The sequence below is a fragment of the Streptomyces sp. NPDC060205 genome, assembly GCF_042728395.1.
Taxonomy (GTDB): Bacteria; Actinomycetota; Actinomycetes; order Streptomycetales; family Streptomycetaceae; genus Streptomyces.
The window spans coordinates 1-57115 of the sequence record NZ_JBHWZP010000004.1 but is presented as its reverse complement, the minus strand read 5'-3'; the positions used below and the strand labels follow the sequence as shown (position 1 = coordinate 57115).

The window sequence follows — 57115 nt, the reverse complement described above, 5'->3', positions numbered from 1 at the left end:
GGCGACAACGGCTGGTACTCCTTCCCCCTCGCTTGGGCGGCGCGCGGGATCCTCGACCGGCTGGTGGGCGGTGTCGGTCTGCGCCGGGGCCGCCGCGACGCGGCACGGCTGCGGGTCGGCGACTCGCTCGACTTCTGGCGCGTCGAGGAGATCGAACCGGGCCGGCTGCTGCGGCTGCGCGCCGAGATGCGGCTGCCGGGACTGGCGTGGCTGGAGATGTGCGCGGACACGGACGACGACGGCCGCGTCCGCTACCGCCAGCGCGCGCTCTTCCATCCGCACGGGCTCCTCGGCCACGCCTACTGGTGGAGCGTGTCGCCGTTCCACGCCGTCGTGTTCGGCGGCATGGCCCGCAACATCGCGCGGACCGCCGAGAAGACGGGCCCCGCGGCGGCGGCGCCGTCGCGCACGCCCGCCGCCTGACGCACACCCGGCACCTGCCGTCTGTCCGCCGCCCGACGTACGTCTGCCGCCTGACTCGGGTCCGACGGCTGACGCGGGTGCACCGTCCGCGGCCTTCCTGCGACTGCCGCATCCGTCGGGCGTCCCGCTCCGGAAGTACTTGATGGCCTCAGGCAACCACGGCCCGGCTCGCCCTCCCTTCGCCCGTCCCGTCCCGGAGTTCCGGAGTCCCGTCATGAACGTCTCGGTCGTCCTGTTCACCTCCGACCTGCGACTGCACGACCATCCGCCGCTGCGCGCGGCGCTCGACGGCTCGCGCGCGGTGGTGCCCCTCTTCGTGCGGGACCGGGCCGTCGACCGGGCAGGTTTCGCCGCCCCCAACCGGCTGGCGTTCCTCGCCGACTGTCTGCGGGACCTGGACGCGGGGCTGCGCGAGCGCGGCGGCCGGCTCGTGTACCGCTCGGGCGATCTCGTCGACGAGGTGTGCAAGGTGGTCACCGAGACGGACGCCGACGAGGTGCACATGGCGGCCGGGGTCTCCGCCCACGCCCACCGGCGCGAGGAGAGGCTGCGCGCCGCGCTGGAGAGCGACGGACGCCGGCTGCACGTCCACGACGAGGTGGTCACCGCGCTGGCACCGGGCGCGGTCACCCCGGCCTCCTCGGACCACTTCGCCGTGTTCACCCCGTACTTCAGGCACTGGGAGCGCTACCACCAGCGTCAGGTGCTCGGCGCGCCGCGCGCGGTGCGCGTACCGCAGGAGGTCGGTTCGGATCAGCTGCCGGCTCGCGGAGAGCTGTCCGGCCTGTCGCCGGGGCTCGCCACGGGCGGCGAGCGGGAGGGCAGGAAGCGGCTCACGGCCTGGCTCAGAAGCGGGATTCACTCGTACGTGGACGGCCACGACGATCTCGCCGGGGACGCCACCTCGCGGCTCTCCCCCCACCTCCACTTCGGCACGCTGTCCGCCGTGGAGGTCGCCCACCGGGCCCGTAGAGCAGGCGGTCCGGGCGCCGACGCGTTCGTACGGCAGCTCGCGTGGCGGGACTTCCACCACCAGGTGCTCGCCGCGCGACCCGCCTCCTCCACCAAGGACCTCCGCACCCGCAACGACCTGTGGCGGTCACCCGACTCGGCCGCGCAGGAGATCGAGGACTGGAAGGACGGGCGGACCGGCTACCCCGTCGTCGACGCGGCCATGCGGCAACTGCGGCACGAGGGCTGGATGCACAACCGCGGACGCCTGCTGACCGCGAGCTTCCTCGCCAAGACGCTGTACGTCGACTGGCGGGTGGGCGCCGACCACTTCCTCGGCCTTCTCGTCGACGGCGACATCGCCAACAACCAGCTCAACTGGCAGTGGGTGGCGGGAACGGGCACCGACAGCCGCCCCAACCGGGTCCTCAACCCGGTCGTCCAGGGCAAGCGCTACGACCCCGAGGGCGCGTACGTACGACGCTGGGTGCCCGAACTCGAAGGGCTCACCGGAGCGGCCGTGCACGAGCCGTGGAAGCTCAAGGGGCCCGAACGGGCCGCCTACGACTACCCGGAGCCGATCGTCGACCTCCCCGACGCGCTGGCGCGCTTCAAGCACGCGCGCGGGCGCGACTGAGCGGTCGTGACAGGGACGGCCGCCGGCCCACCGGCGTGTCGGCGCAGCGGCGTGTCAGCCCACCGGCGTGCCGCTCTCGAAGCGGGCCTTGAGGACGGTCAGGGCCTCGTTCAGGCCCGGCGGGCGCAGCATGCCCTGGGCGGACCTGCCCGCCCAGCCCGGGCCGCCGAGCACGACCATCGGATGGCTGCGGGCCCCGCGCACACCCCACTGCGTGGCGGCGAGGTGCCGGGCCAGGGGCAGGCTCGCCGTCGAACGGGCCTGGGCCCACAGGACGACGGCCGCGGGCCCGAGACGCCGTACCGCCGCGGTGAGTGCCTCCGCCGGCACCGCGGCGCCGAACATCCTGGTGGGCAGGCCGTGTTCGGTGAGCCCGGCGTTGAGCGCCTCCAGGGGCAGGGTGTGCTGTTCACCGGGTACGCAGGCGAGGACCACGGGCCCCGGCGCGCCGTCCGGTACGGCGGTGCGCGCCACCGGCGTGACCCGGCGGAGCACGGTGGAGATGTGCCAGGACAGCATGTGTTCGACCTCGACGTAGCGGTCGCCGGACGACGCCCATTTGCGGCCGACGGCGTGCAGGGTCGGCACCATCACCTCCTCCCAGGCGACGGCGAGACCGTACCGCTGGACGGCCGAGGTCAGCTGGCCGTCCACGGCCGGGGCGTCGAGACGGACGGCCGCCCTGGCCAGTCCGCGGCACTCCTGGCGCACATCGCCGAGGGGCAGGCCGGCCGCCGCCTGCGAGCGCCGGCCGCTGCCGGACCGCAGGTCGTCGGTGAGGAACGCCGCCGAGGAGGCGGTGAGGGACTCCGCCGAGGAGAGGGGCGGGGACGCGGCCGAGTGCGGCAGGCCCTGCGCCTCCGGGGCCGCCCGGCGCTCGTGGACCACCGCTCCGGCGGCTGCCTCCCGGGCGGCGCGTGCCGCCTCGGCGGGTGGCACTCCGGCCGAGGTGAGCCGGCACATCGCCTCAAGCACGGCCACGTCCTGGGGTGTCCAGCGGCGGTGCCGTCCGTCGGCGCGGACCGCGGGACCCAGTCCGTACCGGCGGTCCCACGAGCGCAGCGTGGTGGGCGACACCCCGAGCCGGCGGGCGAGGCCCCCGGTCGTCATCCCCGTACCGCCCGCCGCGGTCTCCGTCTCATCGGGCTCCGGGGGACCCGGCTCGCCGGTCGGTTCATCCATGGAGCGACTATACGACGCAGAATCGACGCGGTTTGAAGCCTTCGCCCGTTCGCTCCCAGGATGACCGCACCGGGCCGCCCCGCGGCCGGGACGCCGACGTCCGAGGCGAGGAGCCGTGAGCCATGACCGGACAACCGATGCCCGCGCAGCTGTCCGCGCCCCGGCGGGTGCTGCTGGAGGAACCGCTCACCGACGAAGAGGTGGCGCAGGGCCTGGTGCGCGGCGACGAGGCCTGTCTCGCCGCCGCCCATGACAGGTGGTCGCCCCTGGTGCACACGCTCGCGCGGCGGGCGCTGGGCGACGACAGGGAGGCCGAGGACGTCACCCAGCAGGTGTTCCTGGGCATGTGGCGCGGGCGCCACGGCTACCGGCCCGAGCGCGGCGCGATCGCCGGCTGGATCGTCGGCATCACCAAGCGCAAGATCGCCGACGCGCTCGCGGCCCGGACGCGCCGCGCCGAGCTGGTCGCCTCGGCGGGGGCCGTCCTGGCGCTCGCCGATCCGGTGGCGGCGCGGCCCGAGGCCGTGCTCGACCGGGTGCTGGTGGGACGGGAGATGGCGAAACTGCCCACCTCCCAGCAGCGGGTCCTGCGTCTCGCCTTCTACGAGGACCTGACCCAGACCCAGATCGCCCGGCGCACCGGTCTGCCGCTGGGGACCGTCAAGAGCCATGCCCGCCGTGGACTGCACCAGCTGAAGCACGGACTGCGCCGCGAGGCGAGCGGCTGACACGACGGGGATCGAACGGGTACACGCCTCTTGTGATCCAGTTCGACGCAAAAACGATGCATGTTTTTCTGTGCCACCACAAAACGGACCAACTGCGCTTCACTTCGTGTCGTTTCCCTTTCGATGCATGCCTCTTTCGCTTCGGAACGGACCGACGTCCCTCCGGCGCATCCGTCTGCCACGCACCGCCGGAAGAACTGAGGACAAGGGGCGGCACGACCCGGCACCTCGGGCCGCCGACACGGACAGCCGTGGCTCCGCTCCTTCGGACCCTCCTCCCGGGGCAGTCGGCTGTCCCGGGAGGAGAGGCCGCCTCGGCGTTCGGCCCGCCGGAGCGGCCCAGCAGTCCGGGGCCCCGTCCCAGACCGATGACGGCGCCCCGGACTCGGGCTTCGGCCGACGCGTCCCGGCGGACGGGCGGACAGAGAGATCCACCGCCGACCAATCCGCCGGTCCCCCGGCAACGGATTCCAGCCGTACGAAGCTCGCCCCCCGGAGGAACCCTCTCGTGAAAGAAGCCGTGCACATCGGCAAGAACCCCTCGGCCGAACCGGATCTGCAGGAGCTGATGGGCAGTGTCGCCCTCGGTGACCAGCAGGCCTTCGCCGGGCTCTACGACGTCGTGGCGGGTCCCGTCATCGGCGTCGTGCGCGGCGTGCTGCGCGATCAGGCGCAGTCGGAGGAAGTGGCCCAGGAAGTACTGGTGGAGGTGTGGCGGTCCGCCGCCCGCTACCGGAGCGAACGCGGTTCGGTGATCAACTGGGTGCTCACCCTCGCCCATCAGCGTGCCGTCGACCGGGTCCGCTCGGTCGAGGCCTCCGCCGCACGTGAGCACAGGGCGGCCCTGCTCGACCACGCTCCCGAGTACGACGAGGTGACGGAACAGGTGGAAGCCCGGCTGGAACGCGAACAGGTGCGCCGCTGTCTGCGCACACTGACGGAACTGCAGCGTCAGTCGGTGACGCTCGCGTACTACCGCGGCATGACGTACCGCGAGGTCGCCGAGTCGCTGGCACTGCCGCTCGGCACGGTCAAGACCCGGCTGCGCGACGGCCTGATCCGGATGCGCGACTGCCTGGGGGTGACCGCATGAGCACGGTCGACCTGCACACCCTGACGGGCGCGTACGCACTGCACGCGCTCTCGGACGAGGAGCGTGGCGAGTTCGAACGGCACGCCGCGGACTGCGAGGCCTGCACGCAGGAGGCCCTCGAACTGAGTGAGACCGCGGCCCGGCTCGGTCTGGCGGTCTCCGCCTCCTCGTCCGCCGCTCTCAAGAGCAAGGTCATGCGGCGGATCACGACGGTCCGCCAGGACAGCCCGCGCGTCGTGCCCCTGACCCGGCCCCCGGGCGGTGGCCGGGCCCGCCGGCTCTCCCGGTGGGCGCTCGCCGCCTGTGTGGCCGGGGTGGCCGCGTTCGGCGGCACGACCGTGTGGCAGTACGACCGGGCGCAGGACGCGAACGAGCAGGCACGGCAGTCGGAGCGGCGTACGGACGCGATCGCGTCCGTGCTGACCGCCTCCGACGCGAGGACGAGCAGCGCCGAACTCGCGGACGGGGCCCGCGGCACGGTCGTGGTCTCCAAGAGCCGTGACGAGGCGGTCTTCATCGCCTCGGGCATGGCGGCCCCGCCGAGCGGCAAGGTCTATCAGCTGTGGTTCAACGACGGGGGCACCATGCGCTCCGCCGGGCTGATGGACTCCCACCGGACGGCCGAGGCGGTCCTCCTGGAGGGGGCCGTGGACAAGGCGTCCGGGATGGGCATCACCGTCGAACCGGCCGGCGGCTCGGCCGCACCGACCTCGGACCCCATCGCCCTGATGACGTTCCCCGCCTGACCCCCCGAACCGACTGTGCCGTTCCTTCCCCGGCGGGGGAGGGAACGGCACAGTCAGTCGTGGGCTGATCCTCTGGAAGGCATCAGGAGGACATCAGCCGCGCTTCTTCGGCGGTCGCGGGAAGAATCCGCTGGTCCTCTCCTGGTACTCGGCGAATCCAGGACGCTCGGACATGTGCCGCTCCAGCATCGGCTTCCCGCTGCCGTTGATGAGCAGGAAACTCATCACGAGCGGGGACACCGCGGTCACCGCGGCGGCCACGCCCGAGTCGCAGGCCAGGAGGAACAAGCCCCACCACACACAGAAGTCACCGAAGTAGTTGGGGTGCCTGGTCCAGCTCCACAGACCGCGGTCCATGATCTTTCCCCGGTTCGCGGGATCGGCCTTGAAGCGGGCGAGCTGGAAGTCGCCGACCGTCTCGAAGAACATCCCGAGCGCCCACAGCGCGACACCGGCCCACACGAACGCGCTCAGGGAGCCGGACACGTACTGCGCGGCCTGCACCGGCAGCGACACCAGCCAGACCAGGGCGCCCTGCAGCAGGTAGACCATGCGCAGCGCGTAGACATTGCGGTTGCCGGGTGCCTTGGCGAGCATCGCGTCGTAGCGCGGGTCCTCGCCGTGGCCCCGGCCGCGCCACGCGATGTGCCCGGCGAGGCGCAGCCCCCACACGGCGGTCAGTACGGTGACCAGGAGGCGTCGCCCGTCGTTCCCCTCACCGCCGGACGCGAGGAACGACACGAGGGCGACGGCGGTGAAGCCGAGCCCCCAGGCCACGTCCACCACGCGGTGCATGCCCTTGCGGACGGCGACGGCGAAGGTGACGAGCATGACGGTCAGCGCGGCGCCGGCCGCGAAGGCGAGGTTCTGGGCGAAGGCCGCCCAGGGGAACCCGTTCATCGTGCCTCCAGGGCCGTGTACCAGGAGCGTTGCGAGGGCGGCATTCCGCTGTCCCCGCCCGGCGCGGGCCGGGTGCTGAGGATCTGGTCGACCCCCATGCGCCCCTCCTCGAACGCGAGGGCGGCGCCGACCATGTACAGCCGCCACACACGGGCGGTCTCCCGGCCGACGAGGCGGACGAACGCGTCCCAGTTGTCCTCAAGCGTGCGGTGCCAGCCCTCGATCGTGCGGACGTAGTGCTCGCGCATCGACTCCACGGACCGCACTTCGAGCCCGGCGTCCTCCAGCAGCCCGACCGTCTGTCCCATGGGTCTCATGTGCATGTCGGGCGCGATGTACGCCTCGATGAACTCGCCGCCGCCCGGGGCGTTGCTGCCGCGCGACATCTGCTGGACGAGGACACGGCCGCGCGGTCGCACCATGCGGTGCAGGGCGGCGGCGAACGCCGGGTACTCGGCGTCCCCCACGTGCTCGCCCATCTCGACCGTGGCGACCGCGTCGTAGGCGCCGCCCGTGATGTCGCGGTAGTCCTGGCACACCACGTCGACCTGGTGCTCCAGACCGCGCTCGCGGACCTGCTCGCGGATGTACGCGGCCTGTTCGCGGGCCAGGGTGACGGCGGTGACCTGCGCCTTGTGCTGCTCGGCCGCGTACAGGGTGAGGGAGCCCCAGCCGCAGCCGATGTCGAGCAGCCGGGCGCCCGGGACGAGATCGAGTTTGCGGCAGATCAGTTCCAGCTTGGCCCGCTGCGCGTCGGCGTCCGTGAACTCGGGATCATCGCTGGTCCAGTAGCCGCACGAGTACGCCATGGTCTCGTCGAGGAGCAGCCGGTAGAAGTCGTTCGACAGGTCGTAGTGGTGGCTGATGGCGGCCCGGTCGCGGGCCTTGCTGTGCAGTCCGCCCCGCAGGCGTGCCTGGGAGGCGGGGGTGGCGGGGCGCGGGCCGACGGCTCCCAGCCGCACGGCGGTCCCGGCCGCCCTGACCAGGTCGGCCGGGGTGAACCGGGGAGCGTCCGCGCCCCGTTCGCGTGCGGCTGCCCACATGAGCCGCAGCCCCTGGGCGAGGTCGCCCTCGACGTCGAGTTCGCCGGTGACGTAGGCCTGGGCGAGGCCCAGTTCGCCGGGCTGCCACAACAGTCTGCGCAGGGCGCGCCGGGAACGTACGACGATTACGGGGGCTCCGGCGGGGCCGGTCTCGCTGCCGTCCCAGGCGCGCAGCCGGACCGGGAGACGGCCGCCGAGCGCGTCCTCGGCCAGCGCGGCGAGCCGGTGGGCGGCCCCGGGTCGGGCGGGGCGGGCGGTACTCATCGGGACGGGTTCTCCTTCGTGAACAGGAAGTGCTGGACGTCGAGGTAGCCGGAGCGGAATCCCGCTTCCGAGTACGACAGGTAGAAGGTCCACATCCGGCGGAAGGTCTCGTCGAAGCCGAGGGCGTCGACCTCGTCGGCGCGTTCGGTGAAGCGTTCGCGCCACAGGCGGAGGGTCTCCGCGTAGTGCGCGCCGTGCGCGTCGCGCCGTGTGACGGCCAGCTGCGTGTGGTCGCGGACGGTCTCCTCCACGGCCTCGACGGAGGGCACCTGGCCGCCGGGGAAGATGTACTTCTGGATCCAGGTGAAGGTGTGCCGGGCGGCCAGCATCCGCTCGTGCGGCATGGTGATGGCCTGCAGTGCGGCGCGTCCGCCGGGGGCCAGCCGGGCGTCGATCGTACGGAAGTAGACGGGCCAGAACTCGACGCCGACCGCCTCGATCATCTCGACGCTCAGCACGGCGTCGTACGTCCCCGTGGCCTCGCGGTAGTCGCACAGCTCGACCGACACCCGGTCGGCGTGCCCGGCCTCGCGGATGCGCTCGCGGGCCAGGTCGCGCTGTTCGCTGGAGAGGGTGAGGGACGTGACGTGGGCGCCGCGGGCGGCGGCGCGCAGGGCCAGTTCGCCCCAGCCGGTGCCGATCTCAAGGAGCCGGGTGCCCTCGCCGACCTCGGCCAGGTCGAGCAGCCGGTCGATCTTGCGGTGCTGTGCCGTGGCCAGGAGCGGCCAGGTGGCGGGGAAGCCCCGGAAGAGGGCCGCCGAGTAGCTGAGGGTGTCGTCCAGGAAGAGCGCGAACAGCTCGTTGGACAGGTCGTAGTGGCGGCTGATGTTGTCGCGGGCGCCGCCGGGTGTGTTGCGCTGGGCGCCCGGCTGCTTGGGGGCCCACAGTCCGCGCAGTTTCTGGAGCGGCGCCGGAATCAGCTCCGCCAGGCTGCCGGCGAGCACGGTGAGGGCGGCGACCAGGTCCGGCGCGTCCCACTCCCCCGCCATGTAGGACTCGCCGAAGCCGATCAGTCCCTGGGTGCCGACACGGCGGTGGAACGCTTCCGGGTCGTGGATCTCGACGAGCGGTCCGCCCAGGCCCAGCTGGGTACCGTCGGGGAACCGTACGCGCAGCGGCAGGCGTTCGAGCGCCCGGCTCACCAGGGCCCGGGTGAGAGCGGTCCGGGCGCGCGAGGCGTCCGGCCGGTCGACCACGTCCGGCCAGAGCTCGGGGTTCACGTCCATACGCCGTCCGGCGATGGAGCCGGGCTCTGCTGTCCTCATTCGGCACTCTCCTGGGATCGATGACGGGGGCGGGGCTGGACGGGCAGTCCCCGCAGGAAAAGACGTATGCCGTGGATACGGATGGCGGCCGAGACGGCCGCGGTGGACCACGGGTGGCGCAGGGCCTCGCGCACCAGCGCGCCCCGGGTGACGGGGCGGCGGGCGCCGTGGACGGTCGCGGTGAACGGCCGGCCGCCCTCGCGCTCCAGCCGCACGTTCAGGTCGAGGCGGTCGCCCGGCGCGGGCAGGCGCATGCGGTAGGCGCCGTCGACGGGGAAGAACGGCGAGACGTAGAACTCCTTGTCGGTGCGCGCCACGCCGGCCTCGTCCGGGGTCAGCAGATAGCTGTGCCGCTCCCCGTAGGTGTTGTGGACCTCGGCGACGACACAGTGCAGTTCGCCCTGGGGGTCGTGGCACCAGTAGAGGCTGAGCGGGTTGAAGACGTACCCCAGTACGCGGGCGTGGGCGAGCATCAGCACGGGCCCGCCGTCGAGGTGGACGCCGCGCGAGGCGAGGAAGCGGTCCAGGCCCGCGCGGATCGTCGCCGCACCGCCGCCGAAGTGGTCGCGGGTGTCGAACCTGGCCAACGGACGCAGATACCACGGCAGTTCGGGCGGCCGGTCGGGGTCGATGAGCCACAGATAGGTGCGGTGGCGCATGGAGTACCGGGTCGGGGCCGTGCGGACGTGGGTCACCGTGCACGGGTAGAGGGCGGGCGTGACCGTGCCCGGGCGGGCGGCGGATATGCCGGTCCGCGGGGCGGGTGTGCCGGCGTCGGGGTGCGGGGCGGGTGTGCCGGTTCCGGGGCGCGGGGCGGGTGTGGGGGTCACCAGGTCACCCCCAGCGCCTCGGCCGCCGTCACGCCGGAGCGGCAGCCGTCCTCGTGGAAACCCCAGCCGTGATAGGCGCCGGCGTACGCGGTGACGGCGGTGTTCAGCGCGGGCAGCCGCCGCTGGGCGGCCACCGACTCGGGGGTGTAGACGGGGTGTTCGTACACCATGCGGGCGAGGACCTGGTCCGGGTCGACGCGGTCGAGACCGCCCAGGGTGACGACGTACGTCTCCGGTGCGTCGAGGCGCTGGAGCCGACTCATGTCGTAGCTGACCCTGACCCGGTCGGCGCCCGCGGCGCACGACGGCATCAGGTAGTTCCACGATGCGCGCGCCCCACGGGCGCGCGGCAGCGGTGAGGTGTCGGTGTGCAGGAGGGTGGTGTTGCGGGAGTAGCGGAACGCGCCGAGCACCTCCCGCTCCTCGTCGGTGGGGTCGGCCAGCAGACGCAGGGCCTGGTCGGGATGGACGGCCAGCACCACCGAGTCGTACGTGCCGGTGGTGCCGCCCTCGGCGGTGATCTCGACCCGGTCGGCGTACCGGCGGACCGCGCGGACCGGGGTCGAGGTGTGCACCGCGTCGATGTGCTTGGCGACCCGGTCGACGTATGCGCGCGAGCCGCCGGTCACGGTGCGCCAGGCCGGCGAGCCGCCGATGGACAGCAGTCCGTGGTTCGCCAGGAACCGGAACAGATAGGCGGCCGGATAACGCTGGGCCGTCTCGGCGTCGCAGGACCACACCGCGGACACCACGGGCGTCATGAAGTGCGCGACGAAGTAGGCCGAGAAGCGGTGCCGGGCCAGGAACTCGCCCAGGGTGAGGGTGTCGCCCTCTCCCCCGGCGTCCTCGTCCGCGGCTGCCCGGGCGAGCAGCCGCCGCGCGGCCCGGTGGAAGCGCGGCACCTCGGCGAGCATGCGCAGGTACGGGCCGCGCAGGGCGTTGCGGGGCTGGGCGAAGAGTCCCGCGGGACCGAGCGCGCCCGCGTATTCGAGACCGCAGCCGTCGCAGCGTACGGACATGCTCATCTCCGACTCCTGCGTGGTGACGCCGAGTTCGGAGAAGAGCCGGAGCAGGTTCGGGTAGGTGCGGCGGTTGTGCACGATGAAGCCGGAGTCGACCCGGTGCACCCGGCCGTCCGACGAGGTCAGCTCATGGGTGTGGGCGTGTCCGCCGAGCCGCTCGTCCGCCTCGTACAGGGACACCCGGCGCGTACGTCCGAGGATGTACGCGGCGGTGAGCCCGGCGACGCCCGAGCCGACGACGGCCGTACGGTGGGTCCGCCCCGGTATGTCCTCCCCGTCCCCCGCCGTGGCGTCCTGTGCCGCTGCTGCCATCGTGCTTCCTCCCAGCCGTCTCCACTCGGAGCCGTCGTGGGTATTCCGGAGCTGCGGCCGCCATGGATTGGCCCGTTGGCCTGCGGATATATCTGCCGCCGGGCAGCCTGCAGATATATCCCCGCACCTCTACACATAAGGGACGAATAAGCGCAGACTGGACGCAAGCGGCGTCCACCGCGGACCGCGCGGCCGCGACAGGGCCCGCAGAGGCAGCGGAGACAAAGGAGTCGAGTCATGGCCAACGTCTCGAACACCAGAGGTGACATCACCCGTCACCCCGATGTGCCCGAGATGCGGGATCGCTACGCCCGCATGCTCGGTGGTCGCGATGTGGCGCTCGTGGACGGACCGGTGTTCCTGCTCGGTCTGTACTGCGCCGCTTCCCCGTGGATCCTCCACTACACGACGAGCCAGCCGGCCATGGTGACGCACAACCTCATCATGGGCATCGCCATCGGCCTGCTGGCTCTGGGATTCACCGTCAACCCCGCACGGATGTACGGCCTGAGCTGGGCCATGTGTGCCATGGGTGTGTGGATGATCGTCGCGCCCTGGATCGTGGGGAGCAGCCCCGACGCGGGTGTGGTGCTCAACAACATCGTCATCGGCGTGCTGGCCGTGGTGATGGGGGTCCTGTGCGCGACCGCCGCGGCGAAGAGCTCACCGCAGACCTAGAGGACGGGACGGACGAGGACGGTCGGCCGGTCCGCGCGCCCGGCGCCGCGGACCGGCTGACGCACGACTTTCGACTCACGACTTTCGACTCACGCCCCTCGCCGCGTCTGCGATCAGTGCCCGGGGACCATGGGCGGCGGTCGGATCGGCGTCGGTGAGCGCGTCCCGGAACTTCTCCGGCGTACTGGACCGGCGTGCCCGCATCGGGCCGCCGGTCGTGGTCGACTTCGCCGACGCACACCTGGGCAACCCGGCGCTCGACCGTCTGCGCCCGTGCTCCTTCCCGCCCGAGCCGGTGCGCGCGAGCGCCGCGCGCCCGGGCCGTGGCGCGGGGTACCCCGCGCGGCCGCTCGCGACCCGCACCTCGCACGACCGGGCACACCAAGGCGAAACGGGCGTGAGCCACGCGCCCTTGGCGGCCGGCCCGTGCGCGGGGCAGGATCACCCCATGGACAGTCCGCTGACACTCGACGCCCCCTCGCAACTGCTCCTTGAAGGGGAGGGAGTTCACCTGCGCGAATGGTCCGAGGACGACCTGGACGCGCTGATCGCACTGTACGACGACCCCGAGATCGCCCGCTGGACGCCGGTGGCCTCACCGTTCGACCCGCCCGCCGCGCTGGTCTATCTCGCCGAGGCGCAGGAGGCCCGGGCGCAGGGACGCAAGCTGCAGCTCGCGATCACCACGGACGGTGGTCTGCCACGGGGCGAGGTACTGCTGTTCCCCAGCAAGGCCGACGAGCGGGACGCCGAGATCGCGTACGGCGTCGCCGCCGCCCACCGCGGTCGGGGCCTGGCCTCCCGGGCCGTCCGGCTGCTCTCCTCCTACGCCCTGGAGCACACGGGCGCCCGCCGCGTGGTGCTGTGCATCGAGGAGGCCAACACGGCGAGTGCGGCCGTCGCCCTGCGCGCCGGATTCGTCCTCACCGACGACGAGCCCGTCCTACGGATGTCCCGCGGACGCGAGATCGCGTTGCGGACATGGAGTCTCACCAGCACTCCTTGAACGCCCGCGCCCGGCCGCCCGCGCACGGGGGACATACGGAGGTTCGGCTCATCGGCGGACGGGCCGGCCAGATGGGCAACGACTCGGACTGCACTCGGTTCCAGGGGGCATCCCTCTATGTAAGGAGTACGACGAACAGGGGCGAAGAGGGGCTGCAATGGAGATCTCGGGCATCATCAGTGCCATCGTGATCGGCATTGTCATCGGCGTGCTGGGGCGGCTCGTGGTTCCGGGCCGTCAGCGCATCGGCATCCTGTGGACGATCGCGGTGGGCATCGTGGCCGCGCTCATCGGCACGGTGCTCGCGAACGTGTTCGACGTGGGCGACACCGACGGGGTGGACTGGATCGAGTGGCTGATTCAGATCGGTCTCGCGGCGATCGGCGTCGCGGCGCTGGACCGCTCGAAGGCGCGCCGCCGCTGACGGAAGCGCTCACGGAAGCGGCCACGGATCCGGACCACGGGTGCGGACCGCTGGTACGGACCGCTGGTACGGACCGCGACGGCGGTCCGCACGCCGTCCGGTCCCCTTTACCGCGCGTTCACGGCTCCTGGCGTGGGGTCACGGCGCCGCGTGGACGTACGGGACGGTCGTGGTGAGCGGGGCGAAACCCAGCCGCTGGAGAATGGGGCGGCTCTGGTCGGAGGCGTCGACCTGGAGGTAGGGGTAGCCGCGCTCGGCGGCGATCCGGGCGCGGTGCACGATCAGCGCACGGTAGATGCCGCGGCCCCGCCAGGCCTCGACGGTGCCGCCGCCCCACAGGCCCGCGAACCGCGTGCCGGGGACGAGTTCCATCCGGGCCGAGCTGACCGGGACCTCACCGGCGAGGGCCACGACCGCTACGACGGTGTCCGGGGCCTCGTCGAGCAGGGCGAGCAGCTGGTGGCGCAGCGCGGTGCCGGGTGTGCCGAAGGCCTGCTCGTGGACGTCGACCATGAGGTCGACCCCGGCGGCGTCGGTGACGGTCCGCAGTGCGACGCCCGGCGGTGGTTCGGCGTCGAGATCCAGTTCCCCGGCCTCGATGATCATCAGGGTCTCCGCCGGTTCGGGGGTGAACCCGGCGGCCAGCAGGCGCTGCCCCAGGTCCCGCGGCCGGTCGTGCCCGTACAGCTTCCACTCGAACTCGCGGCCGAGCTGTGCGAAGTGGCGGCGCTGCTCGGTGATGGCCGCGTCCGCGTCGGCCTCCGTGAGGTCCGACCAGAGCACTCCGTTCCAGCCCCGCTCCGATCCCACGTGCCGGACCACCCCGCCCACGCGCTCCACGACGGAGCCGGGGCCGAAGGGGCGCGCGTTCTCACGCATGTCCCGGTCGAACAGTGCCAGTACCGCCGTGTGATCCATCCCGCCACTCCACCACCCGCGGACCGGCCGGGCAACGGAGTTTCGGGGCCGCCGGGCCGGAGGAGGGCGGGCTGGTGGTGCGTGTGGCGCCTGGTCTTCGAGACCGCCCGGAGTGGATGTTCCCTCGTCGGGACAAGGTCCCGTAGCGGCGAGTCCTCAGGGCACCTGCCAGCCGGCTCTGCACGGAGCGCGGGTCCGGGCTCGTGCCCGGACCCGTGCGTGCCGGCGCCATCAGGTCAGTGCTCGTCCCGGCGCCCCGACCGCTGTGCGGCGGGCCGGAAGCGGCGGTGCAGCGCGACTCCGCCCAGCAGCAGCGCGGCGCTCGCTGCGGCCGTCGGGCCCAGCAGGTCGGTGCCGGTCTGGGCGAGGGCGGCCCGGGGGACGGCCTGCGGCAGGATCTGCGGCCCCTCGGCCTCCACCGGGTCGGCGGGGTCGTCGGGGTCGGCCGGGTCCACGGGCGGCTCCGACGGCTGGGCCGGCTTCGGACCGGACGGCGTGTCCGGGAGCTGCGGACCCTGGCCCGAGGTGTTCGTGGATTCGTTGCCGACGGCGGGGTTGCCGATGCCGACCACGCTCACGGAGTTGCCGGTGACGTTCACGGGGAGCTGGACCGGGAGGTGCACGCCGTTGCCGGAGATCAGGCCGGGCGAGTCCTTCTCGGCACCCTCGGCGACCGCTCCGGCGGAGCCGCCGTGGCGGCCTCCCTCGCCGTCGCCGCCTTCGTTGGCACAGCTGTTGCCGGCTGCGGGGTTGAGGAGCCCGACCACGTTGACGGTGTTCCCGCACGCGTTCACCGGCACGTCCACCGGGAGCTGGATGGTGTTGCCGGAGATCACCCCGGGCGAGTGGGCCGTGCCGCCGTCGGCCGCGGAGTCCGCGTACGCCGGCATGGTCACGGCCACGGCGCCGGAGGCGGCGGCCACGATGATCAAACCACTTCGGGCAACCCGTTTCATAGGTTCCCTGCCTTCCAGGACATGATCGCGAGCAGGCGCCCGCACCGTTTAAACGCGGGCAAACCACGCAGGTTATGGCTGATCCGGCAAACGCCCCCTTCGAGCAGACGACCGAACGCGGCCGGGCGCGGCCGACCGGACAGCGGCTGAGCGGGCGCCGGCCGGGTGGGGCGGCGCAGGATAAGGCCTGCTCCGGCGCCCCGCTCGCGGAGAGGCGTGGCCGCGGGTGCCGCCTTATCGTGATCGAGGGGGAGATCCCGGCCGTGGGCCGGGGCGTCCCGGGAGGCCTGATGCTGTCAACGCGCCAACGCCGTGCCTTCACCTGTGCCATGACGCTGGCCCTGCTGGGAGCAGGGCTGCCGTCGGTGGCCGCGGCCGCCGACGACCGACCCGACCTGTCCCGCTTCCACGACCAGACGATCAAGTGGTCGGCCTGTCCGGGCGACGGACTGCCCGACGGCCTGCAGTGCGGGAAGGTGACCGTCCCCGTCGACTACGCGAACCCCGCCGACGGCACGCTCGACCTGGCCATGGCCAGATTCCGGGCGACCGGCGAGTCCAGAGGGTCGGTGCTGCTGAACTTCGGCGGCCCCGGCGGCCCGGGGGTCGGCGAACTCGCCGACGGCGGGAAGGACTTCTTGGGTCTCACGAACGGCTACGACGTGGTGACCTTCGATCCGCGCGGCGTCGGCCGGAGCTCGCCGGTCAGCTGCGGCGAGGGCACGGACGACGCAGCGCAGGCCCCCGACCCCGACGCGGAGACCGGGACGGAGGCGGACGGGAGCGAGGATCCGCGGGCCGCTCTCGAAGTGCTGCGCAGGCTCGCCGCGGACTGCGCCGAGCACTCGGGCCCCGTGCTGGGACACATCGGCACCGTCGACGCCTCGCGCGACCTCGACGTCATGCGCGCGGCCCTCGGCGACAAGAAGCTCAACTACCTCGGCTTCTCGTACGGGACGCGGCTGGGCGCGGTGTACGCGGCGCAGTTCCCGGACAGGACCGGCCGTATGGTCCTCGACGGCGTGGACACCCTCACCGAGCCGCTGAGCGAGCAGGGCATCACCGGCGCCCAGGGCCAGCAGACCGCCCTGGAGGACTTCCTCGACTGGTGCACCGAGGACGTCAACTGCGCCTTCGGCCAGGACCCGCGCTCGGCCCGGGAGGAGGTGCTGCGGCTGATCGGCTCGCTGGACGCGGACCCGGTGCCGTCGGACTTCGGCATACCGTTCTCCGGCCAGGACCTGGTGGGGGCCATAGGACAGGCCCTCTACAGCAAGGAGCTGTGGCCGGCCCTGTCGCACGCGCTCACCTCGCTGGTCCAGGACGGCGACACACGGGGCATCATGGGGTTCTTCGTAGGCGGCAGCTCGCGCCCCGGTGGGGGCGTCCCCCGCGAGGACTTCCCCCGTGAGGACGGCTCTCTCGTCGACGAGGGAGAGATCCCGCTCGACAACCTCCCGGCCGCGCTCATGGCCGTCAACTGCGCCGACGATCCCGACCGGCCCACCGCCGACCAGGTCGTCGGGAACCTCGACCGGCTGCGTGCCGCGTACGAGCAGGCGTCACCGGTCTTCGGCCGGTACCGGCTCGCCCAGGCACTGATGTGCTACGGCCGCCCGAAGGGAACCTCGTACATCCGCGACGAGGTACGGGACGTCGACACCCCGAAGATGCTCCTCGTCGGCACCCGCGGCGACCCCGCCACGCCGTACCGCTGGACCACCGAGACGGCGGACCGGCTCGGCCCGTCGGCCGTCGTCCTCGACAACAAGGGCGAGGGCCACACCGGTTACTCCTCCTCGAAGTGCGTGCACCGGAAGATCGACGACTTCCTGCTGTACGGGCGGCTGCCGGCCGACGGCAGTTCGTGCGGCGCCGAGGAGTGAGCCACGTACCACGCGCGGGAAGCGGGCGGCCGGTTCAGAAGTCGACCGGGTCGCGCACGATCGGGCACGTCATGCAGTGCCCGCCGCCCCTGCCCCGCCCCAGCTCGGCGCCGACGATGGTGATGACCTCGACGCCCGCCTCGCGCAGCAGGGCGTTGGTCTGGGTGTTGCGGTCGTAGGTGAACACCACGCCGGGTTCCAGCGCGACGGCGTTGTTGCCGCTGTCCCACTGCTGGCGCTCCGAGGCGTAGACGTCGCCGCCCGTCTCCACGACCCGCAGGGCGGGGAAGCCGAGGGCCTTGGCCACGACGTCCACGAAGGGACGGGAGCCCTCGTCGGTGAGTTCGACGCCGGGCGCCTTGTCGGAGGGCCGCAGGGAGAAGGTGTGGACCTTGTCCATGATGGTCGGGTACAGGGTCACGAGGTCGCGGTCGGCGAAGGTGAACACGGTGTCGAGGTGCATCGCGGACCGCAGTTTGGGCATGCCCGCGACGATCACGTGCTCGGCGGCCCCGTTGGCGAACAGGGCCGCCGCGACCTGGGTGATGGCCTGGCGTGAGGTGCGCTCGCTCATGCCCATGAGGACCACGCCGTTGCCGACGGGCATGATGTCGCCGCCCTCGAACGTGGCCTGCCCCCAGTCGAGTTCGGGATCCCCCCACCACACCGTGGAACCCCGGTAGTCCGGGTGGAAGGTGTAGATCGCCTTCATGAGGAGCGTCTCGTCGTGCCGGGCGGGCCAGTACAGCGGGTTGAAGGTGAGGCCGCCGTAGAGCCAGCAGGTCGTGTCCCGGGTGTAGAGGGTGTTCGGCAGCGGCGGCATCAAGTACTCCCGTACGCCGGTCGATTCGCGCGCCAGGGAGACGTAACCGTCACGGAACTCGTCGGGCAGGTCGGCGGTGGACAGGCCGCCGATCAGGTACTCGGCGAGCCCGCGGGGCTCAAGCGACTCCAGGAAGGCGCGGGTGTCGTCGAGGAGTCCGAGGCCGACCTCGTTCGCGGTGATCTTGCGGTCGAGCAGCCAGGAGCGGGCCTGCGGGTCGGCCATGGTCTGCGCGAGCAGGTCGTGCAGTTCGACGACGTCGACGTCCCGTTCGCGCATCCTGGCGACGAAGTCCGCGTGGTCGCGCTGGGCGTTCTCCACCCACATGACGTCGTCGAAGAGCAGGTCGTCGGAGTTGGTGGGGGTGAGTCTGCGGTGGGCGAGGCCGGGTGCGCAGACCAGTACCTTGCGCAGCTTGCCGACCTCGGAGTGGACGCCGTACGCGGGCCGGGTCGGGGTGTCCTGTGGGGTCACGGTCTGCCTTTCGCGGAGTGTGGCGGTGTCTGCGGGGTCAGAGGCTGATCCAGCCGCGCGCGAGCGCGACGACGCCCACGACGGCTCCGGCCACCGAGACGGCGAGGATGACGAGTTCGCGGGGCGAGAAGAGCCGGCGGCCCTGTTCGCGGCGGGCCATGACGAACAGGACCGTGGCGGGCGCGTAGATGATGAGGGACACGAGGAGGTACTTGAGGCCGGCCGCGTAGATGAGGAACGCGGTGTAGACGGTGGCCAGGGCCGCGACGGGCAGGTCCCACCGGCCGGCGCCGCCGGAGCGCGCGACCATGACGGCGAACGCGGCGGCCAGCAGGAACGGGATGAGGGTCAGGGCGCTGGTCAGATCGAGCGCGAAGTTGAACGCGTCGTCCGAGAAGAGCGTGACGACGAGCACGATCTGGGTGAGCACGGTGGTGATCAGCAGGGCGGGCAGGGGCACGTCGGCCGCCGTGGAGCGCCCCAGGAAGCGGGGCATGTCCTCGTCCTTCGCGGCGACGAAGAGCACTTCGGCGGCCATCAGGGTCCAGGCGAGGTAGGCGCCGAGGACGGAGACGATCAGGCCGACGCTGACGAACACCTTGCCCCAGGTGCCGACCGCCTCCTCCAGGACGCCCGCCATGGACGGCTGCCGCAGTTCGGCGATCTCGCTCATCGGCAGGATGCCGTACGACACGATGGTGACCGAGGCGAAGATCGCGAAGACGCTGAGGAAGCCCAGGACGGTCGCGCGTCCGACGTCCTCGCGGCGTCTGGCGTGCCGGGAGTAGACGCTGGCGCCCTCGACCCCGAGGAACACGAAGACCGTGGCCAGCATGGTGCCCTTGACCTGCTGGAACAGGGAGCCGGCGTAGTCGGCGCCGGCGAAGTTCTCGGCGAAGACGCTGGGCTTGAGGCAGAACAGCGCGATGAGGACGAAGACCAGGATGGGCACGACCTTGGCGACCGTGACGATCCGGTTGATGGCCGCGGCCTCCTTGACCCCGCGGCTGATGAGCAGGAAGAACGCCCACAGGCCCGCGGAGGAGAGCAGCATGGCGAGGACCGTGTCGCCGTCGCCGAGCGCCGGGGCGATCGCGCCGACCGTCGACATGATGAGGACCCAGTACGTCACGTTGCCGACGCAGGCGCTCGCCCAGTAGCCGAAGGCGGCGAAGAAGCCGAGGTACTCGCCGAAGCCCGCCTTGGCGTAGGCGTAGACACCGGCGTCGAGGTCGGGCCTGCGCAGCGCGAGCCGCTGGAAGACGAAGGCCAGCATGAGCATGCCGGTGCCGGCCACCGCCCATGCGATGAGCGCGCCGGCCACGCCGGTCTCCTGGCCGAAACGGCGGGGCAGCGAGAAGACGCCCGCGCCGACCATGGAGCCGACGACCATCGTGGTCAGCGTGGGCAGGGTCAGTTTGGCTGCGGGCGACCGGGATTCGCTCCCGGTTCCGGTCTCGGCCTGGCTCATGGGGGTCCTCGGGCGTGGCGGGGAGACGCGAGACGACTGCCCGGCGACATTAACAGCGAAATGCCCCTTTTGCCTGGCCTGATTCCTCCGCATGACTCGCCGCCGATTCAGTCATATGGTGCATCTATGGAGCATCTTCTGAGCCCCGCCACCCTCACCGAGCTGCGTCGGCCGCGGCCCTACCCGGCGGTGTCGGTGCTGACGCCGACCCACCGCAGGGAGCCCGACAAGGCGCAGGATCACGTCCGGCTGCGCAATGTGCTGGCCGAGGCGAGGAAGCAGCTGGAAGCGGACCCCGCGGTCACCCGCGAGCGGCGCACGGACGTCGTCGCGCAGCTCGAACAGGCGCTGGCGGAGGTCGATCTGAGCCACTCCGAGGACGGCCTCGCGATCTTCGCGGCCCCCGGGGAGCACCAGGTGTGGTCACTGCCCCGGACCGTTCCGGAGCGCGTCGTCCTGTCGGACACGTTCCTGACCCGCAATCTCGTCGCGGCGCAGGCCGCCGAGAGCCCGTTCTGGGTCCTGACGGTCTCCGCCGACCGGATCTCACTGTGGAGCGGTCGCGGAGAACGCGTCACCGAGGAGCGGACCGCGGGGTTCCCCCTGACGCGGAGCCTGGAACCGCAGGACGTCGAGCGCGAGGAACGGGTCGGCGATGTGCCGAGCACCTTCCGCGACGAGGAGACACGGCACTTCATGCGGGACGCGGACACCGTCCTCGCCGCCGTCCTGCGCTCCGACCCGCGGCCCGTGTACGTCGCCGGTGAACAGGCCGCGCTCTCGCTCCTCGGCGAGGTCGGCAACGTCACCAAGGACGCCGTCCAGGTGCCGCACGGCGGTCTCGGGCACGCCGGGGCCGAGGCGGTGTGGCAGGCGGTCCGTCCGGTGGTCACGGCCGAGGACCTGCGGACCATCGACGCCGTGACGACCGAGCTGGAGAGCGCCAGGGGACGCCGGGCCTACGCGGCGGGCGTCGACGAGGTCTGGCAGAACGCGACCGCCGGCCGCGTGGGCCTGCTGGCCGTCGAGGAGAACTACCGCGTGACGGTACGCGACGACGGGGGCGACCATCTCGTCCCGGCCGACGGCGACGACCTCGACGCCCGGCACGACATCGTGGACGAGATCGTCGAACAGTGCCTGGACACCGGCGCGCAGGTCCGCTTCGTCCCGGACGGAACGCTGGCCGAGGCGCCAGGCATCGCGGGAGTGCTCCGGTACTGAGCGCCTGGGCGCTCAGCCCAGTTCCGCGCTTCCGAGGTGCTGCAGGAGCTGGTCGGTGGTCAGCGGGTGGAACGGTCCGCTGCGCGCGTCGCGGTACAGCCTCTCCAGCGGGTGGCCACGGCGGTAGGCGCCGCCGCCGACCAGGCGCATGCCGATGTCGACGACGCGGATCGCGTTCTCGGTCGCGACGACCTTCGGGATCTCCAGCGCGCCGAGCCGCAGCGCCGGGTCGTCCGGCAGGTCGCGTCCTTCGTTGAGGCGCGCGGCGGTGACCTCGATCGTATTGGCCGCGGCCTCGATGAGCACGCGCATCTCACCGACGCCCACCTGCACCAGCTGCTGGTCGCCGACCCTGACGTCGGCGGCCTCGGGTACCGCGCCGAGCCGCTTCGTCCGCAGGATCGCGCGCGTCTCGTCGTACGCACGGCGGGCGAGCCCCAGGTACACGGACGCGAAGGTCAGCGTCTGCCATTCCAGGTTCGCGAACAGACCCGGCCGGAACTCCGGCGACACCAGGTCACCGGCCGGCACGAACACGTCCGCGAACACGACGGTCTCGGTGCCGGTCGCGCGCATGCCGAGGGCGTCCCAGGTCTTCTCGACGCGCACGCCCTCGGCCGAGGCCGGGCACACCAGCAGCACCTCGCGTGTCGCGCGCACCGCGTGGTCGGCGGGCAGTTCACCGTCGGGCTCGGTGACCGTCGCGTTCAGCGTGTGGAAGTCGGCGACCGGCGCCAGGGTGCCCCAGCTCTTGCGCCCGCTGACGCGGAAGCCGCCGTCGACCGGCACGGCACGGGTGTCGGCCAGGCCGATCACACCGGCGCGGGTCTCGCTGTACGCGCCGTCGAACAGGTGCCCGTCGCGGGCCACGCCCGGGAAGTAGCGCTCCTGGTGTTCCTCGCTCCACATGCCGCGGAAGAAGCCGATCACGCCCCAGTGCATGTTGAACGCCAGCGCGATCGCCGGATCGCCGTACGCCAGCAGCTCCACACACCGCGCGGTGGTAGCGATGTCGGCGCCCCAACCACCGTATCGCTTGGGGACGTTGAGGCCGGGCAGCCCCAGCGCCCGCACCCGCTGAGCCAGTTCGTACGGGAACGAGTTCTCGGCGTCGTGTCGTGGCCCGGCCTTGCCGAACTCCTCGGCCAGTCGGCGGCAGACGGCGAACGTCTGCTCGCGCTCGGCGGGGTTCATCTCGACGACGTGCACCGGTGGGGCCATGGAGTCCTCCTCGCTCGCGGCGGCGGAGGGCGTCGCCGGACAGTGCGGGGCTGCGCAGGACTGTGCGGGATTCACCTACAACAGCATCAAATACAGCAGAGCCCGCCGGCGCCGCAAGAACGCCTGCCCGACACGGCGTTCGGGCCGGGCGGGGTCAGTCGCGTTCCGCGTTGAGCCGGTCCACCGCGGCCTTCGCGTCTCCGACGGTCAGGTAGTCGACGGCGATGAAGTTGACCGGCGCACCCCGCGCCCGTTCGCACTGGTGCGCCCGGTCCAGCACGGCCCGGCGGGTGTTGATCGCGCCCGCGTCGAGACGGCTGCCGCCGTCGGCGGTGATGAAGTGGTTGAGCAGGAACAGCCGCTTGCCCGTGCCGCCGCGGTGCGGGACACAGCTCAGTTCGGCGGGGGAACGGAAGGCGAACGGCGTCTCCATGGCGTACCGGTAGAAGTTGCGGTACCAGGGCGCCGGTCCGTCGGCCCGCTCGGCGAAGACCACGAGGCGACGGCCGCTGTCGATCATCTCGCCGAGCGTCGGCCAGGGCCGGTCCGGGTCCTCGTCCGGGGTGAACAGCAGGTCCTGCAGGCCCGCTTCGCGGAACGCCGCCTCCGTGTCCTCGCCGCTGAGGGCGTCCTGGACGATCAGCGTGACGACGTCGGTCGGGTGGGCGCGCAGCCAGTCGCCGATCTGCCGCAGGGTCGGCACCAGTTCGATCGCGCCCGCACGGCAGACGGAGTGACAGAGCCACCATCCCGGCCTCGGCGGGTTGAGCCCCTGGACGGCAGCGGTGATCTGGCGGCGCAGCTCGGGCGGGAAGTCCGACTCGTCGAGCCGGTCGGTGACTTCCTCGGGTCGCTCCCAGCGGTAGGTGTCGAGCTGCAGGCCCCGTACTCCGGCGTCGAGCTGGTCGGCGATGAGGGGGTCCTGGAGGGGGCCGATGAACTTGTCGGCGGAGGTGGACATGGCGTTGTGCGAGGTGAGGTGGGCGACCTCGTCGTACCGCCGGTCGCACAGGTCCGGGCTGCCCTGGCAGCTGCGCGGGGTGTCGTCGGAGAAGGCGATCGGCACGAGCGCGACGCCCACGAGGGCGAGGGCCGTCGCGCCGGCCGCGGGCCAGAGCCCCGGCCGCCACCCGCGTACCGGTGTCCCGCGGCGCTCCGCCGCCCACACCAGGCCGACGAGGAGCGCGCCGGCCACCACCGGCACGAGGGCCGCGGTCAGCATTCCCGCGAGGAAGCGGTCGACGGCGGTGGTCTGCAGGTCGTCGAGCAGCCGGGCGGCCGACTCCGGCCAGCCCGCGGAGATGTCGACCGGTCGGCGGCCCACGGTCCACAGGATCACGAGCGCGACGAGCGCCGTGCACAGTCCGCCGGCGGCGAGCGCCCAGCCGAGGTGCCTGAGCCGCCGGGGCCGGGAGTCGGGGCCGGTGAACCAGAGCACGGCCAGGGCCGCGACGCCGAGGGCGGCGGCCAGGGGTTCGACGACGTCGAGCGTGAGGTGGGTGGCCGCGCGGACCTGCCGCACCTCGTCGAGTTCGAGGTCGGCGGCGATGTCCCAGGTCCCGCCGTCCGCGACCGTGCGCAGCCGGGCGGCGGCGGCGCGGGTGCGGTCGGAGAAGGCCGCCGGTCCGACGGCCGCGAGGGCGGTGGCCACGTCGCCGTTCTGCAGGGCGACCGTGACCTCCGGGCGCAGCGTGCCGCGGACGTCCTCGGGAGCGGCCCGCAGCAGGGCGTCGGCGGCGGTGGCCGCCTGGGCCTTCGTCAGGGCCAGCGTCGGCAGGCCTTCCGGGGGCTCTCCGGCGCCGACCTGGCCCACCGCGTCCTTCAGGTCGGCGAGGAAGGCCGGAAAGTCCGGTTCCCGCTGTGCCTGGAGCGAAGAGACCATGTCGCCGAAGTACGCCCTGGTCAGGCCGGTGATGTTGGCGATGACCGGCCGCAGGTCGACGGAGAGCCGCAGGTCGTCCCGGTCTCCGCGCAGGTAGTCGACGAGGTGCCCGATCTGCTGGTCCGTCAGCGTGCGCAGGGTCTCGGGCGGGAGGACCGTCTTGAGGTTGGAGGTCAGCACGGCCTCGGGCACCGGCAGCCGCCCCAGCAGGTCGCGGGTGACCGGCGTGATCCGCGGATCGACCAGCACCTGGTTGTAGAGCCGGTCGTAGGCGTGTTCGTCGGCCAGCACCGAACGGTGGAAGCCGGCGCTCAGTACGGTGCTGCGCGCGGTGGCCGTCAGCGCGACGACCGCGACGCACAGGACCGCACAGATCCAGGCCACGCAGCGCAGCGCTCGTATCCGGGTCGACCCGACCATGCCCTCATGCTGCGCCAAGGATCACGCGGTGGCGAGCCGTGCGGCGGAACGGGTGAGGCATTTCCGGACGGACCCGAGGCCTGCGGTCCCGCACGGCATGCCCCAGTGGTATTTACGTCATAAAGTGCATTTCGACCGCCCGGCCTCTCCGGCCCCCAGGCAGCGACAGCGAGGACAGCACTCGATGATCACACCACCGCCCCATGGGCCCCGCGGGGCCCGCCGACCGGGCCGCACGCGTTCGACCGTCGTCGCGGCGGCGGCCCTGGCCGCGGTCGCGGGCGCCGTCACGTCGTGCAGCACCGACAGCGGCTCGGACTCCTCCACTCCCTCCTTCAGCGAACGCCCCTCGCCGCCCGACACCGCGTCCTTCTCGGGGACGGCCCCTTCCATGAAGGAGTCGCTCGTCGAGTCGGCGCGCGCCGCGGCCTCCGCGGCGGCGTCGTCCGCCTCGGCCGCGGCCTCCTCCTTCGAGGCGTCCGTGTCGGCCGAGGTGGAGCGGGCCAACAGCGCCGCGGAGAAGGCGCTCAAGGACGTCGACGGCCAGGGGAACGCCATGTCCGACGTCTCCATGACCGGCAAGCCCCGGTCCGGGACCGGCGGCCTGCTCGTCGTCCTGGTGAACATCACCAACAAGACCGACAGCAAGGCCTCGTACGCCGTGCGGGTCGATTTCCTCGACTCCGCCGGCAAGACGGTGGAGACCAGGTACGTCGGCGCCGAAGACCTCGCGCCCGGCGAACGCGCCCAGCCGCTCGCGGTGAGCCGCAAACCCGCCGAACCGGCCCTGACCCCGAAGCTGTCCCAGGCCCAGCGGTACTGACCTGCCCCGGCCCGAGGACGCCCGGCCCGGCCCGGCCGTTGCCCGCGCCGCGCGGAGCGGCTAGGAAGACCGGATGACTCGCTCCCCGCTCCCGGTCTGCGGCCCCGAGGGCCCCTTGCGTGCCACGTCCTCCCCGCAGGGACCGTCCCCCGTCCGGGCCGTGCTGTTCGACTTCGGCGGCACGCTCTTCCAGATGGGCTCGTACGCGGACCGCATCCGCTCCGCGCTGGGACGCCCGGTCGGCGAACGGGAGATGGACGAGGTGCTGAACGGGCTGGAGAAGGGGCTCACCGACCCGGACGTCGTCGAGGCGCAGCGCGGACGTGATGTGTCCTCGCGCGCGCACCGGCACGCGTTCACCACGTGGTACGCGTCGGTACCGGAACTCGCGCCGTACGCCGACGCGCTCTACGCGCAGTTGCAGGCACCCGGGCACTGGGTGCCGTACGCGGACACACGGTCCACGCTCGCACGGCTGACCGACGCGGGGATCGCGCTCGGCGTGGTCAGCGACGTGGGCTGGGATCTGCGGGCGACGTTCGCGCACCACGGACTCGATCAGCACTTCTCGTCGTGGGTGCACTCCTACGCCCACGACACGGAGAAGCCCGACCCGGCGCTCTTCGCTCACGCCTGCCGTGAACTGGGGGCCGCGCCGGCCGAGACGCTGATGGTGGGCGACCATCCGGCGAAGGACGGCGGGGCGGCGGGCGCCGGGCTCCGCGCCTACGTCCTGCCCGCCGGAGCCGCGCCGGGTGCGGTCCGGGGTCTGGACGCCGTGCTGCGACTGGCAGGGGTGAGCCGCGCGTGAACCGCACCTGCGTCGCACCCTTTTGACTCACCCCTGTTGAGTAGGGCCCGACCGTCGATCCGCGTACGGGATGCGTCCCGGTCAGGTCCCTCAGCAGGACGGTGGCACGTGCCAGCGGCACCACCCTCTCGTGTGTTGCCGAATCCCTTACAGCGCGTCGCAGGCTGTGCAACAGTCGTAACGGTCCTTCCCTCTGCCTTGGTCGTACCGTGCCTGTATCGGAGTACGTCATGCCGTCCCATCTCTCGGCGGACCACCCTGCCGCCCAGCCGCCCCCGCGCGGCTCGGTCGACGCGCTCATCTCGCAGACGCGTCGGCTCCGGGGCGACATGGACGCCGTACGACGTGACGCGCCCGCCGACCGCACGGACCCGGAGGGGCGCTGGCAGCGCGCCCTGTGCGACCTGGCCGTACATCAGCTCGACGATCTCGACGCGCATCTGTCGCAGTTGCGGGACGGCCCCTCGACCGCGCCCGCCGCGCAGGAAGCGCCACCCCCGGCCGTCCGGGCCGCGCAGCCCGCCTCCCCCGGGCGCGGCTCGCTGATCAGCCGGGTCGGCAGTGCCGAGTGGAACCTGCTGACGGACGAGGCGACCTGGTCGGGTGAGCTGTACCAGATCCTCGGCAGGGACCCCGCCGCTCCCCCGCTCACCCTCGACGAACTGCCCTCCGTCGTCCTCGACGACGACCGGCCGAGGCTGACCTCGATGGTCACGGACTGTCTGATCGACGGCAAGCCGATCGACGGGGAGTTCCGCATGGTCCGGCCCGACGGGGGCGTACGGACCGTACACATGATGGGTGAGCCGGTGCTCGCCGCGGACGGCAGCACCGCCTCGATGTGGGCCGTCCTGCGGGACGTCAGCGAACTGCGCCGCAGCCAGCGGACCGTCAGTGAGACCCGTGACTCGCTGCAGCGTGAGCGGCAGGCCGCACAGACCGAACGCCGTCTCGCGGTCGAGCTCCAGGAAGCCGTTCTGCCGCCGTGGCGCGGCTCCCCGCCGCTCCCGCAACAGGGCCCGGGCACACTGGACCTGGCCGCCCGCTATCTGCCCTCCACGGCCGGCTCACTGATCGGCGGCAACTGGTACGACGCCCTCCACATGCCCGACGGGCAGACGCTGTTGAGCGTCGGCGACCTCACCGGGCACGGGGTCGCCGTCACCTCGGGCATGGCGATGCTGCTCGGTGCGCTGCGCGGCATGGCCGTGGCGGGCACGGAACCCGGCCAGCTCATGTCCTGGCTCAACCAGTTACTCGACGCCTCCGCCCAGCCCGCGCTCGGCAGCGCGGTGTGCTGCCGCTACCGGCCGCAGAGCCGGACCCTCCTCTGGGCGCAGGCCGGACACCCCGCCCCGCTGCTGTTCCGCAACGGGACGGGGCGCATGCTGGCTCCGCCCGACGGCGTCCTCCTCGGCGCCACCTCGGGTGCCGTCTACGGGCAGGCCGAAGTGGCCCTCGAACCGGGCGACCTGCTGCTCCTGCACACCGACGGACTGGTCCCCGCACGGTGGGGATGCGCCCGCCCGGACGCGACCGGGACGGTGGAGAACACGGCGGACGTCAGCCGTCTCCTCGACCTGGCCCCCCGCTTCCAGGAGGCCCGCAGCGCACAGGACTGCGTACGGACCGTCGTGGAGGAGTTCGGGGAGGCGGAACGCGAGGACGACGCCTGCGTACTCGTCGCCCGGGTCACCACCTGAGGGAACCTGAGGCGGGCGGCCCGGGTCGTCGGTGTTGGTATCGGTGCCGGTGTCCGTGTCTATGTCTGCGCACAAACCCCCTACGCGCGTTCTGCGCTCACATCCCCTATGCGCGAGCGCCGTTGTTGCCCCTCGGCTTCAACGAGCCCTTGGGCAGCGACAGTTTGATCTCCTCACGCAGCTCGTGGATCTTCGGATAGCTGGAGTACTGCCCGGTCAGCCGGTACATCTCCCGGAGCCGGTCCCAGGTGCGATGGGACGAGTTCGAACCCATCGACGACAGGGCCAGGCGTGCGTAACGGTCGGCCTGTTCGGGGTCGTCGGCGATGAAGCAGGCGGAGGCGAGCGAGAGATGGTCGAAGATCTTCGACCGGTCCCGGCCCTTCTCCCGCAGCGCCAGGGCCTCCTTGGCGTGGCGCTGCGCGACGGCGGCCGCGGCCGGGTCGTGCTCCGCCAGCGTCCGGTAGGCGAGGGCCTGCATGCCGTGCATGTCCGCCTCGTCGAAGAGCTGCATCCAGCTCGGCGGCGGCACGTCGCCCTTGTCCGAGACGAAGAGGTCCTCCGCCTCGCCCAGGGTGCGCCGCATGGCCTGGCCCTTGCCCAGTGACGCCTGCGCCCAGGCCTCGATGGTGTAGAGCATGGCCTGCGTACGCGGCAGGACCTCGTCGCCGGATCCCGACTTGGCGAGATTCATGAGGTCGAGCGCGTCGTCGGGCCGGCCCAGGTGCACCATCTGGCGGGCCGCCCGGGAGAGCGCCTCGCCCGCGCGGGGCCGGTCACCGCCTTCCCGGGCCGCGTGCGCGGCGATGATGAAGTACTTCTGCGCCGTGGGCTCCAGGCCGACGTCGTGCGACATCCAGCCCGCGAGCACGGCGAGGTTGGCGGCGACGCCCCACAGGCGCCGCTGCAGATGGTCGGGGTGCCGGTAGGAGAGCATGCCTCCCACTTCGTTGAGCTGTCCTACGACAGCCTTTCTCTGCAGGCCGCCACCGCGGGCCGCGTCCCAGGCCCGGAACACCTCGACCGAGCGCTCCAGTTCCTCGATCTCCTGCGACCCGATGGGGGCGGCCTCGTAACGGTCGAACCCGGCGGGGTCGGCGTGCAGGGGATTGTCGGTGTCGGGGGCGTCGGCCACCAGGGCCGGATCGGTGTGCAGCCAGTCGTGCATGGAACTGCTGATTGCGGATCCTGCGGCGAGCGCGGCGCCCGCGCCCACCAAGCCGCGTCGGTTGAGCATGAGGTCCATTCCCGTGAATTCGGTGAGGACCGCGGCAGTCCGCTCGGGCGCCCACGGCACACCGTCGGGATGTTCAGCACTCCCGCCGCCCTGCCGTTTTCCCGTACGCCCGTGCCGGACCAGACCGAGGTCCTCGATGGTCACGACACGGCCGAGACGCTCGGTGAACAGTGCTGCCAGTACCCGAGGCACCGGATCGCGCGGGATCTCTCCCGTGTCGATCCACCGCCGCACCCGTGAGGTGTCCGTCGCCAGCTGGGGGTGGCCCATGGCCGCCGCCTGCCGGTTGACCATCCTCGCGAGTTCGCCCTTGGACCAGCCGGCCAGGCCGAACAGGTCCGACAGTCGGGTGTTGGGTTGTCCGCTCACGTCAAGCCCCCAGGTTCTCGGCTGAGTTGACAGTAACCGTCTGTCAGTTGCTGAGCGACTATTCGCCAGGGTTCGCCAGGGCACGCCAGATGGTGTGCCAGTGGGCGCCGGGTGTCAGGTAGGAACGCGCCACCCCGACCCGGTCACCGAGGGACATTCCCCAGGGTGTACCGGCGCGACCGGGGCGGGTAGCGCGGCAACTCGCCGGCACACGAAGGGATCTGTTTCGCCCATGTACACAGCATCGTCCTCCGTGTCCGCCCCACCCCGGTCGCTGCACGCCCGCCCGGTCGGCGGCGGCCCCTACCTCGACCCCGCGCGTCCCGCGGCGGCTCCCGTACTCGGTGGCGGCCGGTCGCGGCGCATCCCGGGGCTCGGGACGCCACCGCTCAGCGGGAGACTCGACTTGTCCGGCCCCCAGGGCGCCCAGCTGCGTACGGCGATCGCGTCGGTGCACCGGATCTGCCCGGAGTTCGCTCCGGTGCAGGTGCTGCGCCGCAGCGGACGCTCCGTGCTCCTTGTCGGTACGACAGGGCGCAGCACCGCCGTAGCCAAGTGTTTACTGGACCACTCCCCCGTGTGGACCGAGCGGATCCGGCACGAGATAGCGGCATACCGCTCGTTCGTGCGGCACCGGCCGCCGGTGCGGGTGCCCCGGCTGATCGCGGCGGACCCGGACAACTGCACCCTGGTGATCGAGCGGATGCCGGGACGGGTGGCGGCGCTGAACCGGCATCCGGTGGAGGCCCCGCCCCGTGCGGACATCAGGGCGGCACTCGGCGCGATCTGCCGGCTGAACGCGTGGCGGCCGCCGGCGGGGACGTTCGGCGCCCCGCTGGACTACGCGGCGCGGATCTCCCGGTATCACGAGCTGGGACTGCTCACCGACCGGGACATGGGTGACCTGCAGAAACTGGTGCACGGCATCGCGCACTCGGCCGGCCGCCAGGGCATGGGCCAGTTCTGTCACGGCGATTCCCTCCTGTCGAACATGCTCCTGTCACCGGCCGGTCCAGTGCTGGTGGACTGGGAGCACGCGGGTTGGTATCTGCCGGGGTACGACCTGGCGACGCTGTGGGCGGTCCTCGGGGAGGCGCCCGCCGCCCGCCGGCAGATCAGCCAGCTGGCCCAGTCGGCGGGACCCGCGGCGCGTGACGCGTTCCTGGTGAATCTGATGCTGGTCCTGACGAGGGAGATCCGTACGTACGAGACGGCCGTGCAGCGGTCGATGCAGGAGACGGCTCCGGCGGCACCGGGACCGGCCCACCCGGGCGCCGCGCCGTCCGGTGAGGAACAGCGGCTGCTGCTGAGGCGGCTGCACGACGACTGCCAGATGGCCCGCAAGGCCGTTCGCGCGGCGGTCGGTACTCGCTGACGGGGACGAAGGCCCGCGGTACGCCCAGGGACAGGGCGCGCCGCGGGCCTTCTTCATGTCGGCGGCCTTTACCTCGGCTTTTCCGCTGCCCGCTTTTTCGCAGCCCTGCCACCGCCTCGGCATCAGAGGTCCACTCCACTGACGCCTCGCAGGCCGGGTCACCACCGCACCGGAAGTGGTGAACCCCCACCGCTGACGTGGGAAATCATCCGCCTCTGGGAATGATTGACGGATCGTCGGACAGCCGGTACCACTGACGCACACCCGCCCCCGTACGCACCGTCACGCCCGAACGTCCCAGGAGGCCTGCTTTGCGAGGATCCCCCACCGACCCCAGCACTTCCGCCCGGCGCAGACGTGCCCGCCGGACCGCGGGTGCCGTCGCCTCGGCCGCGCTGCTGCTGCCTCTGCTGGGCGCCGCCCCGTACGACGGCGACGGCAGCCGGACGTCCGCGCCCTCCGCGCAGTCGTCCTCTCTTCCCTCCGCGCGTCTGCAGAATGCTTTCGTCAGGGCCGCCGACACGTACGACGTGCCGCAGAGCGTGCTCCTGGCCGTCTCCTATCTGCAGTCCCGGTGGGAAGCGCACGAGGGGGCTCCGAGTGTCACGGGCGGCTACGGCCCGATGCATCTGACCGACGCCCGCACGGCGATCGCCCGGACCGTGGCATCGCATCACGGTGACGGTACGGAGGACGCGCGGGGCGACGACTCACGCGGCGCCCGCCTGCCCGACGCGGAGGGTGCGCGGACGCGGGTGCCGACGGACGCCGAGCTTCCGGCGCGTCTCAAGACGCTGACGAAGGCCGCCGAGCTGAGCGGCATTCCCGCGGAGCGGCTGCGGACGGACGCCGCCGCGAACGTGGCGGGCGGCGCCGCGCTGCTGGCGGCGGCCCAGAAACAGCTGGGCGAGCCGCTCAGTGCCGACGCGGCCGACTGGTACGCGGCGGTGGCGCGCTACTCGGGTGCCGACGACACGGCGACGGCGGCGACGTACGCCGACGACGTCTTCGACGTGATCCGCCGCGGCGAGCAGCGCACGACGGACACGGGGCAGCGGATCACGCTGGCCGCGCAGCCGCGGTTGCGCCCGGCGACCGCCCAGTTGAAGGGGGCGGGGCTGCGGGCGCCGGCCGCGGGCACCACCGAGTGTCCGTCGACCGTGTCCTGCGAGTGGATTCCGGCGCCGTACGAGGAGTTCGGGGACGGGGACTACGGCAACCACGACCTGGGCGACCGGCCGAAGTCCCAGAGCATCAAGTACATCGTCGTCCACGACACCGAGGGCGCCTGGGACGGCGTCCTCAACCTGGTGCAGGACCCGACCTATGTGTCGTGGCAGTACACCCTGCGCTCCACCGACGGGCACATCGCCCAGCACGTGAAGGCCAAGGACGTGGCCTGGCACGCGGGCAACTGGTACATCAACGCCAAGTCGATCGGCCTGGAGCACGAGGGTTTCCTGACCGCCCCCGACACCTGGTACACGGAGGCGATGTACCGGTCGTCGGCACGTCTGGTGACGTACCTGGCGAAGAAGTACGGCATCCCGCTGGACCGGCAGCACATCCTCGGCCACGACACCGTGCCCGGTACGACGACCGCGACCATCCCGGGGATGCACACCGACCCGGGCCCGTACTGGGACTGGCAGCACTACTTCGCGCTGCTCGGCAAGCCGCTGCACGCCACGGCCGGGCCGAAGGGCGGTCTGGTGACCATCGCGCCGAAGTTCGCGACGAACAAGCCGGTCTTCACCGGCTGTGTCACGGCGAGCGAACCCTGCGCGGCCCATGGGTCCAGTGCCGTACGCCTCTACACCGAGCCGCGTGAGGACGCCCCGCTCGTCAAGGACATCGGGCTGCGGCCCGGCGGCGGCGACTCCACGACCGGCGTGAACGACCTCGGCTCACGGGTGTCCACCGGGCAGCGGTACGCGGTCGCCGGGCGCGACGGCGACTGGACCGCGATCTGGTACCTCGGCCAGAAGGCCTGGTTCAGGAACCCGGCGAAGCAGCCCACGGCGGTGGACGCGGCCGGTGCCGTCATCACCCCGAAGGCCGGACTGGCCGACATCCCCGTGTACGGGCGCGCGTACCCGGAGAAGGAGGCGTACCCGGAGGGTGTGCCCGTCCAGTCGGTGTCGCCGCTGCCGTACAAGCTGCTCGCGGGGCAGAAGTACGCGGTCGGTGACAAGGTGCCGGGCGAGTACTTCTACGCGCCGACCTTCGACACGGCACCGCACCGGGTGGTGCGGGGTTCGGACCTGTACTACGAGATCCAGTTCGGGCACCGGGTGGCGTTCGTACGGGCCGCCGATGTGCAGGTGACGCCCTCCGCGTGAGCCGGGGGCGGGCTGCGCCGGGTCTCAGGACTCGATCCGGCGCAGCCGCTCGGCGTCGCAGGTGCGCGGGCAGGTGGCGCAGGCCTCGGCGGGGCGGATCGTGTAGTAGAGGCAGCAGCCCATCCGGGTGCGGGTCGGGTGCTGCCGGCCGTCGCGGCCGGTGAGGTGGCGGAAGTCCGCGCCACCGGGGAAGGGTGCGACGGCGGAGGGCAGCAGCGCGGTGGCGGCCCGTACGGAGTCCGGTTCCCGGCCGAGCATGCGGCCGAGGTACCAGATGCCGGAGACGAGGTCGTCGGTGACCAGACCCCACAGCGCGCGCGGGCCCCGCCGGACAAAGGGACCGATCGCGGAGAGCAGGGGCTCCATGTGGTCGGCGACGGCGACCCGCAACTCCGCGCGCAGAGCCTCCTCGTGCGGGACCGTCAGGACCCCGGGGAGAGCGCCGGCCGAGTCCCCCGGCAGACACGCCAGGTCCGGTCCGGGCGTGATCTCGAACGTGCCGGACGACAGGTCGATCCGCACGTCCTCGGGGCGGATCCGCGGCACCCGGCCGGTGAGGTACCAGACGCCGCTCATGAGCAGGCCGACCGACCACGCGTAGTCGTGCAGGGCACGGGAGGCGGCGACATCGCGGCGCGGGACGTGGTCGTAGCGCTCCCGGATGCGGGAGTCCTCAGCCGCCAGGAACGCCTCAAGGGCCTCCTGATCCTTCGTCAACTCCGCGCCACTCACGCCCGTTCGGGTGAAGTCCGACGACGGGTCCGGCACCCGAACCGTCAACGCCGGGCACACCTGGACCAGTTGCCGATACGTGTCGCGGAGCAGGCCGGACACGGTCGTGGGCGCAACCGTCGACACAGTCTCCAGGGCCACGGTCATCGGTACTCCTGTACAGGGGGAAAAGCAGCAAAAACAGGTAAGCCTTACCTTAGTATAGAGATCGCTAACAGCGGTGCGTGACGACACCCCCCGAGCAACGATCAAGGGAGGCGCACGTCACAGCACCTCCATCGGAAGTTGTTCCCCGCGTGCGTATGTACCTGCTTGCCCGCAACCCCACGGACTCCGTCACCGAAGGGTTTCTTCCCGCCGCCGCACGGCTCGGCCTGGACGTGAGCGTGCTCACCGACCAGCCGGACGCCCATCGGCGCGTGTATCCGCAGACCGAGATCGTGGAGTGCGACGTCCGCGACTTCCGTTCCGTCGTCAGCCGGATCTCGACGCTGGGCCGTCCCGACGCGGTCTTCTCCAACAGCGATCATCTGCAGACCCAGACCGCGCTGGCCGCCGACTACTTCGGTCTGCCGGGCAAGGACTGGCGGGTCGCCCTGCGCACCAAGGACAAGGCGGAGATGCGGCGCCGTCTCGCGTCCGCGGGCGTGGACACGGTGTGGTCGGCCGAGGTCACCGAGGACACGGACGTGGCCGCTCTCGACGTGCCGTACCCGTGTGTGGTCAAGCCGCGTGAGGGCGTGGCCAGCGAGGACGTCGTACGCGTCGGGGGCCCCGGGGAACTGGTGGCCCGCTGCGCGGAGATCCGGGGCCGACGCCCCGGGGCCGCCCTGGTCGTCGAGGAGTATCTGCCCGGCGAGCTGTACACCCTGGAGACCCTCGGTGACGGTCACGTCCGTCATGTCCTGGGCGGCTTCCACACCGTCCTGTCCCCGCCGCCGTATTTCATAGAGGAGCGGCTGGCCTTCGTGGCGGCCCATCCCGAGACGGTCGTCGCTCAGGTGCTCGCCCAACTCGACGCCCTCGGGGTCGGTTTCGGGGCCTGCCACACCGAGTTCGTGGTGCACGAGGGACGGGCGAGGATCATCGAGGTCAACTACCGGGCCATAGGCGACCAGTGCGATCTGCTGCTGGCTCAGCTGCTGGAGATCCCGCTCTTCGAGCACATCCTGCGTACGCATCTGGGTGAGCCCCTGCCCGCCTCTCTCGGCGGGCGGCGTGACGGCGTGGCCCGGCTGGACTACCCGTGCGCACAGAGCGCGGGCACGCTGACGGCGGCTCCGGCCGCGACCGAACTCGACGTCGACGGCGTGCGGTTGACCTACCGGCCGCTCCGCGAGATCGGTGAGCGGCACGAGGTGTACCGCACCAACCGCGACTTCCTCGGTGTGGTGCGAGCCACCGGAACCGTCCAGGAGGACGTGGACAGGGTGGTGGCCGGGTTCCTGGCCGGTCAGCGGTGGGAGATCCGGCCGTGATCGATGTCGAGGGCGCGCTGGTGATCCGGGTGCTCGGCGCCCTGCTGCGGGAGGACGTCGTCGGTCTGCGCTCGTCGGGCAGGCTCGTGCACCGCCCGGACGGCGCCTGGCTGCGACGGGACGCCGGCGACGGGCAGGCGTTTGTGCTGCCGGTCGCCGAGGACGGGTTCCAGTGCGAGTACGCGGCCCGACTGCCGTTGCTCGTACGGGAGTTCAGCGGCTCCGAGCAGTCCGTGTCCTACACGTCGTGCGACACGATCCTCGCCGCCCTGCGCGGACTCGCCCACCCCCTCGACCGGGACGGATTCGACGCGTTCGCCGAGGAGTGCCGTCAGACGCTGGCCACCATGCGGCTGCACACGGCGGTCCGCGATGAAGTGACCAGGAAACTGACGGACCGCCATGGGCCGGAGCCGGCCCATTGGTCGGGCATGTCCGGAGGGCTGGCGTACGACGCCCTCGCCGCCCATCTGGACCATCCCGTCTACCCCACCGCACGAGGCCGCTCCGGCTTGGACGAGCAGCACCTGAGCTTGTACGCGCCGGAGTTGGCGCCACGCTTCGCCCTGCGGTGGGTCGCGCTGCCGCGGGACGCGGTCACCGGGGCGCTTCCGGAGGACTGGCCCACCCCCGCGCGGCTCGGGCTGACGGGACTCGACGGCACGCATGTGGCCCTGCCCGTACACCCGTTGACCGTCGGACCCGCGCTGGACGGGGCCCTGCGCGCCACCGGGCTGGCGGACCGGGCCGTGCTCGCCGAGCGCGCCCACCTCGACGTCGTACCGACCCTGTCGATGCGTACCGTGGCCCTGTCCGCCCAGCCGCTCCTGCACATCAAACTCCCCCTGGCCACCGCCACCTTGGGGCTGCGCAACCGGCGGACCGTCAAGCCCGGCACGCTCGTCGACGGGGCCGCGGGTCAGCGTCTGATCGAGCAGATCATCGACCGCGAACCGCGCTTCGGAAGCACGATCCTGCACGCCGACGAGACCGTGTACGCGCATGCCGGGCACGAACTGCTCGCCGCGCTGTTCCGGCGGTACCCCGACGGGCTCCAGGACTCCGTCGTCGTACCCATGGCCGCGCTCCTCGCCGAGGCGCCCGACGGGCGACTGGTCGTCGACCATCTGGCCGACCGTTTCCACGCCGGAGACGTCCTCGGACTGCTGGACGCCTGTCTGACCCTGCTCTTCGACTGGCAGACCACCCTGTTCGGGTACGGGATCGCGCTTGAGTCGCACCAGCAGAACGTCTCCCTGGTGCTGGACCGGCGGCACGACGGCCGCGCACGACTGCGGCTGCTGCTGAAGGACAACGACGGGCCGCGCATCAACGGCGCGCGGCTGAGCGAGCGGCTGGGGGCGGCGGCGCCGGGACCCGCGGACTTCGACGACGTCAGGACCTTCACCGAGGGCGACGGGCCCGTCGTCGACCTGTTCACCACCATCACGGTCCACCTGTGCGCGGGCGCCTACGCCTTCGGGCTGGCGGCGCACGGCCGGGCGCCCCTTGCGGTGCTGCTGCGGCTCGTGCGCGACCGGCTCGCCGAGGCGATCGAGCGGCTCGGTACGGGAGCGGGCGAAGCAGGCGCCGTGCTGCGGGCCCGGGTGCTGGACGCGCCGCGTCTGCCGGTCAAGGCGATGGTCACCGCAGGAACGCTCCTCAGCAAGGAACGCTCGGGCGCGGCGGACATCAACAAGCACTACACCAGCGGGCCCAACTACCTGCGCAGCGTCGGGACTTCGCCATGAGCGCCGAGGCGCGGCGCTGCCGGCCCCCGCCCCGGCCGACACCCGGATCTTCCCACGCGCGACCGTTCTTCGCTCTCTTCGCACTTGCTGGAGCCGCACATGCCCCCGCTGACCGACTCGCTCGGTAGCACCTCCCTCGCCGCCCGCCGTACCCCCAGCCCCGCTCCCGACCCCGTGTCGCAGGCCCAACTCCCCTCCACGGACGAGGTCGTGGCGCACACGCTCCTCAACTGCCTGGTGCGCGAGGTGTCGGCCCCCGAGGAGCAGACCGCCCTCACCGACCGCCGACTGCTGCTGCGGCTTCCCCGCCGCGGTGTGCTGCTGCGGGTCGCGTTGCGCCGCACGTCGATGCTCGGCGCGCACCGCTTCACCGGGCCGGTCAGTGAGCGGACGGCGGACGGCGGCTGGAGGGAGATCGGCTGGCGGCGGCTGGCGGAGTACACGCAGGACGAGCTGTCCCTGCGGTCCGGCGTGCGCAACGAGGAGTTCCTGGAGCAGATCGACTCCAGCCACCGGAGCATCGCCGCGTCCTTCGCCGTACGGGCCGGCGCTCACCGCGTGCGGCGCGGGACCGGTTCGGGAGCGGCGGACACGCCCGTCGCCGCGTACCTGGCCTCCGAGCAGTCGCTGCTGTTCGGGCACCGCTTCCACCCCACGCCCAAGGCCCGCACCGGCGACGCGGACTCCTGGCACGCCTACGCGCCGGAGGCCGGCGCGGCCTTCTCGCTGCGCCACCTCGCCGTTCGCGCCCACCTGATCGCGGAGGAGTCCGCGGAGCCGGGCGCCCTGGACGCACTCGACGGGCTGAGCGCGCCCGCGTCCCTCCCCGAGGGCTACCGGCTGCTGCCCGCGCACCCCTGGCAGTACGAGATGCTGCGTGAGCACCCGGCGCTGCGCGCGGCTCTGGGACGCGGGGACGTCCTCGACCTCGGGCAGGCGGGCAGGCCCTTCGCCGCCACCGCCTCCGTCCGGACCCTGTACGACGGTGAGTCGTTCCTGAAGTTCAGCCTGAACATCAGGATCACCAACTGCCTCCGCAAGAACGCCAGTTACGAGCTGTCCGGCGCCGTCGCGCTCACCCGGGTGCTGGGTCCGGTCCTGGCCGACCTGGCCGAACGCTTCCCCGGCAGCGCGGTGCTCCGCGAACCCGCCTACCGCAGCCTCGCCCTGGCGGGCCCCGACGGAACACCGGACCGCGACCTGCTCGAAGGCTTCGGCGTCATCGTCCGCGAGGGCCTGGCCCACCGGCTCCTGCCCGGCACCACCCCGCTGCTCGCGGGCGCCGTGGCGGACGAGTACCCCACCGGTGCCGCGCACATCTCCCGGCTCCTCGCCGGGGCCGGGCCGCGGGCCGCACTCGACTGGTGGGCGGCCTACCTGCGGCTCCTCGTGCCGCCCGTGCTCGCCGCCTACTTCGACCACGGCCTCGTACTGGAACCCCATCTGCAGAACGTGCTGATCTGTGTCGACGGCGACGGCATGCCCGCCCAGGTCCTCTTCCGCGACCTGGAGGGCACCAAGCTCGTGCCCGAGCGGCACGCCGAGACCCTCGCCTCGCTGCCGCCCGAGGTCGCGGGCCCGATGACGTACGACGCGCGGCGCGGCTGGGACCGGGTCGTCTACTGCCTGCTCGTGAATCACGTCGCCGAGCTGCTCGCGGCCGTCGCCGATCTGCATCCCCGTGCCGAGGCCGCGTTGTGGGCCGAGGTCCGGGGCGCCCTGCGGACGTATGCCGACCGCTACGGCTGCCCGCCGCCGCTGGCCGCGCTGCTCGCGGGAGTGCCCCTGCCCGCCAAGACGAACCTGCTGACCCGCTGGGAGCGCAAGGCCGACCGGGAGGCCGGATACATCCGGCTGCCCTCGCCCCTCGGCGAACCGATCACTGCCACTGCCGCCCCCGGGAGCGCCCGATGACTGATCCCACCGACGCCGTGCGGGACCGGGTGCTCGCGCTCCCCTCCGGTGAACTTCCGGCTTACGTTTACGACTTGGCGGCGCTGCATGCTCACGCGGCGGCCGTGCGGGCCTGTCTGCCCGAGCGCGTCGAGTTGTACTACGCGGCGAAGGCCAACCCGGAGCCGGAGATTCTGGCCGCGCTGAGTGCGTACGTGGACGGGTACGAGGTCGCGTCGGGCGGTGAACTCACCCACGTGGCCCGGGCGGTGCCGGGCCGGCCCCTGGCCTTCGGCGGTCCCGGCAAGACTCCCGCCGAGATCGTCACCGCGCTGGAGCTGGGCGTGGAGCGCTTCCACGTGGAGAGCGAGCACGAGCTGCGCATGCTGGCCGAACTGGCCCGGCAGGTGCGCCCCGGCGGCCGGGTGGGAGTGCTGCCGCGTTTCAATCTTCCGGTCGCCGCAGGCTCGTTGGCGGGGAGTTCCCTCGCCATGGGCGGGCGCCCCTCCCCCTTCGGCCTGGACCCGGCCCGGGCCGACACGGTCATGGGCCTGCTCATCGACGGCACGTATCCGCATCTCGAACTCAAGGGTGTGCACGCCCACCTGGTCAGCGGACTGAGGGTTCCTGAGCTGCTCGCGGTGGCCGAGTCGATCGTGGACTGGTCCGTGCGGCTGGCGGAGCGGCACGGGGTACGCCTGGCGGAGGTGAATGTCGGCGGGGGCATGGCGGTCGACTACGCGGCCCCCGACGAGCGCTTCGACTGGGCCGCGTACGGAACCGGGCTCGCCCGGCTCCTGGCGCGGCACCCCGATCTGACGTTGCGCATCGAACCCGGGCGGGCCCTGACGGCGTACTGCGGCTGGTACGCGACCGAGGTACTGGACGTGAAGACCAGCCACGGCGAGGAGTTCGCCGTGGTGCGCGGCGGTACGCATCACCTGCGCACTCCGGCGACCAAGGGGCACGACCAGCCCTGCACCCTGCTCAGGGTGGAGGACTGGCCGCATCCGTGGGCCCGGCCGGTCGCGGAAGGCGAACTCGTGACGCTCACCGGCCAGTTGTGCACCCCGAAGGACGTCCTGGCCAGGAACGTCCCCGCGCCGGGACTGCGTGCGGGCGATCGTGTGGCGTTCGGGCTTGCGGGTGCCTACGCGTGGAACATCTCCCACCACGACTTCCTCATGCACCCGCGACCCGGTTTCCACTTCCTCGACGCACCGGGCTAGGTATCCCGTCGGCACGGGCCTTCACTCGCCGGGCCGTGCACCCCAGACGTAGGTCCGGCCCGCGGTCGCCCTGAACGTGGTCTCGCCGGCCGGCACCAGTTCGCTGCGGACGGTGAGAGACCGCGTGCGGGACGCGGTCAGGGTGACGCGGGTCGCGCGGCCGTCGGCCCATGCGATGTCGACGGTGGCGCCGCCGCGGGCGCGCAGCCCGCGGACCGAGCCGTCCCGCCAGGCGGCGGGCAGCGCGGGCAGGATCTCGATGATGTCGTACTGGCTCTGCAGCAGCATCTCGACGACTCCGGACGTCGCCCCGAAGTTGCCGTCGATCTGGAACGGCGGATGCGTGTCCCAGAGGTTCGGCAGCGTCGAGGACTTGAGCTGTTCGGCGAGCATCCTGTGCGCGTGGTCGCCGTCGCGCAGCCGTGCCCAGAAGTTGATTTTCCAGGCCTTGGACCAGCCGGTGCCGCCGTCCCCGCGTGCCGTGAGCGAGACTTTCGCGGCATCGGCCCATTCACCGCCGGGCTCTATCCGGCGGCCGGGGTGCAGCGCGTAGAGGTGGGAGACATGCCGGTGGTCGTCCTTCGGGTCGTCCAGATCCGCCTTCCACTCCTGGAGCTGACCCCAGGAGCCGATCCGCAGGCCCGGGTCCAGGTCGGCGAGGGTCCTCTCCAGTTCCGCGCGGAACGCGGGGCTGTCGCCCAGGGTGCGGGCGGCCTCAAGGGTGTTGGTCAGCAGGTCGTGCACGATCTGCTGGGACATGGCCGCGCCCGCGGTGAAGTCACCGTGCTCGGGCGAGTAGCTGGGCGTGACGACGAGCGTGCCGTCGCGCGGATCGGTGCGCAGGTTGTCGAGCCAGAACTCGGCCGCCTCCTTCATCACCGGGTACGCGGTCGAGCGCAGGTACTCCACCGACCCGCCGAACCGGTAGTGCTCGTACAGCTGTTGTGTCAGCCAGGCTGCCGCCTCGGGGAACCAGAAGGCGGTGGCCCAGTCGTGCACGCCGGTGAAGCCGTAGGGGTTGGTCTCGTTGTGCACGACCCAGCCCCGCGAGCCGAACATCTCCTTCGCCGTACGCCGTCCGGGTGCGCGCAGCGCCTCGACGAACCGGTCGTAGGGTGCCGTGGTCTCGGCGAGGTTCGCCGCCTCGGCGGGCCAGTAGTTCATCTGCAGGTTGATGTTGACGTGGTAGTCGGCCGACCAGGGCGGTGACGTGCTGTTGTTCCAGAGCCCTTGAAGGTTGGCCGGCAGCGAGCCGGGGCGCGAGGAGGCGATCAGGAGGTAGCGGCCGTACTGGAAGTAGAGGGCTTCCAGGGCGCGGTCCGCGGCCGTGGTGCCGCCGGTGTAGTGCGCCAGCAGCTGGTCCGTCGGGACGTCGGGGACCTCGGCACGTACGTCCAGTGCCACGCGGCCGAACAGGGCTCGATGGTCTTGCACATGACGGGCCCTCAGAGACTCGTAGCGTTCGCCGCCCGCCCTGTCGACGGCCCGGGTGACGGCCGCGTGCGGGTCCTCGCCCCGGTAGGCGGGGTAGGTGTCGGCGTAGTCCGTCCCAGCCGCCAGTACGAACCAGGCGCTGTCGGCGTCCGTCACGGTCAGGGTGCCGTCGGAGTTCGCGGTGACGGTGCCGCCCTTGCCGCTCACGCGGACGCGGAGCTGCGCCTCGAAGCGCAGTCCGTTGTCGGCGAGGGCGCCGCGTACCGTCAGCCTTCCGCCGGCCGCGGTGGCGACGGAGGTGGCGGTGCAGTCGTCGCGGGGCGAGGTGTGGCGGAGGGTGAAGGCGACGCTGCCCGGCCGGTCCGCGCTCAGCCGTCCCACGACCACCCCGTCCGGGTAGGAGGCGAAGAACTCCCGCCGGTGACCCACCTGTTGGTGGGTGTAGACGACGGTCGCCACGGCGTCGGCGATGTCGAGCGCGCGTCGGTAGGTGTCCGGTGGCGTCGCCGGCGCGTCCGGCACGTCGATGTGGAGGTCGCCGAAGGTCTGGTGGGCGCCGTACCCGGCCTTGGGCTGGCCGAGTTCGTCGGCCACGGCCTCGGGGTCGAGGCGGGTCCCGGCGTCGATGCGGTCCTGCACGGCGGTGATCGCGCCGGGGCGGGCCTCGCGCCAGTTGCCGTGGTCGTACCCCTGGACCGAACCGGGGCCGCCGGTCCAGAGGGTCTTCTCGTTGAGCTGCAGCCGCTCGGAGGAGAGCGTCCCGAAGACCGTGGCGCCGAGGGCGCCGTTGCCGATGGGGAGCGCCTCACGCTCCCAGTCGCCGGCCGGGGCGGTGTACCAGAGGGACGAGAGCCCGGGTGACGGCGGTGGCGCCGCCGCCGACACATCCGATGTATCCGGCGTATCCGCAGCCACCGCCTCTCCGGAACCAAGGGCGCCGGACCCCAGGGCGATGCCGGCCGCACCGCCAACTGCGGTCCTCAGCGTGGCTCTTCGGGAGGGTAGGGAGAGTTCTCGGGTCGATCGCGCGTCGCGTGGTTCAGATGACTGAAACGACATGACCCCTGACGCTAGAGGTCCGATCACCCGAGCGGCAAGGGTCATGACAAAGACGGTGTGCGGCGGAGAGGTGGCTCACCCGCTGGAAGGATTCAGGAGGTTCAGCCCTGCTGGAACAGCTCCGCGGGCAGCGGCTTCAGAAGCGCGTACAGGTCGTCGGTGATGGGACGGTCCCAGGCGGCGATCGTCACGAGGACCTTGTCGCTGCGGTCGAACTGCACACAGGAGATACGCGTCTCGGAGAGCTTGAGGCGGCGCACGATGAGGAGGTTGTCCCCCTGCATGACGGGCATGTCCTCGGCGCCGGTGACGACGACCTCTTCGTCGTTCTCCAGCGCCTGCAGCAGCTGGGCCACCTCGAACGGGACCTCTCCCTCGGCGACGTCCCGGGCCGGTGAGCCCTCCGGCAGATTGCCGATGATCATCGCCGGACCGCGGCCGCCGAACAGGTCGTAACGCAGGAACACACCCTGGCAGCTGCCATCGGGGGCGGGCAGCAGGCCCGCGCCGAGATTGCCCGGCCAGTCGCCCGGATCCATGGCCAGAACGTCGAAGTCTGGCCCGGCGGGAGTGGCGCTACGGCGGCGGAGGAAGGACATGCCGCAATGGTACGTGCATCGGAGGGCGTACGGCCGTGGGGTCGGAAGCCGCGGGCTCCGGAGCGCGGCCTCGCCCTCGGAGATGCGACGGCGGTCCGCTACGCCCCGGGGCTCTCCCTCCTCGCCGTCCCCAGCGCCGCTCCCAGACCCGTCCGCTCCGTGCCCACCTTGCGGTAGACCGCCGACAGCAGCCGCACCACCGTCGTCTCCTCCGTGCGGAGCTGTTCGGCGATGGTGGCCGTGGAGAGGCCTCGCACGGCCAGTTCCGCGACCGCGCACTCCCGGGCGGTGAGCGTGTCCGTCTCCGCGCTGTGCAGCCGGTGGGGCCGCAGCCCGGCGGCCTCCAGTTCGTCGCGCGCCGCCTCGGCGAGCCCGTCGGCGCCGCACTGCACGGCCGCGTCGAGCCCCCGGTAGAGGTGCTCGGCGGCCTCCCCGGGACGGCTGCTGCGGCGCAGCTCCGCGCCGAGGGCGACCAGCGCACAGGCCAGTTCGTACGCGGCCGGTGAGCGCTCCAAATGGTCGACGGACTCTTCGAGGAGGTGGACGCGGGCCAGTCCCGAGGAGACGTCGGCCGCCGCGCGCAGCGCCTGGCCGACCGCCGACGGCGCTCCGTACTGCCGGGCCCGCCGCACCGCGTCGGCCGCCGTGGCCACGGCCCGCTCCGGAGCGTCGTGGCTCTCGGCGCGGGCCAGGTGCAGCTGCCACGGGCACCAGGCGGGGTTGCGCATGCCGCGCGGATCGAGGCGGCGCCCGGCCGCGGCGAGTTCGGCGGCGGCGTCCTTGGCCAGCCCCCTGGCCAGCAGCAGCTCGCCGTGCACGGTCTGGGAGTCGGGGAAGACGACGGCGGCGGGGAACGGTTCCGCGAAGGCGTGGTCCTCGGCGAGTTGCGCGGCCTCGGTGAGCCGGCCGCGGGCGAGCAGGACCTCGACGAGGATGCCGACCGCGTACCAGTGGGCCGGGGTGCCGGGGCCGACCCGTTCGGCGAGCCTGAGCCCCGCGCGGACGAAGTCCTCGGCCTCGGCGAGCCGGCCGCGCCGGAAGCGCACGTACGCGAGCAGGGTGTAGCCGAAGGAGAGGTGGGCGCCGTGCCAGCCCTGCCGTTCGAAGTCGGCGATCCCGGCGGCGAACAGTTCCTCGGTGCGCCCCGGCCGGTCGGCGTACATGAAGGTGAGGGCGACCAGGACGGGCACCTCGAAGCCGCGGTCGGCCTCGGCCCAGCCGAAGCCGCCGGCCAGGGCGCGCTCCGCATGACGGACCGCGATGTGGGCGGGTTCGCCGCGCAGGGTGGCGTCCCAGGCGCGCAGGCCGATCACATAGCGCTCGGTGAGGTCGCGGCCGGTGAGGCGGTCGGCGAGCCGGGCCAGCCGGCGGGAGCGGGCCGGCGATGCGGGTTCGTCGGCGCGGAAGGCGTCCCACATGAACTGTTCCGACTGCATCCGCAGCCGTACGCGTACGTCCCCGGTCACCTTGATCTCGCGGGCGAGGGTGTCGGAGGCCTCGCCGAGCCGGTCGCTGTGGGCGAGGACCTGCGAGAGGCGGTAGACGATGTTGTGGCGCAGCCCGGGGTCGTCGATCGGCTCTTCGAGGGCGGCCCGCAGATGGTTGACGGTGGTCGCCGGTTCGGTGAGCAGGGAGGCGCAGCCGAGTTCGTAGAGGACGGCGGCGCGTTCCGCGAGGGGCGGGGGTTCGCGCAGGGCGCGGGCGAGGTGGCGGCGCGCGGCGTCGGGTGCTCCGGCGCGCAGGGTCTCGCGGGCGGCGGCCCGCAGCTGCTGGACGACCCAGGTGTCGCCGTCGGGGTGGGTCTCCATGAGGTGGCGGGCGGCGGCGGACGGGCCGAGCCCCGCGTCGATGACGCACCAGGCGGCCTGTCCGTGCAGGGCGACCCGGAAGCTGCCGGGGATGGCCCGGTAGACGGCGGTGGCGATGAGCGGGTGGACGAATTCGACAGGGCCCTCGCCCGCCCCGGCGCCGGTGAGGATACGGGCGTCGCGCAGGGCGTCCGCCGCGTCGGCCGCCTCCTCGGGGCCGAGACCCGCCACGGCCGCGGCGAGCGTCGGGGAGATCTCGGTGCCGAGCAGGGCGCAGGCCCAGGCGAAGCGGACGGTGGAGGTGCCCAGGCGTTCGAGGCGGGCGACGAGTCCGCTGCCCTTGACCGCGGCGGCCAGGTCGCGCAGCAGGTGGGCGCCCGGTTCGGTCGGGGTCAGGCCGCGGTCGCGTACTTTCGCGGTGAGTTCGACGGTCTCGAACGGGTTGCCCGCGGTGACCGCCCAGCACTCGCGGCAGAACGCGTCGTCGGCCCGCGTGCCGAGGCTCTCGCGCACCAGGCGGGCGACGGCGTCGGCGCTCAGCGGTTCCAGATCGAGGGGGCGTCCGCCCGCACGGCCGGGCAGGCCCCTGAACGCCTCGGCGTGGTCGGGGAGTTCGTCGGGCCGGTAGGCGACGACCAGGAGCAGCGGCAGTTGCTCGGCGCGGGGCGCGAACGCGGCGAGCCACTGCAGCGACTCCGGGTCGGCCCAGTGCGCGTCGTCGAGGACGAGCACCATCGGGGCGCGGCGCACGGCGAGGTGGGTGAGGACCCAGTCGAGTCCGTCGCGCAGGCCCTGCTGGTCGGGCGGCGAGCCCTCGGTGGTCGCGCACAGTCCGAGCGCGGGTCCGACGATGGCATACCAACTCCCCAGCGTGGTACGGAGTTCGCTCTCGGGGACGCCCGCGAGCTGGGGTTGGAGGAGTTGGCGTGCGACGTGGAAGGCGACGCGCTGTTCCTGGTCGCCGCCTCGTGCGGACAGGACCGTGCAGCCCTTGCCCTCGGCGCGCCTGCGTACCTCGGCGAGGAGGCTCGTCTTGCCGATTCCGGCCCGTCCGGCGAAGGCGAGCAGTCCGCCCCGGGGCCGGTCGGGCGGCTCGGCGCCGTCCCTGAGGGGGGCGGTGCTCCTGGGAGGGACGGCGTCCCGCTGCGGCGCGGCGCCCTTTCGGTGGAACCTGGCGCCCGGTCGGCGGGGCAGCCGGGGCTCCGGGGTGTCCGTGCGGGGCCCGGTGGCGATCGCGCGGAGTCCGAGCGGGTCCGTGCCGAGTCCGAAGGTGCCCGTGCGCAGTCCGGTCACCGCGCCCAACGCCTCGTCCACCGCGGCGAGTTCCAGCTCGCGTTCGAAGAGCGTTCTGCTGCTCCGCATGCCCTGCCGCCCCATGACGCACCCCCTGCCACGGTGGTGCGGCCGGCGCGGGGAGACGGTGCGCACCGTGGCTTACAGGCACCTCAGCGTACGCCGGGGGCGAGTGCCGCGGGCCCGTCCGGGTGTTACCGACCGGAGCGTTCGGCCAGCTGTTCCAGCAGGGTTACGGCCTCGGCGGCCCGCTCGTGCGGGACGAAGAGGTGGTCGTGGTGGAAGCCCGCGACGACGTTGCAGCTCAGGCCCTGCGCGGCGAGTGCCCGGGCGACGGCGGCCGTGAGTCCGACGGCGTCCAGCGCCGAGTGGATGCGCAGGGTGATCCACCCGGCCACATAGTCGTAGGGCAGACGTGCCCTGTCGGCGGCCTCCTGTTCGACGACGAGGGTGAGGCCCTCGTCCTCGACGACGGTGACGACGGGTGAGAGACCGGGGGGTGCCGTGCTGCCGGGGACGGTGGTGAAGACCCAGCGGCCGGGATGCAGGGCGGGTTCCATACCGCTCAGCAGCCGGCCGAGATCACGTTCCGCGCCCGTTCCACCGCTCGCTGCGCTCATGCCAGGAGGTTATGCCGTTTTCCTGTGCCGCTCGTGGTGCCGGGGGACACGGGCACGGTTTCCGCACGAGGGTGTGCACCACTCCTGGCGCGGGTGGTCCTTGAGGAAGTAGCGCACACAGCGCGCGCACGGCGGCGCGTACGTCACGTACGGCGGCCAGTGCGGCGGCGTCGGCCTGGAGCCCGGCCGAGCCGGCGGCCCCGTCGGCCGAGACCGCCGAGACCGCCTCCGGGTGCTCGGCGATCCACGCGGTGAGGCCCTGCTCGGTGGCGAGGACGCCGGCCGCGAGGACGCCGGGCCTCGGACCCGTTCAGCCCTCCGCCGTCTCCGCCACTTCCGCCACTTCCGCCACTTCCGCCGCCTCCGCCGCCCCCGCCCTCTGCGCCGCTTCCGGCGGGATCACCGCCACCGGGCTCGCCGCGTGCAGCAGTACCGCCTGCGTGACCGAGCCCATCATGCGGGCGGGTGCCAGCAGGCGCCGGCGGTGGCGGCCCACCACCACGAGGTCCGCCCCTCGGGAGGCCGCGACGAGTTGGCCCGCGGCGTCGCCCGGCAGCACGTACAGGTCGACGCCGACCCCGGGGTGCCGCTCGACGTGCGGTGCGACGAAGCCCGCGGCCAGGGCCCTCGTCTCGGACTCGATGGCGTCCTCGTCGACGACCGGCGACGGTACGAGGTCGCCGGACTGCACCGGCCAGGGGAACACGGCGGCCACCTGGAGACGGGCCCCGCGCCGGGCGGCCTCGGCGAACGCGAAGGCGAGGGCCTCGTTGTTCGGGCTGTCCACGTGCAGCCCGACGACCACGCGGGGTCCGGGAGTGACCAGTTCGGAGTCGTGCGTCTCGCGTCCGGGCCTGGGCACCACCACGACGGGACACTCGGCGTCGCGCGCGGCGGCCGTGCCGTTCGAACCGAGGAGGAGGCTCGCGAAACCACCGCGGCCACGGGAGCCGAACACCATCAGCTGCGCGTCGGAGCCCAGGCCGGGCAGCAGACCGGCGGGGGCGCCGTCCAGCGCGAGGTACTCCGTGACCGGCGCGTCCTCGCCCAGGCCCCCCAGCCGATCACGGACCAGGTCGAGCACCTGGTCGGTGTCCCGGTCGGGCTGGACGGCGGTGAGCGTCTCCGGCCGCAGCCAGGGGCCGTACTCCCGCACATGGACCACGCGCAGCGGGGCCCCGCGTCCGTGGGCCGCTTCGAGGGCCCAGTCGAGGGCGCGCAGGCTGTCGTCCGAGCCGTCGACCGCAGCGATGACCGGCAGGGTGTTCATGGAATTCTCGCCTCCGGAACGTCTTCTTCCGCTTCCTGCGGCCAGCCTCGTTCAGGCAGGGCCCCAGGAAGGGGTCGAAGATCGCGTGTCCGGAAAAAGGGACGGGAAACTCCCTGGGCCCTCAGGTGAGGTCGAACTCCCCCTCCCGCGCCCCCGACACGAACGCGCCCCACTCCGCGGGCGTGAAGATCAAGGACGGGCTTTCCGGGCGGCCGCTGTTGCGCATCGCGATGAAACCCTCGACAAAGGCGATCTGGACATCCCCCTGCCCACGGCTGCTCGAATGCCAGTCGGCGCTGCTGAGGTCAAGCTCCGGCTTGTCCCAGCCCGCGAGCGGGTGCTGCTGGATGGTGCTCTCGGCCACGTCCGTGCTCCTCCCGGTTCGTCGTCCGCGGCCAGCCTAGCTTTCGGCACCTGCCGCGCACAGGCCACGTAAGAAGGACATTCACGAGGTGGGCGGCGCGGCTCCTACCAGCCACATCGAGAAGAACTGGGAGCCGCCTCCGTAGGCGTGCCCCAGGACCCGCCGGGCGCCGTCGACCTGGTGCTCTCCGGCCTGGCCACGCACCTGAAGTGCGGCTTCGGCGAAGCGGATCATCCCGGAGGCCCCGATGGGGTTGGTGGAGAGCACCCCGCCCGACATGTTCACCGGAAGGTCGCCGTCCAGTTCGGTGACCCCGGACTCGGTGAGTTTCCAGCCCTCGCCCTCGTCGGCGAAGCCCAGATTCTCCAGCCACATGGGCTCGTACCAGGAGAACGGGACGTACATCTCGACCGCGTCGATGTCCCGGCGGGGGTCCGCGATGCCCGCCTGCCGGTACACGTCGGCCGCGCAGTCCTTGCCCGCCTGCGGGGAGACGAAGTCCTTGCCGGCGAAGAGGGTCGGTTCGCTGCGCATCGCGCCGCCGTGCATCCAGGCGGCCGGCCGCGGCGAACGGGCCGCGCCCGCCCGGTCGGTGAGGACCATCGCGCAGGCGCCGTCGGAGGACGGGCAGGTCTCCGAGTAGCGGATCGGGTCCCAGAGCATCGGCGAGGCCTGGACCTTCTCCAGCGTGATGTCGTGCTCGTGCAGATGCGCGTACGGGTTCTTGAGCGCGTTGCGGCGGTCCTTGTACGCGACCAGGGAGCCGACCGAGTCGGGGGCGCCGGTGCGCCGCATGTAGGCGCGCACGTGCGGGGCGAAGAAGCCGCCCGCTCCGGCGAGCAGGGGCTGCTGGAAGGGGATGGGCAGGGACAGGCCCCACATGGCGTTCGACTCGGACTGCTTCTCGTAGGCGAGGGTCAGGACGGTGCCGTGGACGCGGCCGGCGATCAGGTTCGTGGCGACGAGCGCGGTCGAGCCGCCGACGGAGCCCGCGGTGTGGACGCGCAGCATCGGCTTGCCGACCGCGCCGAGGGCGTCGGCGAGGTACAGCTCGGGCATCATGACGCCCTCGAAGAAGTCGGGCGCCTTGCCGATGACGACGGCGTCGATGTCGGCCCAGGTCAACTCGGCGTCTTCGAGCGCCCGCCTGGCGGCCTCGCGGACGAGTCCCGCGATCGACACGTCCCGTCGGGCCGCCACGTGCTTGGTCTGGCCGATCCCGACGACGGCCACGGGCTCCTTGCCCGTCGCGGGACTCGCCGCCAGGCCTGCCGCCGGCCTTGCCGCCGGGCTCGTTGCGGGGCTCATCGCGGGTCTCCTTCCAGTACGGCGACCAGGTTCTGTTGCAGACAGGGCCCCGAAGTCGCGTGGGCCAGCGCCCGGTCGGAGTCACCGCGCCCGATCCGGGCGGCGGCCTCGCCGATCCGGATGAGCCCGGCGGCCATGACGGGATGGGCGGCGAGCGCTCCCCCGGACGGATTGACGTCGACACTGTCGTCCAGGCGCAGAGCCTTGCGCAGCACCACTTCCTGGGAGCTGAACGGGGCGTACAACTCGGCCGTGTCCACCGGTCGTTCGAAAGCGCCCGCCCGTTCCGCCGCCAGCCGCGTGGAGGGCGAGTCGGTCAGATCCCGTACGCCCAGGCCGTGCGCCTCGATGCGGTGGTCGATGCCCCGTATCCAGGCGGGCCGCTCGCACAGTTCACGGGCCCGCTCCCCCGCGGCGAGGATAACGGCGGCGGCCCCGTCGCCGATGGGCGGACAGTCCCCGGTACGCAGGGGGCGTACGGCGTACTCGCCGCGCGGCACCGAACCCCGCAGCTGAGCATGGGAGTTGTCCGCGGCGGAGGCCCGGCTTCGGGTGGCGACAGCGGCGAGCGCCGGCTCGTCCGTGTCGCCCGCGTCGATGAGCGCCTGCGCCTGGAGGGCGGCCAGCGCGACGGAGTCGGGCCACAGGGGCGCCACGTAGTACGGGTCGAGCTGCCGGGTCAGCACATCGCGTACGGAGCCGGGGGACGACTTGCCGTACGCGTACACCAGCGCGGTGTCCGCGTCGCCGGTGAGGAGCTTCGTCCAGGCCTCGTACAGGGCCCACGCGCCGTCCATCTCCACATGCGACTCGGAGATCGGCGGCCAGGCCCCCACGCCGTCCAGGGCCATGGTGAAGGAGAAGGCCCGGCCCGCGAGATAGTCCGTGGAGCCGGAGCAGGTGAAGCCGATGTCGCTGGTCCTCAGTCCGGTCTGCGCCAGCACCTGGTGCAGGACCGGCATGAGCATCTCCACCTCGGAGAGCTCGTCGCTGGTGCGCCGGTGATCGGTCTGCGCGAAGGCGACGACGGCGATGTCCCTGAGTGGGCGGGGGGCGGACCTCGGTGCGGGCATCTACAACAGCTCCTTGTACGTCTCGTAGTCTGCGTCGGGTTCGCCGGTGGGCCGGTAGTGGTCGGGGTGGCCGCCCCCGTCCGACCACACCGGCTCGACCCGCAGCCCCATGCGCACCTGGTCGTAGGGGATGCCGCCGATCCGGCCGTGCAGGGCGAGGTCGGCGCCGTCGAGAGCGATGTGCGCGTAGACGTACGGCACTTCGATGTCGAGGTTCTTCGCCTTGATGTTGACGATGCAGTAGGTCGTCACTGTGCCGCGCGGACCCACTTCGACCCGTTCTAATGTGGCCACCCCACATGTGGGGCACGCACCCCTGGGCGGGACGTACACCTTGCGGCATGACGGGCAGCGCTCCCCGACGACCCGTCGTTCGGCGAGCGCGTGGAGGTAGGCGCTCTGGGCCCGGCCCGGCGAGTACGTGTAGTCGAGCCGGGCGGGCGTGACGATGCCGGTCACCAGGTCCTCGAAACGCCCGTCGCTGCCGGTGAGTTCGGCGGTGCCGTCGTCGGCGGGCTCGAAGCAGGCGATGTCCGTGATGGCACCGGAGCGTTCGCCCGCCCAGCGGACGCGGACACGCATGCCGGTGTGCACGGAGTCGGGGCCGCCGGGGGCGTCGAGAGCGTGCAGGAGGGCGGTGTCGGCCCCGTCGAGCCGCACCAGCACCCAGGCGAACGGCCGGTCGAGCGGCTGGCCCCGACGGGGTTCGTGGTTCCAGGCCCAGGTGGTGACGGTCCCGGTCGCCGCGACCTCGACGAGCTCGCTCAACTCCTCGGAGGTCACGGGGTCGTACTCGACGGGCGGCACCAGCGTGCGCCCGTCCACGGTCCTCACCCCCAGGACGACCCGCTCACGCAACCCGGTGAGAAACGCACTCTGAACAGGCCCGAGGGACCGCGTGAACGGAAACTCGACAACAAGGGGAGCTTTCAGAACTTCGGGCATGCATTCTCCTCACACAGGGGGCGTTGAGCCCGGACCAGAGCCAGGCCCCGTCAGGGGCAGCGCCCCTAAAGGGGCGCGGGGAACTGCGCGACCAGCCACAACGGACCCGCAGCGACGAACCGGTCCGCTGACGGCACGTCACTCCCGCCGATAGACCGGAGGTCGCCGCTCGGCAAAGGCCCGAGCACCCTCCTTCGCATCAGCGGTGTCGAACACCGGCCACCCCCGCTTCAGCTCGGCCGCCAGCCCCTCCGACTCACTCATCTCGGCGGTCTCGTACACGGACGCCTTCACCGCCTCGACGGCCAGCGGCCCGCACGCGTTGACCTGCTCCGCGATGTCCAGCGCCTTCTCCAGCGCGGTCCCGTCGGGCACGACATGCCCGATCAGCCCGATGCCGGCGGCCTCCCGCGCCGAGTACGCCCGCCCGGTCAGCAGCATCTCCAGCGCGTGCGTACGCGGAATCTGCCGCTGGAGCCGCACCGTCGAGCCCCCGATCGGAAACAGCCCGCGCCGTACCTCGAAGAGCCCGAACGTGGCGGACTCCCCGGCGACCCGGATGTCGGTCCCCTGAAGGATCTCGGTACCGCCGGCCACACAGTGGCCCTCGACCGCGGCGATCACGGGTTTGCGCGGCCGGTGATGGCGCAGCATCGCCTTCCAGTGCAGATCGGGGTCGGCCGTGAGGCGGTCCCGGTGCTGCTGCCCCTCCATCCCCTTGCCCGCGAGGGCCTTGAGGTCCATGCCCGCGCAGAACGCGCCGCCCGCTCCGGTCAGGACGATCGAGCGGATGGCGTCGTCCTCGTCGGCCTCGACCCAGCCGTCGTACAGGCCGACCAGCATCGGCAGCGAGAGCGCGTTCTTGGCCTCGGGCCTGTTGAGCGTGAGCACCAGTGTGGCGCCTTCGCGCTGCACGGTGAGGTGTTCCGTCCCACCCATAGCCGTCCTCCCGTCTCAGGAACGAGAACAGGTTGCAGGAGGCGCCGAAGCAGTTCAAGGGTTTTCTGACAGACAGTCAGATTTCTTCTGCGCGGACCCTTCACAGTTGTGGCGGGCTTTGCTCTGATGACCGGCGAAGCGATGACGCACGTCCCTTCATCGATACGCGTCCGACGCGTCCAAGGCCCGCGTCGGCGCACGTCGATGTCCGTCGATGCTTGCCGGGGTCTGCTCCGGGGTCTGGAGGAGCGGTGGAGTACAACCTTGCCGACCTGTTCGAGTCGGTGGTCGACGTGGTCCCCGACCGTGAGGCGCTGATCCACCTCGACCATCCCGGTACGGGGGCCGAGCGCCGCCTCACCTACGCGGAGCTGGACGCGGCGGCCAACCGTATCGCCCACCAGTTGATCGACAGCGGTATCCGCCCGGGTGAGCACCTCGGACTGCACCTCTACAACGGCATCGAGTACCTGCAGACCGTCCTCGGCTGCCTGAAGGCCAGGATCGTGCCGGTCAACGTCAACTACCGTTACGTCGAAGAGGAGTTGATCTACCTCTACAAGGACGCCGATCTGGTCGCGCTGGTCTTCGACGCGGAGTTCACCGAGCGGGTGGCCGCGGCTCTGCCGCGCACCCCGGCGCTGCGGCTCCTCGTGCGGGTGGGGGTTCCGGACCTGGACGCGCCCGCACTGCCGGCGCTGGACTTCGCGGCCGCCGAGGCCGCCGGATCCCCCGGGCGGGGCTTCCCGGCGCGGTCGGCCGACGACCAGTTCATCATCTACACCGGCGGCACGACCGGGATGCCGAAGGGTGTGATGTGGCGTCAGGAGGACCTGTTCTTCTCGGGGTTGGGCGGTGGCGCGCCGACCGGTGAGCCGGTGAAGAAGCCGGAGGAGCTGGCCGAGCGGGTGGCGGCCGGCGGCGACGGGATCACCTTCTTCCCCACGGCTCCGCTGATGCACGGCACCTCGACCCTCACCGCCTTCATCGGCTTCTACTTCGGTCAACGCATCGTGATCCACAGCAAGTTCGTGCCCGAGCAGGTGCTGCGGACCATCGAGAAGGAGAAGGTGACCAGCGTGTCGCTGGTCGGCGACGCGATGCTGCGGCCCCTGATCGACGCGCTGAACGGGCCGATGAAGGGGACCGACTGCTCCTCCCTGTTCAGCGTCTCCTCGTCCGGCGCGATCATGTCGGAGACCGTGCGCGCCCAGTTCCAGACGCTCGTCCCGAACGTGACACTGCTCAACAACTTCGGCTCCTCCGAGTCCGGCTTCAACGGCACGGCGACCGCCGACTCGGGCCCCGGCCGCGGCTTCCGCATCCAGGTCAACTCCCGTACGCAGGTGGTGGACCCGGCGACGTACGAGCCGGTCCCGGTCGGCGAACCCGGGCGCATCGCACAGCGCGGGCACGTGCCCCTCGGCTACTACAACGACCCGAGGAAAACCGCCGAGACCTTCTTCGAGAGGGACGGCGAGCGGTGGGTGCTGCTCGGCGACATGGCGACGGTCGACGAGGAGGGCATCGTCACCGTGCTGGGCCGCGGCTCCCAGTGCATCAACACCGGTGGCGAGAAGGTCTATCCGGAGGAGGTCGAGCAGGCGCTCAAGTCACATCCCGACGTGTACGACGCGCTGGTGGCCGGAGTGCCCGACGAGACCTGGGGCAACCATGTGGCGGCCGTGGTGCAGCTGCGCGAGGGCGGCGGGCGGCCCTCACTGGACGAGATCCAGACCCACTGCCGTACGCATCTGGCGGGCTACAAGATCCCGCGCCAGCTGGTGATCACCGACGCCATCCAGCGGTCCCCGAGCGGAAAGGCGGACTACCGGTGGGCGCGGTCGGTGGCGGCGGAGGCGGCACGCTGACGGGCCGGTTCATGCAGTGAGGGGCGGTTCATGTGTCGAAGGGCCGGTAGTGGACGAGGACGAGGCCGTCGCTCCCGTCCCGCACCGTCACCTCCACCGCCACGGCGCCCCCTTCGGCGTACGGGTCCAGGGTCAGCACCCCGCAGCGGTCGGCGTCCTCCTGGACGCAGCCCGTACGCAACTCCAGGCCGGGGTACGCGTCGGCCAGCCACGTGTCGAGGCCGGCCCGGGCGATACGGAAGCGGATGTCGTACAGCGTGTCGATGCCGTGCCGCATGGTGCAGGACGCGTCCTTCGCCCCGGACGGCAGCCGCTCCTGGTCAGCGAACCGCAACGCCTCCCGGCACGGCACCTTCACCCCTGCGGTCCGCCGGTCGCCGGTCCGCGCGTCCTCACCCTTGTCAGGCCCGGAAGCTGTCGCCCAGAGGGCCCAGCCGACACAGGCCAGCGCCAGGACGGCGACCAGCCCGCCCACCCCGGCGGCCCTTCCCCCGGTCCGTGACACCCGCACCCTCCGTCTCCTACTCCTGGACACCACTGGTCCGCTCGTCTTCTCGGCAGGGAAGAGGGGTGATCGGCGGACCCGGTTCCCGCCGCATGCCTTGACGGCCGCCCGTACGGCTGGATTACTTGATCCCCAAGGACACGACCGAATGATCGGTCGTCCGAAATGGTCCAGGGGTGAGGGAGAAGGCCTGTGGCGGATGTGACGGACGTGCTGGACGCGGGCGAGCGGCTCGACGCCGACGGCCTGCGCACGCTCCAGCTGGAGCGGCTGCGGACCACCCTGCGGCACGCGTACGAGAACGTGCCCTTCTACCGCGACTCCTTCGACAAGGCGGGGCTGCGGCCCGAGGACTGCCGCTCGCTCGCCGATCTGGCCCGCTTCCCCTTCACCACGAAGGCGGACCTGCGCGACAACTACCCGTACGGGATGTTCGCCGTGCCGCGGGACCGTGTTCGCCGCATCCACGCCTCCAGTGGCACCACGGGGCTCCCCACGGTCGTCGGCTACACCGAGAACGACCTCTCCATGTGGTCCGACATGGTGGCCCGCTCGATCCGCGCGGCGGGCGGCCGATCGGGAGACATCGCACATGTGGCCTACGGCTATGGCCTGTTCACGGGTGGCCTCGGCGCACACTACGGCGCCGAACGGCTCGGCTGTACGGTCGTTCCCGCGTCCGGCGGCATGACCGCGCGCCAGGTCCAGCTGATCCAGGACCTGAAGCCCGGGATCATCTTGGTGACGCCCTCCTACATGCTGACGATTCTCGACGAGTTCGAGCGGCAGGGTGTGGATCCGCGCGACACCTCGCTCCGCGTGGGCGTCTTCGGCGCCGAGCCCTGGACCGAGGAGATGCGCCGGGAGATCGAGGAGCGGTTCGCCATCGACGCGGTCGACATATACGGGCTGTCGGAGGTGATCGGTCCCGGAGTGGCCCAGGAGTGCGTGGAGACGAAGGACGGGCTGCACATCTGGGAGGACCACTTCTACCCGGAGGTCGTCGATCCGCTCACGGGCGAGGTGCTGCCGGACGGCGAGGAGGGCGAGCTGGTGTTCACCTCCCTCACCAAGGAGGCCATGCCCGTGATCCGCTACCGGACCCGGGACCTGACCACGCTGCTGCCCGGGACGGCCCGGGTCTTCCGCCGGATGCGGAAGATCACCGGCCGCAGCGACGACCTGGTCATCGTGCGCGGGGTGAACCTCTTCCCCACCCAGGTCGAGGAGATCGTCCTGCGCACACCGGGCGTCGCCCCGCACTTCCAGCTGCGGCTGACCCGCGAGGGCCGCCTCGACTCGCTCACCGTCCGGGCCGAGGCCCGGACGGGCACCACCCCGGAGATCCGCGACGCGGCCGCGCGCTCCATCGCGGCGGCCGTGAAGGACGGCATCGGCGTCTCGGCGCGGGTCGAGATCGTCGAGCCGGAGTCGCTGGAGCGGTCGGTGGGCAAGATCAGGCGCATCGTGGACCTGCGCCCGCGCTAGCCCTACACCGAGTGGCA

General features: G+C 72.1%; 47 protein-coding genes (1 of these 47 cut by a window edge). 21 read left to right on the top strand and 26 right to left on the bottom strand.

From position 1 onward, the window contains the following. A protein-coding gene (locus tag ACFWGJ_RS01325; protein WP_387320162.1) for an SDR family oxidoreductase crosses the window boundary here: on the top strand, positions 1–423 show its final stretch. Its footprint begins 1110 nt before the window's first position; 423 of the gene's 1533 nt are visible here — the last part of the coding sequence; its start codon lies beyond the left edge, outside the window; its stop codon occupies positions 421–423. A 214-nt stretch (positions 424–637) separates the two neighbouring features. Further along, a complete protein-coding gene (locus ACFWGJ_RS01320) occupies positions 638–2011 on the top strand; it encodes a cryptochrome/photolyase family protein (RefSeq protein WP_387320161.1) in 1374 nt (457 codons plus the stop codon). 54 nt (positions 2012–2065) lie between these two features. Here the strand turns inward: ACFWGJ_RS01320 and ACFWGJ_RS01315 are convergent, their stop codons facing one another. Then, on the bottom strand, positions 2066–3121 hold the full coding sequence (locus ACFWGJ_RS01315) for a MerR family transcriptional regulator (protein ID WP_387320182.1): 1056 nt from the start codon (positions 3119–3121) through the stop codon (positions 2066–2068). 194 nt (positions 3122–3315) lie between these two features. Here ACFWGJ_RS01315 and ACFWGJ_RS01310 point away from each other — a divergent pair, with 194 nt between their 5' ends. From ACFWGJ_RS01310 to ACFWGJ_RS01300, 3 genes are all read left to right on the top strand, one after another. Then, the gene (locus tag ACFWGJ_RS01310) at positions 3316–3921 is read left to right on the top strand and encodes a sigma-70 family RNA polymerase sigma factor (protein WP_387320160.1); all 606 of its coding nucleotides are present in this window, start codon (positions 3316–3318) and stop codon (positions 3919–3921) included. Between the two features lie 508 nt (positions 3922–4429). Next, the gene (locus tag ACFWGJ_RS01305; RefSeq protein ID WP_107019045.1) at positions 4430–5014 is read left to right on the top strand and encodes a sigma-70 family RNA polymerase sigma factor; all 585 of its coding nucleotides are present in this window, start codon (positions 4430–4432) and stop codon (positions 5012–5014) included. Continuing rightward, the gene (locus ACFWGJ_RS01300) at positions 5011–5760 is read left to right on the top strand and encodes an anti-sigma factor domain-containing protein (protein ID WP_387320158.1); all 750 of its coding nucleotides are present in this window, start codon (positions 5011–5013) and stop codon (positions 5758–5760) included. The genes ACFWGJ_RS01305 and ACFWGJ_RS01300 overlap by 4 nt, the downstream gene beginning before the upstream one ends. A 93-nt stretch (positions 5761–5853) precedes the next feature. Here ACFWGJ_RS01300 and ACFWGJ_RS01295 read toward each other — a convergent pair whose 3' ends face one another. From ACFWGJ_RS01295 to ACFWGJ_RS01275, 5 genes are all read right to left on the bottom strand, one after another. After that, positions 5854–6660 carry a DUF1295 domain-containing protein gene (locus ACFWGJ_RS01295; RefSeq protein WP_387320157.1) on the bottom strand — a complete coding sequence of 269 codons (807 nt, stop codon included), beginning with the start codon at positions 6658–6660 and terminating at the stop codon, positions 5854–5856. Beyond that, on the bottom strand, positions 6657–7967 hold the full coding sequence (locus ACFWGJ_RS01290; protein WP_387320155.1) for a class I SAM-dependent methyltransferase: 1311 nt from the start codon (positions 7965–7967) through the stop codon (positions 6657–6659). The genes ACFWGJ_RS01295 and ACFWGJ_RS01290 overlap by 4 nt, the downstream gene beginning before the upstream one ends. Continuing rightward, positions 7964–9232: a class I SAM-dependent methyltransferase gene (locus tag ACFWGJ_RS01285; protein WP_387320154.1), complete on the bottom strand. Its 1269-nt coding sequence runs from the start codon at positions 9230–9232 to the stop codon at positions 7964–7966. Before ACFWGJ_RS01285 ends, ACFWGJ_RS01290 begins: the two co-directional genes overlap by 4 nt. Then, positions 9229–9891 carry a DUF1365 domain-containing protein gene (locus ACFWGJ_RS01280; RefSeq protein WP_387320181.1) on the bottom strand — a complete coding sequence of 221 codons (663 nt, stop codon included), beginning with the start codon at positions 9889–9891 and terminating at the stop codon, positions 9229–9231. Before ACFWGJ_RS01280 ends, ACFWGJ_RS01285 begins: the two co-directional genes overlap by 4 nt. 167 nt (positions 9892–10058) lie before the next feature. Then, positions 10059–11396 (bottom strand): NAD(P)/FAD-dependent oxidoreductase, encoded by a 1338-nt coding sequence (locus ACFWGJ_RS01275; RefSeq protein ID WP_387320153.1) that lies wholly within the window; start codon positions 11394–11396, stop codon positions 10059–10061. A 237-nt stretch (positions 11397–11633) separates the two neighbouring features. Between ACFWGJ_RS01275 and ACFWGJ_RS01270 the strand changes: the two genes are divergently transcribed. From ACFWGJ_RS01270 to ACFWGJ_RS01260, 3 genes are all read left to right on the top strand, one after another. Further along, the gene (locus tag ACFWGJ_RS01270; RefSeq protein WP_387320152.1) at positions 11634–12074 is read left to right on the top strand and encodes an SPW repeat protein; all 441 of its coding nucleotides are present in this window, start codon (positions 11634–11636) and stop codon (positions 12072–12074) included. A gap of 154 nt (positions 12075–12228) precedes the next feature. Further along, entirely contained in the window at positions 12229–13080 is an 852-nt protein-coding gene (locus ACFWGJ_RS01265) for a GNAT family N-acetyltransferase (RefSeq protein ID WP_387320151.1), read from the top strand. 157 nt (positions 13081–13237) lie between these two features. Continuing rightward, a complete protein-coding gene (locus ACFWGJ_RS01260; RefSeq protein WP_387320150.1) occupies positions 13238–13504 on the top strand; it encodes a GlsB/YeaQ/YmgE family stress response membrane protein in 267 nt (88 codons plus the stop codon). Positions 13505–13642: 138 nt separating this feature from the next. Here the strand turns inward: ACFWGJ_RS01260 and ACFWGJ_RS01255 are convergent, their stop codons facing one another. Both ACFWGJ_RS01255 and ACFWGJ_RS01250 read right to left on the bottom strand, forming a co-directional pair. Then, the gene (locus tag ACFWGJ_RS01255; protein ID WP_387320149.1) at positions 13643–14422 is read right to left on the bottom strand and encodes a GNAT family N-acetyltransferase; all 780 of its coding nucleotides are present in this window, start codon (positions 14420–14422) and stop codon (positions 13643–13645) included. Between the two features lie 236 nt (positions 14423–14658). Continuing rightward, positions 14659–15378, bottom strand: coding sequence for a chaplin (locus ACFWGJ_RS01250; RefSeq protein WP_387320148.1), 720 nt, complete (start codon positions 15376–15378; stop codon positions 14659–14661). A 290-nt stretch (positions 15379–15668) separates the two neighbouring features. On the opposite strand from ACFWGJ_RS01250, the gene ACFWGJ_RS01245 reads away from it, so the two are divergent. Then, positions 15669–17264: an alpha/beta hydrolase gene (locus tag ACFWGJ_RS01245; RefSeq protein ID WP_387320147.1), complete on the top strand. Its 1596-nt coding sequence runs from the start codon at positions 15669–15671 to the stop codon at positions 17262–17264. A gap of 34 nt (positions 17265–17298) precedes the next feature. On the opposite strand, the gene ACFWGJ_RS01240 is transcribed toward ACFWGJ_RS01245, so the two are convergent. Both ACFWGJ_RS01240 and ACFWGJ_RS01235 read right to left on the bottom strand, forming a co-directional pair. Then, positions 17299–18561 (bottom strand): arginine deiminase, encoded by a 1263-nt coding sequence (locus ACFWGJ_RS01240; RefSeq protein ID WP_387320146.1) that lies wholly within the window; start codon positions 18559–18561, stop codon positions 17299–17301. A 37-nt stretch (positions 18562–18598) separates the two neighbouring features. Continuing rightward, the gene (locus ACFWGJ_RS01235; RefSeq protein WP_387320145.1) at positions 18599–20032 is read right to left on the bottom strand and encodes a basic amino acid/polyamine antiporter; all 1434 of its coding nucleotides are present in this window, start codon (positions 20030–20032) and stop codon (positions 18599–18601) included. Positions 20033–20158: 126 nt separating this feature from the next. Between ACFWGJ_RS01235 and ACFWGJ_RS01230 the strand changes: the two genes are divergently transcribed. Further along, the gene (locus tag ACFWGJ_RS01230; protein WP_387320144.1) at positions 20159–21256 is read left to right on the top strand and encodes a chemotaxis protein; all 1098 of its coding nucleotides are present in this window, start codon (positions 20159–20161) and stop codon (positions 21254–21256) included. A 12-nt stretch (positions 21257–21268) separates the two neighbouring features. Here the strand turns inward: ACFWGJ_RS01230 and ACFWGJ_RS01225 are convergent, their stop codons facing one another. Both ACFWGJ_RS01225 and ACFWGJ_RS01220 read right to left on the bottom strand, forming a co-directional pair. Then, positions 21269–22477 carry an acyl-CoA dehydrogenase family protein gene (locus ACFWGJ_RS01225; RefSeq protein WP_387320143.1) on the bottom strand — a complete coding sequence of 403 codons (1209 nt, stop codon included), beginning with the start codon at positions 22475–22477 and terminating at the stop codon, positions 21269–21271. A gap of 154 nt (positions 22478–22631) precedes the next feature. Further along, positions 22632–24779: a PI-PLC domain-containing protein gene (locus ACFWGJ_RS01220; protein WP_387320142.1), complete on the bottom strand. Its 2148-nt coding sequence runs from the start codon at positions 24777–24779 to the stop codon at positions 22632–22634. A 184-nt stretch (positions 24780–24963) separates the two neighbouring features. Between ACFWGJ_RS01220 and ACFWGJ_RS01215 the strand changes: the two genes are divergently transcribed. From ACFWGJ_RS01215 to ACFWGJ_RS01205, 3 genes are all read left to right on the top strand, one after another. Further along, positions 24964–25602 (top strand): hypothetical protein, encoded by a 639-nt coding sequence (locus ACFWGJ_RS01215; RefSeq protein WP_387320141.1) that lies wholly within the window; start codon positions 24964–24966, stop codon positions 25600–25602. Positions 25603–25675: 73 nt separating this feature from the next. After that, positions 25676–26413, top strand: a complete 738-nt coding sequence (locus ACFWGJ_RS01210; RefSeq protein WP_387320140.1) for an HAD-IA family hydrolase — start codon at positions 25676–25678, stop codon at positions 26411–26413. A gap of 230 nt (positions 26414–26643) precedes the next feature. After that, positions 26644–28116, top strand: coding sequence for a PP2C family protein-serine/threonine phosphatase (locus tag ACFWGJ_RS01205; RefSeq protein ID WP_387320139.1), 1473 nt, complete (start codon positions 26644–26646; stop codon positions 28114–28116). A gap of 106 nt (positions 28117–28222) precedes the next feature. Here the strand turns inward: ACFWGJ_RS01205 and ACFWGJ_RS01200 are convergent, their stop codons facing one another. Then, positions 28223–29722 carry a hypothetical protein gene (locus tag ACFWGJ_RS01200; protein WP_387320138.1) on the bottom strand — a complete coding sequence of 500 codons (1500 nt, stop codon included), beginning with the start codon at positions 29720–29722 and terminating at the stop codon, positions 28223–28225. A 232-nt stretch (positions 29723–29954) separates the two neighbouring features. On the opposite strand from ACFWGJ_RS01200, the gene ACFWGJ_RS01195 reads away from it, so the two are divergent. Both ACFWGJ_RS01195 and ACFWGJ_RS01190 read left to right on the top strand, forming a co-directional pair. Then, positions 29955–31097, top strand: coding sequence for an aminoglycoside phosphotransferase family protein (locus tag ACFWGJ_RS01195; protein ID WP_387320137.1), 1143 nt, complete (start codon positions 29955–29957; stop codon positions 31095–31097). Between the two features lie 311 nt (positions 31098–31408). Continuing rightward, positions 31409–33439, top strand: coding sequence for an N-acetylmuramoyl-L-alanine amidase (locus ACFWGJ_RS01190; RefSeq protein WP_387320136.1), 2031 nt, complete (start codon positions 31409–31411; stop codon positions 33437–33439). Between the two features lie 24 nt (positions 33440–33463). On the opposite strand, the gene ACFWGJ_RS01185 is transcribed toward ACFWGJ_RS01190, so the two are convergent. Further along, positions 33464–34318 (bottom strand): (2Fe-2S)-binding protein, encoded by an 855-nt coding sequence (locus tag ACFWGJ_RS01185; protein ID WP_387320135.1) that lies wholly within the window; start codon positions 34316–34318, stop codon positions 33464–33466. Between the two features lie 149 nt (positions 34319–34467). On the opposite strand from ACFWGJ_RS01185, the gene ACFWGJ_RS01180 reads away from it, so the two are divergent. The 4 genes from ACFWGJ_RS01180 to ACFWGJ_RS01165 all read left to right on the top strand — a co-directional run bounded on the left by ACFWGJ_RS01180 (position 34468) and on the right by ACFWGJ_RS01165 (position 40522). Then, positions 34468–35649, top strand: coding sequence for an acetyl-CoA carboxylase biotin carboxylase subunit family protein (locus ACFWGJ_RS01180; RefSeq protein WP_387320134.1), 1182 nt, complete (start codon positions 34468–34470; stop codon positions 35647–35649). Continuing rightward, positions 35646–37400: an IucA/IucC family protein gene (locus ACFWGJ_RS01175; RefSeq protein WP_387320133.1), complete on the top strand. Its 1755-nt coding sequence runs from the start codon at positions 35646–35648 to the stop codon at positions 37398–37400. Before ACFWGJ_RS01180 ends, ACFWGJ_RS01175 begins: the two co-directional genes overlap by 4 nt. A gap of 99 nt (positions 37401–37499) precedes the next feature. Next, positions 37500–39314 (top strand): IucA/IucC family protein, encoded by a 1815-nt coding sequence (locus tag ACFWGJ_RS01170; RefSeq protein ID WP_387320131.1) that lies wholly within the window; start codon positions 37500–37502, stop codon positions 39312–39314. Continuing rightward, entirely contained in the window at positions 39311–40522 is a 1212-nt protein-coding gene (locus ACFWGJ_RS01165; RefSeq protein WP_387320129.1) for a type III PLP-dependent enzyme, read from the top strand. Before ACFWGJ_RS01170 ends, ACFWGJ_RS01165 begins: the two co-directional genes overlap by 4 nt. A gap of 21 nt (positions 40523–40543) precedes the next feature. Here ACFWGJ_RS01165 and ACFWGJ_RS01160 read toward each other — a convergent pair whose 3' ends face one another. The 11 genes from ACFWGJ_RS01160 to ACFWGJ_RS01110 all read right to left on the bottom strand — a co-directional run bounded on the left by ACFWGJ_RS01160 (position 40544) and on the right by ACFWGJ_RS01110 (position 53234). After that, complete coding sequence (locus tag ACFWGJ_RS01160) at positions 40544–42940, bottom strand: glycoside hydrolase N-terminal domain-containing protein (protein WP_387320179.1); 2397 nt, start codon at positions 42938–42940, stop codon at positions 40544–40546. A 176-nt stretch (positions 42941–43116) separates the two neighbouring features. After that, positions 43117–43614 carry a hypothetical protein gene (locus ACFWGJ_RS01155; RefSeq protein WP_267024730.1) on the bottom strand — a complete coding sequence of 166 codons (498 nt, stop codon included), beginning with the start codon at positions 43612–43614 and terminating at the stop codon, positions 43117–43119. Positions 43615–43712: 98 nt separating this feature from the next. Beyond that, a complete protein-coding gene (locus ACFWGJ_RS01150) occupies positions 43713–46784 on the bottom strand; it encodes an ATP-binding protein (protein ID WP_387320128.1) in 3072 nt (1023 codons plus the stop codon). A 125-nt stretch (positions 46785–46909) separates the two neighbouring features. Continuing rightward, entirely contained in the window at positions 46910–47335 is a 426-nt protein-coding gene (locus ACFWGJ_RS01145) for an ACT domain-containing protein (RefSeq protein ID WP_387320127.1), read from the bottom strand. Next, positions 47298–47579, bottom strand: a complete 282-nt coding sequence (locus tag ACFWGJ_RS01140; protein ID WP_387320178.1) for a hypothetical protein — start codon at positions 47577–47579, stop codon at positions 47298–47300. Before ACFWGJ_RS01140 ends, ACFWGJ_RS01145 begins: the two co-directional genes overlap by 38 nt. Positions 47580–47645: 66 nt before the next feature. Next, complete coding sequence (locus ACFWGJ_RS01135; protein WP_387320126.1) at positions 47646–48605, bottom strand: universal stress protein; 960 nt, start codon at positions 48603–48605, stop codon at positions 47646–47648. Between the two features lie 121 nt (positions 48606–48726). Then, a complete protein-coding gene (locus tag ACFWGJ_RS01130; protein WP_055617755.1) occupies positions 48727–48969 on the bottom strand; it encodes a DUF397 domain-containing protein in 243 nt (80 codons plus the stop codon). 81 nt (positions 48970–49050) lie between these two features. Next, entirely contained in the window at positions 49051–50277 is a 1227-nt protein-coding gene (locus ACFWGJ_RS01125) for a thiolase domain-containing protein (protein ID WP_387320125.1), read from the bottom strand. After that, positions 50274–51350, bottom strand: a complete 1077-nt coding sequence (locus ACFWGJ_RS01120) for a thiolase domain-containing protein (RefSeq protein ID WP_387320124.1) — start codon at positions 51348–51350, stop codon at positions 50274–50276. The genes ACFWGJ_RS01125 and ACFWGJ_RS01120 overlap by 4 nt, the downstream gene beginning before the upstream one ends. Next, positions 51351–52295 carry a Zn-ribbon domain-containing OB-fold protein gene (locus ACFWGJ_RS01115; protein ID WP_387320123.1) on the bottom strand — a complete coding sequence of 315 codons (945 nt, stop codon included), beginning with the start codon at positions 52293–52295 and terminating at the stop codon, positions 51351–51353. It abuts the gene before it with no gap. Between the two features lie 138 nt (positions 52296–52433). Beyond that, positions 52434–53234, bottom strand: a complete 801-nt coding sequence (locus ACFWGJ_RS01110; RefSeq protein WP_387320122.1) for a crotonase/enoyl-CoA hydratase family protein — start codon at positions 53232–53234, stop codon at positions 52434–52436. Positions 53235–53485: 251 nt separating this feature from the next. On the opposite strand from ACFWGJ_RS01110, the gene ACFWGJ_RS01105 reads away from it, so the two are divergent. Further along, positions 53486–55105 carry an acyl-CoA synthetase gene (locus ACFWGJ_RS01105; RefSeq protein ID WP_387320121.1) on the top strand — a complete coding sequence of 540 codons (1620 nt, stop codon included), beginning with the start codon at positions 53486–53488 and terminating at the stop codon, positions 55103–55105. Between the two features lie 28 nt (positions 55106–55133). Here ACFWGJ_RS01105 and ACFWGJ_RS01100 read toward each other — a convergent pair whose 3' ends face one another. Next, positions 55134–55616 (bottom strand): hypothetical protein, encoded by a 483-nt coding sequence (locus ACFWGJ_RS01100; RefSeq protein WP_387320120.1) that lies wholly within the window; start codon positions 55614–55616, stop codon positions 55134–55136. Positions 55617–55802: 186 nt separating this feature from the next. Between ACFWGJ_RS01100 and paaK the strand changes: the two genes are divergently transcribed. Then, positions 55803–57098: a phenylacetate--CoA ligase PaaK gene (paaK, locus tag ACFWGJ_RS01095; protein WP_387320119.1), complete on the top strand. Its 1296-nt coding sequence runs from the start codon at positions 55803–55805 to the stop codon at positions 57096–57098. The last annotated feature ends 17 nt before the right edge of the window (positions 57099–57115 follow it).

Excerpts from the sequence above, each read along its gene's own strand:
- ACFWGJ_RS01170 (WP_387320131.1), top strand. The coding sequence starts at position 37,500 with ATGCCCCCGCTGACCGACTCGCTCGGTAGCACCTCCCTCGCCGCCCGC.
- ACFWGJ_RS01250 (WP_387320148.1), bottom strand. The coding sequence starts at position 15,378 with ATGAAACGGGTTGCCCGAAGTGGTTTGATCATCGTGGCCGCCGCCTCC.
- ACFWGJ_RS01110 (WP_387320122.1), bottom strand. The coding sequence starts at position 53,234 with ATGGGTGGGACGGAACACCTCACCGTGCAGCGCGAAGGCGCCACACTG.
- ACFWGJ_RS01315 (WP_387320182.1), bottom strand. The coding sequence starts at position 3,121 with ATGACGACCGGGGGCCTCGCCCGCCGGCTCGGGGTGTCGCCCACCACG.
- ACFWGJ_RS01220 (WP_387320142.1), bottom strand. The coding sequence starts at position 24,779 with ATGGTCGGGTCGACCCGGATACGAGCGCTGCGCTGCGTGGCCTGGATC.
- ACFWGJ_RS01285 (WP_387320154.1), bottom strand. The coding sequence starts at position 9,232 with ATGAGGACAGCAGAGCCCGGCTCCATCGCCGGACGGCGTATGGACGTG.
- ACFWGJ_RS01145 (WP_387320127.1), bottom strand. The coding sequence starts at position 47,335 with ATGAGCGCAGCGAGCGGTGGAACGGGCGCGGAACGTGATCTCGGCCGG.
- ACFWGJ_RS01135 (WP_387320126.1), bottom strand. The coding sequence starts at position 48,605 with ATGAACACCCTGCCGGTCATCGCTGCGGTCGACGGCTCGGACGACAGC.
- ACFWGJ_RS01245 (WP_387320147.1), top strand. The coding sequence starts at position 15,669 with ATGCTGTCAACGCGCCAACGCCGTGCCTTCACCTGTGCCATGACGCTG.
- ACFWGJ_RS01290 (WP_387320155.1), bottom strand. The coding sequence starts at position 7,967 with ATGAGTACCGCCCGCCCCGCCCGACCCGGGGCCGCCCACCGGCTCGCC.
- ACFWGJ_RS01205 (WP_387320139.1), top strand. The coding sequence starts at position 26,644 with ATGCCGTCCCATCTCTCGGCGGACCACCCTGCCGCCCAGCCGCCCCCG.
- ACFWGJ_RS01165 (WP_387320129.1), top strand. The coding sequence starts at position 39,311 with ATGACTGATCCCACCGACGCCGTGCGGGACCGGGTGCTCGCGCTCCCC.
- ACFWGJ_RS01120 (WP_387320124.1), bottom strand. The coding sequence starts at position 51,350 with ATGCCCGCACCGAGGTCCGCCCCCCGCCCACTCAGGGACATCGCCGTC.
- ACFWGJ_RS01295 (WP_387320157.1), bottom strand. The coding sequence starts at position 6,660 with ATGAACGGGTTCCCCTGGGCGGCCTTCGCCCAGAACCTCGCCTTCGCG.
- ACFWGJ_RS01225 (WP_387320143.1), bottom strand. The coding sequence starts at position 22,477 with ATGGCCCCACCGGTGCACGTCGTCGAGATGAACCCCGCCGAGCGCGAG.
- ACFWGJ_RS01280 (WP_387320181.1), bottom strand. The coding sequence starts at position 9,891 with ATGCGCCACCGCACCTATCTGTGGCTCATCGACCCCGACCGGCCGCCC.
- ACFWGJ_RS01300 (WP_387320158.1), top strand. The coding sequence starts at position 5,011 with ATGAGCACGGTCGACCTGCACACCCTGACGGGCGCGTACGCACTGCAC.
- ACFWGJ_RS01320 (WP_387320161.1), top strand. The coding sequence starts at position 638 with ATGAACGTCTCGGTCGTCCTGTTCACCTCCGACCTGCGACTGCACGAC.
- ACFWGJ_RS01230 (WP_387320144.1), top strand. The coding sequence starts at position 20,159 with ATGGAGCATCTTCTGAGCCCCGCCACCCTCACCGAGCTGCGTCGGCCG.
- ACFWGJ_RS01150 (WP_387320128.1), bottom strand. The coding sequence starts at position 46,784 with ATGCGGAGCAGCAGAACGCTCTTCGAACGCGAGCTGGAACTCGCCGCG.
- ACFWGJ_RS01260 (WP_387320150.1), top strand. The coding sequence starts at position 13,238 with ATGGAGATCTCGGGCATCATCAGTGCCATCGTGATCGGCATTGTCATC.
- ACFWGJ_RS01255 (WP_387320149.1), bottom strand. The coding sequence starts at position 14,422 with ATGGATCACACGGCGGTACTGGCACTGTTCGACCGGGACATGCGTGAG.
- ACFWGJ_RS01115 (WP_387320123.1), bottom strand. The coding sequence starts at position 52,295 with ATGCCCGAAGTTCTGAAAGCTCCCCTTGTTGTCGAGTTTCCGTTCACG.
- ACFWGJ_RS01155 (WP_267024730.1), bottom strand. The coding sequence starts at position 43,614 with ATGTCCTTCCTCCGCCGCCGTAGCGCCACTCCCGCCGGGCCAGACTTC.
- ACFWGJ_RS01185 (WP_387320135.1), bottom strand. The coding sequence starts at position 34,318 with ATGACCGTGGCCCTGGAGACTGTGTCGACGGTTGCGCCCACGACCGTG.
- ACFWGJ_RS01210 (WP_387320140.1), top strand. The coding sequence starts at position 25,676 with ATGACTCGCTCCCCGCTCCCGGTCTGCGGCCCCGAGGGCCCCTTGCGT.
- ACFWGJ_RS01125 (WP_387320125.1), bottom strand. The coding sequence starts at position 50,277 with ATGAGCCCCGCAACGAGCCCGGCGGCAAGGCCGGCGGCAGGCCTGGCG.
- ACFWGJ_RS01270 (WP_387320152.1), top strand. The coding sequence starts at position 11,634 with ATGGCCAACGTCTCGAACACCAGAGGTGACATCACCCGTCACCCCGAT.
- ACFWGJ_RS01275 (WP_387320153.1), bottom strand. The coding sequence starts at position 11,396 with ATGGCAGCAGCGGCACAGGACGCCACGGCGGGGGACGGGGAGGACATA.
- ACFWGJ_RS01310 (WP_387320160.1), top strand. The coding sequence starts at position 3,316 with ATGACCGGACAACCGATGCCCGCGCAGCTGTCCGCGCCCCGGCGGGTG.
- ACFWGJ_RS01215 (WP_387320141.1), top strand. The coding sequence starts at position 24,964 with ATGATCACACCACCGCCCCATGGGCCCCGCGGGGCCCGCCGACCGGGC.
- ACFWGJ_RS01235 (WP_387320145.1), bottom strand. The coding sequence starts at position 20,032 with ATGAGCCAGGCCGAGACCGGAACCGGGAGCGAATCCCGGTCGCCCGCA.
- ACFWGJ_RS01195 (WP_387320137.1), top strand. The coding sequence starts at position 29,955 with ATGTACACAGCATCGTCCTCCGTGTCCGCCCCACCCCGGTCGCTGCAC.